Annotated in this window: 47 protein-coding genes, 1 pseudogene and 1 riboswitch (2 of these 49 cut by a window edge); of the genes and pseudogenes, 10 read left to right on the top strand and 38 right to left on the bottom strand. The window is 71.8% G+C overall.

The window, feature by feature from the left end:
- From ACIHCL_RS09320 to ACIHCL_RS09280, 9 genes are all read right to left on the bottom strand, one after another.
- Positions 1-284: the beginning of a GNAT family N-acetyltransferase gene (locus tag ACIHCL_RS09320; protein WP_399858845.1), read on the bottom strand. It extends 286 nt beyond the left edge of the window; only the first 284 of its 570 coding nucleotides appear in the window; it begins with the start codon at positions 282-284; the stop codon falls past the left edge of the window.
- A 200-nt stretch (positions 285-484) separates the two neighbouring features.
- The gene (locus tag ACIHCL_RS09315) at positions 485-1327 is read right to left on the bottom strand and encodes a GNAT family N-acetyltransferase (protein WP_399858995.1); all 843 of its coding nucleotides are present in this window, start codon (positions 1325-1327) and stop codon (positions 485-487) included.
- 240 nt (positions 1328-1567) lie between these two features.
- The gene (ispG, locus tag ACIHCL_RS09310) at positions 1568-2722 is read right to left on the bottom strand and encodes a flavodoxin-dependent (E)-4-hydroxy-3-methylbut-2-enyl-diphosphate synthase (protein ID WP_399858843.1); all 1155 of its coding nucleotides are present in this window, start codon (positions 2720-2722) and stop codon (positions 1568-1570) included.
- A gap of 197 nt (positions 2723-2919) precedes the next feature.
- Positions 2920-4230 carry a M50 family metallopeptidase gene (locus ACIHCL_RS09305; RefSeq protein ID WP_399858840.1) on the bottom strand — a complete coding sequence of 437 codons (1311 nt, stop codon included), beginning with the start codon at positions 4228-4230 and terminating at the stop codon, positions 2920-2922.
- On the bottom strand, positions 4227-5480 hold the full coding sequence (dxr, locus tag ACIHCL_RS09300; protein WP_399858838.1) for a 1-deoxy-D-xylulose-5-phosphate reductoisomerase: 1254 nt from the start codon (positions 5478-5480) through the stop codon (positions 4227-4229). The genes ACIHCL_RS09305 and dxr overlap by 4 nt, the downstream gene beginning before the upstream one ends.
- A gap of 146 nt (positions 5481-5626) precedes the next feature.
- The gene (locus ACIHCL_RS09295) at positions 5627-7573 is read right to left on the bottom strand and encodes an acyl-CoA dehydrogenase family protein (protein WP_399858835.1); all 1947 of its coding nucleotides are present in this window, start codon (positions 7571-7573) and stop codon (positions 5627-5629) included.
- Between the two features lie 396 nt (positions 7574-7969).
- Positions 7970-9415, bottom strand: a complete 1446-nt coding sequence (locus ACIHCL_RS09290; RefSeq protein WP_399858832.1) for an aldehyde dehydrogenase family protein — start codon at positions 9413-9415, stop codon at positions 7970-7972.
- A 348-nt stretch (positions 9416-9763) separates the two neighbouring features.
- On the bottom strand, positions 9764-11347 hold the full coding sequence (locus ACIHCL_RS09285; RefSeq protein WP_399858831.1) for a PucR family transcriptional regulator: 1584 nt from the start codon (positions 11345-11347) through the stop codon (positions 9764-9766).
- 121 nt (positions 11348-11468) lie between these two features.
- Positions 11469-13946 carry an ATP/GTP-binding protein gene (locus tag ACIHCL_RS09280; protein ID WP_399858829.1) on the bottom strand — a complete coding sequence of 826 codons (2478 nt, stop codon included), beginning with the start codon at positions 13944-13946 and terminating at the stop codon, positions 11469-11471.
- A gap of 294 nt (positions 13947-14240) precedes the next feature.
- Between ACIHCL_RS09280 and gabT the strand changes: the two genes are divergently transcribed.
- Positions 14241-15581 (top strand): 4-aminobutyrate--2-oxoglutarate transaminase, encoded by a 1341-nt coding sequence (gabT, locus tag ACIHCL_RS09275; protein WP_399858827.1) that lies wholly within the window; start codon positions 14241-14243, stop codon positions 15579-15581.
- 371 nt (positions 15582-15952) lie between these two features.
- A complete protein-coding gene (locus ACIHCL_RS09270) occupies positions 15953-16636 on the top strand; it encodes a phosphatase PAP2 family protein (RefSeq protein ID WP_399858824.1) in 684 nt (227 codons plus the stop codon).
- Here the strand turns inward: ACIHCL_RS09270 and ACIHCL_RS09265 are convergent.
- From ACIHCL_RS09265 to ACIHCL_RS09230, 8 genes are all read right to left on the bottom strand, one after another.
- On the bottom strand, positions 16587-18416 hold the full coding sequence (locus tag ACIHCL_RS09265; protein ID WP_399858822.1) for a chitinase: 1830 nt from the start codon (positions 18414-18416) through the stop codon (positions 16587-16589). The two genes, ACIHCL_RS09270 and ACIHCL_RS09265, sit on opposite strands and share 50 nt — an antisense overlap.
- A gap of 141 nt (positions 18417-18557) precedes the next feature.
- Positions 18558-19019, bottom strand: a complete 462-nt coding sequence (locus ACIHCL_RS09260) for a hypothetical protein (protein WP_399858820.1) — start codon at positions 19017-19019, stop codon at positions 18558-18560.
- A 145-nt stretch (positions 19020-19164) separates the two neighbouring features.
- Positions 19165-20580: an NAD(P)/FAD-dependent oxidoreductase gene (locus ACIHCL_RS09255; RefSeq protein WP_399858817.1), complete on the bottom strand. Its 1416-nt coding sequence runs from the start codon at positions 20578-20580 to the stop codon at positions 19165-19167.
- A 57-nt stretch (positions 20581-20637) separates the two neighbouring features.
- Complete coding sequence (locus ACIHCL_RS09250) at positions 20638-21438, bottom strand: ABC transporter permease (RefSeq protein WP_399858814.1); 801 nt, start codon at positions 21436-21438, stop codon at positions 20638-20640.
- Entirely contained in the window at positions 21438-22364 is a 927-nt protein-coding gene (locus ACIHCL_RS09245; protein WP_399858812.1) for an ABC transporter permease, read from the bottom strand. Before ACIHCL_RS09245 ends, ACIHCL_RS09250 begins: the two co-directional genes overlap by 1 nt.
- A complete protein-coding gene (locus ACIHCL_RS09240; protein ID WP_399858809.1) occupies positions 22361-23536 on the bottom strand; it encodes an ABC transporter ATP-binding protein in 1176 nt (391 codons plus the stop codon). Before ACIHCL_RS09240 ends, ACIHCL_RS09245 begins: the two co-directional genes overlap by 4 nt.
- A 209-nt stretch (positions 23537-23745) precedes the next feature.
- Positions 23746-24996, bottom strand: coding sequence for a PotD/PotF family extracellular solute-binding protein (locus ACIHCL_RS09235; RefSeq protein WP_399858807.1), 1251 nt, complete (start codon positions 24994-24996; stop codon positions 23746-23748).
- A 38-nt stretch (positions 24997-25034) separates the two neighbouring features.
- Positions 25035-26549 carry a gamma-aminobutyraldehyde dehydrogenase gene (locus tag ACIHCL_RS09230; RefSeq protein WP_399858804.1) on the bottom strand — a complete coding sequence of 505 codons (1515 nt, stop codon included), beginning with the start codon at positions 26547-26549 and terminating at the stop codon, positions 25035-25037.
- Positions 26550-26763: 214 nt separating this feature from the next.
- Here ACIHCL_RS09230 and ACIHCL_RS09225 point away from each other — a divergent pair, with 214 nt between their 5' ends.
- The gene (locus tag ACIHCL_RS09225) at positions 26764-27303 is read left to right on the top strand and encodes an NADAR family protein (RefSeq protein ID WP_399858992.1); all 540 of its coding nucleotides are present in this window, start codon (positions 26764-26766) and stop codon (positions 27301-27303) included.
- Between the two features lie 197 nt (positions 27304-27500).
- Here ACIHCL_RS09225 and ACIHCL_RS09220 read toward each other — a convergent pair whose 3' ends face one another.
- A complete protein-coding gene (locus ACIHCL_RS09220) occupies positions 27501-28181 on the bottom strand; it encodes a DUF4190 domain-containing protein (protein WP_399858801.1) in 681 nt (226 codons plus the stop codon).
- Between the two features lie 132 nt (positions 28182-28313).
- Here ACIHCL_RS09220 and ACIHCL_RS09215 point away from each other — a divergent pair, with 132 nt between their 5' ends.
- Together ACIHCL_RS09215 and ACIHCL_RS09210 are read left to right on the top strand one after the other, a co-directional pair.
- Positions 28314-29348 (top strand): adenosine deaminase, encoded by a 1035-nt coding sequence (locus tag ACIHCL_RS09215; protein ID WP_399858799.1) that lies wholly within the window; start codon positions 28314-28316, stop codon positions 29346-29348.
- 652 nt (positions 29349-30000) lie between these two features.
- On the top strand, positions 30001-30798 hold the full coding sequence (locus tag ACIHCL_RS09210) for an SAM-dependent methyltransferase (RefSeq protein WP_399858796.1): 798 nt from the start codon (positions 30001-30003) through the stop codon (positions 30796-30798).
- 220 nt (positions 30799-31018) lie between these two features.
- Here ACIHCL_RS09210 and bla read toward each other — a convergent pair whose 3' ends face one another.
- From bla to ACIHCL_RS09195, 3 genes are all read right to left on the bottom strand, one after another.
- A complete protein-coding gene (bla, locus tag ACIHCL_RS09205) occupies positions 31019-31957 on the bottom strand; it encodes a class A beta-lactamase (protein ID WP_399858793.1) in 939 nt (312 codons plus the stop codon).
- A 245-nt stretch (positions 31958-32202) separates the two neighbouring features.
- Positions 32203-33366, bottom strand: a complete 1164-nt coding sequence (locus ACIHCL_RS09200) for a PotD/PotF family extracellular solute-binding protein (protein ID WP_399858989.1) — start codon at positions 33364-33366, stop codon at positions 32203-32205.
- A 196-nt stretch (positions 33367-33562) separates the two neighbouring features.
- Positions 33563-35002, bottom strand: coding sequence for a gamma-aminobutyraldehyde dehydrogenase (locus ACIHCL_RS09195; protein WP_399858790.1), 1440 nt, complete (start codon positions 35000-35002; stop codon positions 33563-33565).
- A 179-nt stretch (positions 35003-35181) separates the two neighbouring features.
- On the opposite strand from ACIHCL_RS09195, the gene ACIHCL_RS09190 reads away from it, so the two are divergent.
- The 4 genes from ACIHCL_RS09190 to ACIHCL_RS09175 all read left to right on the top strand — a co-directional run bounded on the left by ACIHCL_RS09190 (position 35182) and on the right by ACIHCL_RS09175 (position 39206).
- Positions 35182-35673: an Lrp/AsnC family transcriptional regulator gene (locus ACIHCL_RS09190; RefSeq protein WP_399858788.1), complete on the top strand. Its 492-nt coding sequence runs from the start codon at positions 35182-35184 to the stop codon at positions 35671-35673.
- Positions 35658-37037: an aspartate aminotransferase family protein gene (locus ACIHCL_RS09185; RefSeq protein WP_399858785.1), complete on the top strand. Its 1380-nt coding sequence runs from the start codon at positions 35658-35660 to the stop codon at positions 37035-37037. The genes ACIHCL_RS09190 and ACIHCL_RS09185 overlap by 16 nt, the downstream gene beginning before the upstream one ends.
- 268 nt (positions 37038-37305) lie before the next feature.
- Entirely contained in the window at positions 37306-38043 is a 738-nt protein-coding gene (locus ACIHCL_RS09180) for an ABC transporter ATP-binding protein (RefSeq protein ID WP_399858783.1), read from the top strand.
- Positions 38025-39206, top strand: coding sequence for a hypothetical protein (locus tag ACIHCL_RS09175; protein ID WP_399858780.1), 1182 nt, complete (start codon positions 38025-38027; stop codon positions 39204-39206). Before ACIHCL_RS09180 ends, ACIHCL_RS09175 begins: the two co-directional genes overlap by 19 nt.
- A 164-nt stretch (positions 39207-39370) precedes the next feature.
- On the opposite strand, the gene ACIHCL_RS09170 is transcribed toward ACIHCL_RS09175, so the two are convergent.
- From ACIHCL_RS09170 to rpsB, 9 genes are all read right to left on the bottom strand, one after another.
- Positions 39371-40396, bottom strand: coding sequence for an ABC transporter ATP-binding protein (locus ACIHCL_RS09170; protein ID WP_399858778.1), 1026 nt, complete (start codon positions 40394-40396; stop codon positions 39371-39373).
- 2 nt (positions 40397-40398) lie between these two features.
- Positions 40399-42012, bottom strand: coding sequence for an ABC transporter permease (locus ACIHCL_RS09165; RefSeq protein ID WP_399858986.1), 1614 nt, complete (start codon positions 42010-42012; stop codon positions 40399-40401).
- A 131-nt stretch (positions 42013-42143) separates the two neighbouring features.
- The gene (locus ACIHCL_RS09160) at positions 42144-43262 is read right to left on the bottom strand and encodes a thiamine ABC transporter substrate binding subunit (RefSeq protein ID WP_399858775.1); all 1119 of its coding nucleotides are present in this window, start codon (positions 43260-43262) and stop codon (positions 42144-42146) included.
- 73 nt (positions 43263-43335) lie between these two features.
- A riboswitch (TPP riboswitch) is annotated at positions 43336-43453 on the bottom strand.
- Between the two features lie 259 nt (positions 43454-43712).
- Positions 43713-44819, bottom strand: a complete 1107-nt coding sequence (gene rlmN / locus ACIHCL_RS09155; protein ID WP_399858773.1) for a 23S rRNA (adenine(2503)-C(2))-methyltransferase RlmN — start codon at positions 44817-44819, stop codon at positions 43713-43715.
- A gap of 106 nt (positions 44820-44925) precedes the next feature.
- Positions 44926-46032, bottom strand: coding sequence for a phosphatidate cytidylyltransferase (locus ACIHCL_RS09150; protein WP_399858771.1), 1107 nt, complete (start codon positions 46030-46032; stop codon positions 44926-44928).
- The gene (gene frr, locus ACIHCL_RS09145) at positions 46032-46589 is read right to left on the bottom strand and encodes a ribosome recycling factor (protein WP_399858768.1); all 558 of its coding nucleotides are present in this window, start codon (positions 46587-46589) and stop codon (positions 46032-46034) included. Before frr ends, ACIHCL_RS09150 begins: the two co-directional genes overlap by 1 nt.
- Positions 46590-46768: 179 nt before the next feature.
- Positions 46769-47545, bottom strand: a complete 777-nt coding sequence (pyrH, locus tag ACIHCL_RS09140) for a UMP kinase (protein ID WP_399858765.1) — start codon at positions 47543-47545, stop codon at positions 46769-46771.
- A gap of 160 nt (positions 47546-47705) precedes the next feature.
- Positions 47706-48560, bottom strand: coding sequence for a translation elongation factor Ts (gene tsf / locus ACIHCL_RS09135; protein WP_399858763.1), 855 nt, complete (start codon positions 48558-48560; stop codon positions 47706-47708).
- Between the two features lie 99 nt (positions 48561-48659).
- Positions 48660-49601 carry a 30S ribosomal protein S2 gene (gene rpsB, locus ACIHCL_RS09130; protein WP_399858760.1) on the bottom strand — a complete coding sequence of 314 codons (942 nt, stop codon included), beginning with the start codon at positions 49599-49601 and terminating at the stop codon, positions 48660-48662.
- A 276-nt stretch (positions 49602-49877) separates the two neighbouring features.
- Between rpsB and ACIHCL_RS09125 the strand changes: the two are divergent.
- A pseudogene (locus ACIHCL_RS09125) lies at positions 49878-50549 on the top strand (peptidoglycan DD-metalloendopeptidase family protein); the annotation flags it as partial.
- A gap of 256 nt (positions 50550-50805) precedes the next feature.
- Here ACIHCL_RS09125 and ACIHCL_RS09120 read toward each other — a convergent pair.
- The 8 genes from ACIHCL_RS09120 to lepB all read right to left on the bottom strand — a co-directional run.
- Positions 50806-51372, bottom strand: a complete 567-nt coding sequence (locus ACIHCL_RS09120; RefSeq protein WP_399858984.1) for a TetR/AcrR family transcriptional regulator — start codon at positions 51370-51372, stop codon at positions 50806-50808.
- A 118-nt stretch (positions 51373-51490) separates the two neighbouring features.
- A complete protein-coding gene (gene whiG, locus ACIHCL_RS09115) occupies positions 51491-52327 on the bottom strand; it encodes an RNA polymerase sigma factor WhiG (protein WP_399858759.1) in 837 nt (278 codons plus the stop codon).
- 264 nt (positions 52328-52591) lie between these two features.
- Entirely contained in the window at positions 52592-53770 is a 1179-nt protein-coding gene (dprA, locus tag ACIHCL_RS09110; RefSeq protein ID WP_399858755.1) for a DNA-processing protein DprA, read from the bottom strand.
- A 224-nt stretch (positions 53771-53994) separates the two neighbouring features.
- Positions 53995-55617: a YifB family Mg chelatase-like AAA ATPase gene (locus ACIHCL_RS09105; protein WP_399858752.1), complete on the bottom strand. Its 1623-nt coding sequence runs from the start codon at positions 55615-55617 to the stop codon at positions 53995-53997.
- On the bottom strand, positions 55617-55973 hold the full coding sequence (locus ACIHCL_RS09100) for a YraN family protein (RefSeq protein WP_399858750.1): 357 nt from the start codon (positions 55971-55973) through the stop codon (positions 55617-55619). Before ACIHCL_RS09100 ends, ACIHCL_RS09105 begins: the two co-directional genes overlap by 1 nt.
- A 321-nt stretch (positions 55974-56294) precedes the next feature.
- Entirely contained in the window at positions 56295-56603 is a 309-nt protein-coding gene (locus tag ACIHCL_RS09095) for a DUF2469 domain-containing protein (RefSeq protein ID WP_043444228.1), read from the bottom strand.
- 62 nt (positions 56604-56665) lie between these two features.
- Positions 56666-57247, bottom strand: coding sequence for an NUDIX hydrolase (locus ACIHCL_RS09090; RefSeq protein ID WP_399858748.1), 582 nt, complete (start codon positions 57245-57247; stop codon positions 56666-56668).
- Positions 57244-57671, bottom strand: partial view of a signal peptidase I gene (lepB, locus tag ACIHCL_RS09085; RefSeq protein WP_399858746.1) — the 3' portion only. 337 nt of this gene lie beyond the right edge of the window; 428 of the gene's 765 nt are visible here — the last part of the coding sequence; its start codon lies off the right edge, out of view; its stop codon occupies positions 57244-57246. The genes ACIHCL_RS09090 and lepB overlap by 4 nt, the downstream gene beginning before the upstream one ends.

Below are 57671 nucleotides of genomic sequence, written 5' to 3'. Positions count from 1 at the left end.
CGGAGGTAGGGCTCGACGACGGTGGACCACCAGTGGGTGCGCTCGTTGGGCATGCCGTAGACGAAGCCGACGAGCCGGCCGTCGGGGGTGGTGGCGCCGAGTGCGCGGGCCTCCGGGTGGTCGAGGTGCCTCAGGACGATGTGGCGGCGTACCTCGACCTCTTCCGGGCCGAGGCCGAAGGCGACGGCCTGCACGGCGAGCGCCTCGTCCACGCGCGCGGCGAGATCGACCGGGCCGATCCGGACGCTGGGAGTACGGGGGCCGTCCCCGGGAACTGCTGCCATGGGCCGACCCTACTGGCCCGGCGGGGACGGGTGGAACGGATGTGCTGCGGCGGCCCCGGGCGGGGGCTCCCGCCGTCCCGTCCGACCGGGGCGGAGCGTGCGCGGTCCGGGGGCCGGCGCCCGGCCGGTCGAAGGAGCCGACGGCGCGAACGTCGCCGGGAGCGGCGCTGGAGGATCCAGCGGGATCTTCCTGAGTCTTCTCAGAACAGCACGCTCATGAACGCGCCGGTCTCTCGGAAACCGACCCTGGCGTACGCCCTGCGCGCCGGGGTGTTGAAGTCGTTCACATACAGGCTGACGACCGGGGCGACGTCGGCCAGCGCATACCGCAGGACCGCTGCCATGCCGGTCTCCGAGAGGCCGCGTCCGCGGTGTTCGGGGGCGACCCAGACGCCCTGGATCTGGCATGCCTGCGGGGTGGCCGCGCCGATCTCCGCCTTGAAGACGACCTTGCCGTCCTCGATCCGTGCGAACGAGCGCCCGGCTCCGATGAGTTCGGCGACACGCGCCTGGTAGAGGAGTCCGCCGTCGCCCGCGAGCGGGGAGACGCCGACCTCTTCGGTGAACATCGCCACGCAGGCCGGCATCACGACGTCCATCTCGTCCTTGCGTATGCGGCGGACCAGGGGGTCGGGGGCGATGTCGGCGGACGGGCTCTCGGTGACCATGAGCGGCTGGTGGGCACGGACCTCACGGGCGGGGCCCCAGCCGGGTTCGAGCAGTCGCCACAGCTGGGCGGTGGGTTCGGCGGGGCCGACGATCGAGGAGCAGCGGCGCCCGGCCCGGCGGGCACGGTCGGCGAAGGCTCTGACGGCCTCGGGACCGGCGCAGATCGGGACGAGGTTGGCGCCCGAGTAGCACAGCGAGCGCAGCCGCCCGTCGGCGTACCAGCCCCACATCTCACCGCCGAGGCGCCAGGGGTCGAGTCCGGCGATCCGGACCCTGGACGTCACGAAGGCGTTGGCGACGGGGTCGCTCTCCAGTACCGCGAGAGCGGCGTCGAAGTCGCTGGGTTCGAGGACCCGGGTGGTCGTCTGCGTCAACACGAGGGGGCCTCACCATGCGGTCTACTGATTTCCGCACTGTACCCAAAGAGGCCGTGCGGCGCCGCCCCCGAGAGGACCGCGGACCTCGGGACGGGCCGGGGCCGCCCACGGCGGCGCCCCGCCGGGCGGGAGTCCGTCCGACGGGGCGTGAGCACAGGCGGGTGTCCCGGCAGCCGTCCGGGGCGGTCGGGGCGCGGGGCCCGACGGGGTTCCCGGAAGCCGGCCGTGGGCGGGGGCTCAGCTGATGGAGACCTCGGGTTCGCCGGAGGCGACGCCGTCCTTCTCCATCTGCTCGGCGATCTTCAGAGCCTCTTCGATCAGGGTCTCGACGATCTTCGACTCGGGCACCGTCTTGATGACCTCGCCCTTCACGAAGATCTGTCCCTTGCCGTTGCCCGAGGCCACGCCCAGGTCGGCCTCGCGGGCCTCGCCGGGGCCGTTGACGACGCAGCCCATCACGGCCACGCGCAGCGGGACCTCCATGCCGTCGAGGCCGGCCGTGACCTCCTCGGCGAGCTTGTAGACGTCGACCTGGGCGCGGCCGCAGGACGGGCAGGAGACGATCTCCAGGCGGCGGGGCCTGAGGTTGAGCGACTCCAGGATCTGGATGCCGACCTTGATCTCCTCGACCGGCGGGGCCGAGAGCGAGACGCGGATGGTGTCGCCGATGCCCTCGGAGAGCAGCGCGCCGAAGGCGACCGCCGACTTGATCGTGCCCTGGAAGGCGGGGCCGGCCTCCGTGACACCGAGGTGCAGCGGGTAGTCGCACCTCTCGGCGAGCAGCCGGTAGGCGTTCACCATGACCACCGGGTCGTTGTGCTTCACCGAGATCTTGATCTCGCGGAAGTCGTGCTCCTCGAACAGCGACGCCTCCCACAGCGCGGACTCGACGAGCGCCTCGGGGGTCGCCTTGCCGTACTTCTGGAGCAGACGGCGGTCCAGGGAGCCCGCGTTCACGCCGATGCGGATCGGGGTGCCGTGCTCCTTCGCCGCCTTGGCGATCTCCTTGACCTGGTCGTCGAACTTCTTGATGTTGCCCGGGTTGACCCGGACCGCCGCGCATCCGGCCTCGATGGCCGCGAAGACGTACTTCGGCTGGAAGTGGATGTCCGCGATCACCGGGATCTGCGACTTCTTCGCGATGATCGCCAGCGCGTCCGCGTCGTCCTGCGTCGGGCACGCCACACGCACGATCTGGCAGCCCGACGCCGTCAGCTCCGCGATCTGCTGCAGGGTCGCGCCGATGTCCGACGTGCGCGTCGTGGTCATCGACTGCACCGATACCGGCGCGTCCCCGCCCACCGCGACCGATCCGACCTGGATCTGGCGGCTGGCCCTCCGGTCGGCGAGCTTGGTCGGAACGGACGGCATTCCGAGAGAAATGGCAGTCATGCGCTGAGCATCCCCAAGGTGTGGATCGAGGTCCCGAGTTCGGCGGGCTCCGGCCTCCGAGATTACGACACCGGGAGCGTCCCGGGGCACACGGCTCATGGAGCGCCACGTTCCGGCCAGCCCCGTACACATCCTGTGCGCCGGACCGTCACCGTTGGTGCACCGGCCGGTCCATGGGGCCCGGCCGGCGCGGGCGGTCAGGTGATCTTGACCGGGTTGACGATGTCGGCGACCAGCACCAGCAGCGTGAAGCAGATGAAGACCCCGGCCACGACGTAGGCGACCGGCATCAGCTTGGCCACGTCGAAGGGGCCCGGGTCGGGGCGCCTGAAGACCCGTGCCACGTTGCGTCGCAGCGCCTCCCAGAGCGCTCCGGCGATGTGTCCGCCGTCCAGCGGCAGCAGCGGCAGCATGTTGAAGAGGAACAGCGAGAGGTTGAAGGCCGCCAGCAGGAACAGCATCATCGCGACCTGGTTCTGCGCCGGCACGTCCAGCGTCATCACCTCGCCGCCGATCCTGGCCGCGCCCACGACGCCCACCGGGGAGTCGGCCGCGCGCTCGCCGTCGCCGAAGGCGGCGTCCCACAGGCCGGGGATCTTGGACGGGAGGGCGATGATCGAGTGGACACCGTTCTCGAGCATGTCTCCCATGCGGGTGACCGAGTCGCCGAAGGAGAGCGGGACGATCTCGGTCTGCGCGGCGAAGCCGAGGTAGCCGGCCTTCACGTACTGGCCGGGGACGACCTCGCCCCTGGAGTCCTTCTTCGCGACCGCGTTCTCCTTCAGCACGGCGTGGAGGGTCTTCTCCTGGCCGTCGCGCTGGACGGTGAGGGTGGCCGGGCCGATGGTGTCGCGGATCTTCTCGGAGAGCGTGGCCCAGTCGTCGACCTTCTGGCCGTTGAAGGCGACGATCCGGTCGCCCTTTTCGAGCCCGGCGGAACGGGCGGGCGAGACGTCGTCGGACTTCTGGCAGGTGTCGCGCTTCTCGCTCTGCGGGATCACGCACTGCTGGACGCCCGCGACCTGGGTGGTCTGGGTCTCGAAACCGAAGGTCATCGCCACGCCGAGGAAGATCGCGACGGCGAGGACCAGGTTCATGAACGGTCCGGCGAACATGACGATGACGCGCTTCCAGGGCTTGCGCGTGTAGAAGAGCCGCTTCTCGTCACCGGGTTCGAGTTCCTCGAAGGCGGCGGAGCGGGCGTCCTCGATCATGCCGCGCCACGGAGAGGTGGAGCGGGCCTCCAGCCGGCCGTCCGGTCCCGGCGGGAACATGCCGATCATGCGGATGTAGCCGCCGGCCGGGATGGCCTTGATCCCGTACTCGGTGTCGCCCTTCTTCCGGGACCAGATCGTCGGCCCGAAGCCGACCATGTACTGGGGGACGCGGATGCCGAAGAGCTTCGCGGTCGACAGGTGCCCGAGTTCGTGCCAGGCGATGGAGAACAGCAGGCCGATGACGAAGACGGCGATGCCGAGAATCGTCAACAGGACCGTCGAAATGCTCATGCGCGTGCCTCCGCTGTCGCCTTCGCCGAGAGTTCACGGGCCCGGGCGCGGGCCCAGGTCTCCGCTTCCAGGACATCCGCGACCGTGAGCCGGGTTCCCGCGGCGGGGGTGCCGTGTTCGGCCACCACCGCCGTGACCGTATCCATGATTCCGGTGAACGGCAGTCGCCCCGACAGGAACGCGTCGACGCATTCCTCGTTCGCGGCGTTGAAGACGGCGGGGGCGGTGGCGCCCAGCGTGCCCACGTGCCGGGCGAGGCCCACGGAGGGGAACGCCTCGTCGTCGAGGGGGAAGAACTCCCAGCTGGAGGCCTTCGACCAGTCGAAGGCGGGCGCGGCGTCCGGGATGCGGCGGGGCCAGCCGATGCCGATGGCGATCGGGCCGCGCATGTCCGGGGGTGTGGCCTGGGCGAGGGTGGAGCCGTCGGCGAACTCCACCATCGAGTGAACGTACGACTGGGGGTGGACCACGACCTCGATCCGGTCGAACGGGATGTCGTAGAGGAGATGCGCCTCGATGACCTCCAGGCCCTTGTTGACGAGGGTGGCGGAGTTGATCGTGATGACCGGTCCCATGGCCCAGGTCGGATGGGCGAGGGCCTCCTCCCGGGTGACGCCGGCCAGCTCCTCGCGGGTGCGTCCCCGGAAGGGCCCTCCGGACGCGGTGACGACGAGTTTGCGCACGTCGGCGCGGGTGCCCGCGCCCAGCGCCTGGAACAGGGCCGCGTGCTCGGAGTCGACCGGGATGATCTGGCCGGGCTTGGCCAGCTCCTTCACCAGCGGACCGCCGACGATCAGCGACTCCTTGTTGGCGAGGGCGAGGGTGCGGCCCGCGCCGAGGGCGGCGAGCGTGGGGGCGAGGCCGATGGAGCCGGTGATTCCGTTGAGCACGGTGTGGCAGTCGGTGGCGGCCAGTTCGGAGGCGGCGCCGGGGCCGGCGAGGATCTCGGGGAGCGGTTCGCCCGCCCCGTACCGCTCGCGCAGCGCCTCGCGGAGGGCCGGCACGGCGTCCGGCGTGGAGACGGCGACGGTACGCACCCGAAGACGCCACGCCTGCTCGGCGAGGAGGCCGACCCGTCCGCCGGCGGCGGCGAGGCCGGTGACGCGGAAGTGGTCGGGGTTGCGCAGCACCAGGTCGATGGCCTGGGTGCCGACGGAACCGGTGGAGCCGAGAATGACGAGATCCCGGCGGCCTTCCGCGGCGTCGAAGACGAGGTGCGGGTCGGCGAGGGGGACAGGGCTGTCGCTCATGCCCCCCATTGTTGCCGCATCGGCTGTGGGTGTGGACAGGGTGTCCCCGGTGCCCGGCCGGGCGGCCGGTCCGGGCCGCGGGGGCGCGCCCGTCGCTCGTACGGGGCCGGGGGCACCCGGGTCCGCGGGGCCGCGGCCGGGTCCGCTCAGTGCACGGGGCGGCGGAGGTTGTCCCGGACGCTGGGCCCCGGCGTGGCGTCGGCGATCCACGGGCCGTCCCCGCTGGGGTCGAGGACGCCCTCCTCCAGCCAGGTGTACGCGCCGGACAGGACGCCGTCGACCAGGCGCCGGTCCTGCTCGTCGGTGTTGGACCACAGGCGGGTGAAGAACTCCTCGACCCGGAGGCGGGACTGACGGCAGAAGGTGTCGGCGAGCCGGTACGCCTCGCGGCCGTGGTCGCCGGAGGAGCGCTGCAGCTCGGCGCGGACGCAGGCGGCGCTCATCGCGAAGAGTTCCGCGCCGATGTCGACGATCCTGCCGAGGAAGCCCTGCTTGGTCTCCATCCGGCCCTGCCAGCGCGACATGGCGTAAAAGGTGGAGCGTGCGAGCTTGCGGGAGCAGCGCTCGACGTACCGCAGGTGGGAGGCCAGGTCCGGATGCCCGGGGTGGGTGAACTCCCCGTAGGTGCGCGGCAGTTGCCCCGGCCCTGCGACGAGCTTGGGCAGCCAGCGGGCGTAGAAGCCGGCCGCGTTCGCGCCCGCCCTTGCCTTGGCGGCCAGGGGCTTCGAGGGGTCGATGAGGTCTCCGGCGACCTTGAGGTGGGCGTCGACGGCCTCCCGGGCGATCAGCAGGTGCATGATCTCGGTGGATCCCTCGAAGATCCGGTTGATCCGCAGATCGCGCAGCAGTTGTTCGGCGGGGACGGCGCGCTCGCCCCGGGCGGCGAGGGACGCGGCGGTCTCGAAGCCCCGTCCGCCGCGGATCTGGACGAGTTCGTCGGCCATCAGACAGCCCGCCTCGGAGCCGTACAGCTTGGCCAGGGCCGCCTCGATCCGGATGTCGTTGCGCTGCTCGTCCGCCATCTGGGAGGCGAGGTCGACCATCGCCTCCAGGGCGAAGGTGGTCGCGGCGATGAAGGAGATCTTGGCCCCGACGGCCTCGTGCCGGGCGACCGGCCGGCCCCACTGCTCGCGCACCGCCGACCACTCGCGGGCGATCTTCAGGCACCACTTCCCGGCGCCGACGCACATGGCGGGCAGGGAGAGCCGTCCGGTGTTGAGCGTGGTGAGGGCGATCCTGAGCCCGGCGCCCTCGGGGCCGATGCGGTTCGCGGCGGGCACCCGTACCCGGTGGAAGCGGGTGACGCCGTTCTCGATGCCGCGCAGGCCCATGAAGGCGTTGCGGTTCTCGACGGTGATGCCCGGGGAGTCCGCTTCGACGACGAACGCGGTGATGCCGCCCCGGTGGCCCTCCGACTCCGGGACACGGGCCATCACGACGAGCAGGTCGGCGACGACGCCGTTGGTGGTCCACAGCTTCACGCCGTCGAGGAGGTAGTCCGAACCGTCCGGGACCGCCGAGGTGGCGAGCCGGGCCGGATCGGAGCCGACGTCCGGTTCGGTGAGCAGGAACGCCGAGATGTCGGTGCTCGCCAGCCGGGGCAGGAAGGCGTCCTTCTGCTCCTGGGTGCCGAAGAGCTTCAGCGGCTGCGGTACACCGATGGACTGGTGGGCGGAGAGCAGCGCGCCGATCGCGGGGCTGACCGAGCCGACCAGGGCGAGGGCCTTGTTGTAGTAGACCTGGGTCAGGCCGAGCCCGCCGTACTTCGGTTCGATCTTCATCCCGAGGGCGCCGAGTTCCTTGAGGCCGTTGACGACCTCGTCGGGGATCCGCGCCTCGCGCTCGATCAGGGCGCCGTCGACCACGGTCTCGCAGAAGTCGCGCAGCCGGGCGAGGAACGCCTCGCCGCGCCGGACGCCGTCCGCGGACGGCAGCGGATGCGGGTGGATGAGGTCGAGCCGGAAGCGCCCGAGGAAGAGTTCCTTGGCGAAACTCGGCTTGTGCCAGTCCTGTTCGCGGGCGGCCTCGGCCACACGGCGCGCCTCGCGCTCGGTGACCGCGGGGGTGTTCTTGGGGGCGGATGGGGCGGACATGAGGAACTCACCTCGCCGCGGCGTGGGGGTGGGCGGACACGGCCGGTCCGGGCGGGGTGCCCGGATTCCTGCCGTTGCATGGCGAACGTGCTCTGTGTCCTGATGTACCCGATGCGCGGCCCGGCTGCCATCCGCGGATGCCGATCGGGTCCGCGACCACCCCAGCGGCCGTTCCTGCGGCGACAGGGCGGTCCGGGGGCGCGGGGCAGTCCGCGGTCGAGTCCTGCCGCCCGCCGCGCGCACGCGCGCAAGGTCGCCGGGCACGGCGAGAACGCGGAGACGGCCGCAGCCCCCGCACAGTGGGCTGCGGCCGTCTCCCCTGCCGCCCGCTCCATGCTGTCCAGGCGGATGGAGGCGGGCGGTGTCGGTGGACCGGGTGTCGTTCCGGTCCGGGACCTACAGGGCGAGGCCGGTGAGGACCAGCACGCGCTCGTAGGTGTAGTCGTCCATCGCGTAGCGGACGCCCTCGCGTCCCACGCCGGACTGCTTGGCGCCGCCGTACGGCATCTGGTCCGCACGGTACGAGGGAACGTCTCCGATGATCACGCCGCCGACCTCCAGGGCCCGGTGGGCGCGGAAGGCGGTCTGCACGTCGTGCGTGAACACACCCGCCTGGAGGCCGTACTTGGAGGAGTTGACCGCGGCGAACGCCTCGGCCTCGCCGTCCACCTTCTGCACGGAGAGGACCGGTCCGAAGACCTCCTCGTGGGCGAGGGTGGCGTCGTCCGGGAGGTCGGTGAGGACGGTCGGCGCGTAGGTGGCGCCGTCCCGCTTGCCGCCGGCGAGCAGCCGGGCGCCGCCCCCTACGGCCTCCTCGACCCAGGACTCGACGCGCTTGGCGGCGTCCTCGCTGACGAGCGGGCCGACGTCGGTGGTGGCGTCGGACGGGTCGCCGGTGACCTGGGCCTCGACGGCGGCGACGATCTTCGGGACGAGCCGGTCGTAGACCGAGGCGTCCGCGATGACGCGCTGCACCGAGATGCAGGACTGGCCGGCCTGGTAGTTGGAGAAGGTCGCGATGCGGTTCGCGGCCCAGTCCAGGTCCTTCTCGGAGGCGTAGTCGCCGAGGACGACGGCGGCGGCGTTGCCGCCGAGCTCCAGGGTGCAGTGCTTGCGCGGCACCGACTCCAGGATGGAGTAGCCGACCGGGCCGGAGCCGGTGAAGGAGATGACGGGCAGGCGCTCGTCCTGGACCAGGGCGGGCATCCGGTCGTTGGGCACGGTGAGCACGGACCACGAACCGGCCGGCAGGTCGGTCTCGGCCAGCAGCTCGCCCAGGACGAGCGAGGAGATCGGGGTGGCCGGGGCGGGCTTCAGGATGATCGGCGCACCGACGGCGATGGCCGGGGCGACCTTGTGCGCGCTCAAGTTCAGCGGGAAGTTGAACGGAGCGATGCCGAGGACCACGCCGCGCGGGAAGCGGCGGGTCAGGCCGAGGCGGCCGGTGCCGCCCGCGTCGGTGTCGAGGCGCTGGGCGTCGCCGCCGTTGAAGCGGCGGGCCTCCTCGGCGGCGAACCGGAACACGGAGACGGCGCGGCCGACCTCGCCGCGGGCCCACTTGATGGGCTTGCCGTTCTCGGCGGAGATCAGCTGGGCGATCTCCTCGGTGCGCTCCACCAGGCGCCGTACCACGTGGTCGAGCGCGGCGGCCCGGACGTGGGCCGGGGTCGCGGCGAACTCCTCGCGCACCGCGTACGCGGCCGCGACGGCCTCCTCGATCTGCGCTTCGGTCGGCACGCTGACGGTGCCGACGTGACGGCCGTCCCAGGGGTTGGTGACGTCGAAGCTGTCTTCACCGGTGGCCTGGCGGCCGGCGAGCCAGAAGGCGTGGGTGGAGGTCATGGAGTTTCCGGCCCTTCGGAGTCGTGGGATCTACCGCACCCCACGGTAGGGCCGAACGGCCGACGCGGCGTTTGTCCGACGTGGAGCAGTGCGCCTCGGGCTTGCTACGGATTGTCCGAGGCGTCGCCGTGCCGGGCGGGCCGGACCCGCGGCTGCCCGTGCCGCGTACGCCGAGGGGCGGGCCCCCCGGGCCCGGGCGTCGGCAGGACGCTCTCGCCGGCGCCCGGTACGCCGCGGGCCGCTCGCGGTCCTGCGCGGCAGGCGGAGCCCGCTCCCGCCATGCCCGGTGCGCGCCGGGGCCCGCCCTCGCGCCCCGCAGCCCGGGGGCCGCGCCCGGGTGCCGGCGCGCTATGTCTCGGGCGCCGTCCGGGCGCTCGAAGCCTTCAGCGCCAGCCACAGCTCCATCCGGACGTCCGGGTCGTCCAGCGAGCGGCCGAGGATCTCCTCCACCCGGCGCATCCGGTACCGCAGGGTGTGGCGGTGCACGCCCAGCTCCGCCGCGGCGGCGTCCCACTGACCGTGGTGGGAGAGCCAGGCCCGCAGCGAGGCGACCAGATCGCCTCGGCCCTTCGCGTCGTGTTCGCGCAGGGCGCGGAGCAGTCCGTCGGCGAAGGCACGTACGGCGTCGTCCGCGAGCAGCGGCAACACGGAGCCCGCCATCAGCTCCTCGTGCTCCACCAGCGCCCTGCCCCGGCGGCGGGCCACCACCAGGGCCTGCTCGGCCTGCTTGTACGCGGCGGGGACGGTGCCGGGGCCGGCCGGTGCGGAGAGGCCCGCGACCACGCGGTCGGCCTTCGTCGCCGGTTCGCGCGGCGGCCTCGACTCCCGGTCCTCCTGCGCCTTTGCGTACGCCGCACAGGCGGCGGCCACCGCTCCGCCGTCCCCGGCGAGGACGACGAGCCGTTCGCCCTCCGGGACGGCCAGCAGCGCCTCGCCGGTCCGCAGCGCGGCCGCCTCCATCGCCTCGCCCAGCGCCGCCGGCCCGGCGGGGGTGTCGCCCTCGGCGATGAGCAGCCGGAACGGGGCGTCGAGCAGCTCCCCGTACAGCTCCCCGGCGACGGCCCTCGCGTGGTCCGGAAGACCGGCGAGCAGCATCCGCAGCACCGCCGCGCCCAGCCGCTGCTCGGCGCTCTGAAGGGCTCGGGAGCGAGCGGTGGTGAGGGTCAGCAGGGCGACCGCCGAGTGCACGGCGTACCGCTCGGCGGTGCCGAGGGCCGCGCCGGTGCCGACGGCCAGCGCGCCCCGGACCCGGTGGCCGGGGCCCAGGGTCTGGAGCTCGACCCGGTCTTCGGTGCCGCCGACGACCACGCTGGCCGGTGCGGCGCGTTCGCGCAGCCGCTCCACGTCCGGGGCGAGCCGGGCGGCCCGGCGGGCGGCCCATTCGGGGGCCGCGGCGACGACGGCGCCCGAGGCGTCGTAGAGCGCCGCCCAGCCGTCGACGTGCGCGGCGAGCCGGGCGAGGAGTTCGCCGGGGCCGTCGCCCGACAGCGCGGCCTTCGTCAGCTCCCGCTGAGCCGCGAACCCGGCCGTCACCGCCTGGTACTGGTCGGCGGCGATCGCCGACGACACGGCCTTGGCGATGGCGATGAACGGGGTGCGGCGCGGCACTTCGAGCAGGGGGAGGCCCGCCTCCTCGGCGGCGTCGACCAGGGACCGCGGCACCTCGTCGTAGTTGACGCCGACGCCGAAGCCCAGACCGACCACTCCGGCCCCGGCCAGCCGCCGCACGTACCGCCGCATCGCCTCGGGATTCTCGGCGTCCAGGTTGGTGGCGGTGACGAGCAGGAACTCGCCGCCCTCCATGTACGGGACCGGGTCGGCCAGTTCGCTGGCGTGCGCCCAGCGGACGGGGACATCGAGCCGGCCCGCTCCCGCACGGACCCTGAGTCTGAGTGCCGAGTGCTGGACGAGCGAGGCGAGCGTGGGGGGCATGGGAACCGTGGGACCTCGAGGCAGTCGCTTTTTGCCGTCCTGTAGGAACGGCTCCCCTCGATTCTGCCAGGACGGCAGAGTCCGTCGCGACCGCTCGGTGTTCTCGCCGGGCCCTGTGCTCTCAGCCCCCCAGCCGCACCAGCAGCGGCGGCGCGTGCTCGCCGTCGGCCGTCGTCAGGGAGAGAACCGCGTGCCCGGGGGGCAGTTCGTAGGCCAGCGCGGAGGCGGACCAGCGTTCGCGTTCCACCTGGCGCACGGTGACGGCGTCGACGGTGACCGCCTTGCCGGTGGCGAGCTTGCGCAGGGCGTGCATGGCGCGGGTGAACGGCTGGTCGGCGAAGACCCCGTGCTGGGCCACCTCGCGGACGGAGACCCATTCCTTGCCCCAGGTCTCCGAGAACCGCTTGCCGTCCCAGGTGGTGACGCCGGAGAAGATCATTCCGCATCCGACCGCGCCCATCAGGGACGCGTGCAGCGTCTCGGGGACGTCGTCGATGGTGCGCAGCGCCAGGACCGCGCCGGCGTTCAGCGACCTGAGGCGCCTGAGTCCCTGGACGGTCTCGGCGGTGATGGTGTGGGTCGCGTCGTCCAGCACCAGGCAGGTGAAGAGCGACCGGTCGGCGCGGGCCGCGGCGATCGCGTTGAACTGCGCGAGGACGAGCCGGGCCAGCACCCGGGACGCCGCGGCGTGGGCACGTTCCGGAAGGTCGATCCGGACCCTGAGGGGGTGCTGTCCGAGGGAGCGGAGGGAGAAGGGGCGGGCTTCCTCCCCGGTCGCGAAGAACCCGGCGAACGCGGGCCGGTCGAGGAGGGCGACACGGTCGGCGAGCACCGGCGCGGGGTCCCCCGGGGCGCCCGCCTGCCGGGTCCGGGCGTCCAGCTCGCGGAGCATCGAGGCGTGTCCGCCGGCCTCCAGCGCGCGGCGCAGCGTGTCGAGGGCCGTCTCGTCCCCCGCGAGCAGTTCGCGCAGTTCGGGGACGGACGGGAAGCGGCCGTGGACGGTCCGGTAGGGGCCGAGCAGCTGTCCCAGGGCCAGCGCCGTGCGCCGCCCGTCGAGTTCGGGCGCGTCTCCGGCCAGCCCTTCCGCCAGGACGGCCGCGGCCTCGTCGGGGTCGCTGGATCCGCCGTACAGGTCGAAGTCGTGGACGGACGAGGGGTCGCCGATCTTCACCACGACGTCGTACGCGTCGTCGGGGCCCAGGGACGTGCCCGCGGCGCCGACGGCGAGCACCGCCGCCCCGCCCGCCAGCGCCTGGAGGGCCAGCGCCTCGACGACGGGGCGCACCAGCCACGCCGTCTTGCCCGCGCCGGGCGGGCCGACCGCCAGCAGGGACGTGCCCAGGACGGCGGGGTCCAGGGCGACGCCGGAGCCCCGGCGCGCGTACGGGTTGCGTGCGTCGTCCGGGCAGCCGCCGATGCGGACCTGGCCGGTCATCAGGTCGTGGCGGGCGGTGCGCAGCGGGAGGTCCCGGCGGCCCGAGGGGTGCAGGAAGGCATCGGCGCCCCGGCGCACCACCGTCTCGTCGAAGGACGCCGGGCCGTCGTGACGGGCCCGGGCCCAGGCGCGGTGGACGCGCGCGCAGTCCACGTCGTTCACGCGTCCGGTGCTCACGGCGGAGGTGAGCACGTCCGCGGCGGCCGTCAGCCCGGCACCGCGCAGCTCGGGCCACCGGGCGGCGCCCGCGGACACGGGCGACGGGCCCTGCCCGGCCGTCGTCCCGGCGTCGCCCGGACGCGTGACGGCCCTGCGCGCCGAGCGGGCGCGCAGGGCCGCGCGCCAGCGCCCGACCCGGGCGAACGGCCACACGACGGCGGCGATGACCAGTGCGTAGACCGCGTAGGCGACCACCGCCGCCAGGTACGCACTGCCGCCGCCCTGCAGCCAGCTCTGCGGGACCAGGTAGAGCACGACGTCCAGGAGGGGAACCCTGCCGGTCCAGACCAGCCACAGCGCGAACAGGGCTCCGAGACCCGAGGCCCACAGCCGGGCCCGGTCCATGTTCGGTCCCGCCCAGTGGCGGAAGAGCCCGGCCCAGTGGCCGACCCGGGCGGCCCACAGACCGGCGAGCAGCACCAGCGCCTGGTAGTAGAGCGTTTCGATGCTGTACGCGGCCCGCGGGACGAAGCCCGCCCGCAGGGTCTGGAACACCCACCAGTCCCCCGGCGTGATCGCCACCAGGGGCAGCTTCACGTACGGGAGGCGGAAGTCCGCGAGGAGGGCCCAGACCAGCAGCCACAGCCCCAGGGTGATCGCGGGCCCCAGCAGGGAGGGCCGGGGAGGCTTCTCGGCGGGGCGGGGCACGTATCCGTAGCGCCAGACACCCGGCGCGGCGACCGGGCGGATGGTGTCCAGCCACTGGGCGATCGACGGCCCGGCCCCGGGAGGCCCCGCGGGCAGCGGCGGGGCGGCGACCGGCGGTCCGGCGGGGGGAGGTCCGGCGGGCGGCGGCGGTGTGGCGGACGGCGGTCCGGCCGGGCGCGGCACCGGGCTCCGGAAGGCGCCGGAGTGCCCGCCCTCCCGTTCCGTACCGCTCTCGTCCCGCGCGGCGCGCACGTCGCCGCTCACGCCTCGTGCGCCGTGCACGTCGTCGCTCTTCATGAACCGTTCGCCCCCCTGACCGGCCGGGTCCGTCCGCTGCCCCCGGTCAATCTAGTGCCCCACCCGGCGATCTTGGCCCCGTCGCGCCGCACGGCGCCCGGCGGGTTCGGCCGGACGCCCGGATCGCGGCCGTACGGGGGTCGGCGCCGCCCGGCGCTCCCGTCCGGCCCGGGCTATGTCCGTGACGGACAACCGCGGCGCGCCACCACTCCCGAACGGAACATGCCGGACCCCCCGTCCCGCCCCTAGCCTGCACATACAGAGAAGCGTCCGAACCACCCCACAGGAGCCCGCATGACCTCTCTTCCGCAGGAGCGCCGCCTCGTCACCGCCGTTCCCGGCCCCAAGTCGGTGGAGTTGCAGGCCCGCCGCACCGCGACGGTGGCCGCGGGTGTGGGCTCCACCCTGCCGGTGTTCGCCGCCCGTGCCGACGGCGGGATCATCGAGGACGTGGACGGCAACCGCCTGATCGACCTCGGTTCCGGCATCGCCGTCACGTCGGTGGGCGCCTCCGCCGAGGCCGTCGTGCGCCGCGCGTCCGCCCAGCTCTCCGACTTCACCCACACCTGTTTCATGGTCACGCCGTACGAGGGGTACGTCGAGGTCTGCGAGCAGCTGGCCGAGCTGACGCCCGGTGACCACGCCAAGAAGTCCGCGCTGTTCAACTCGGGCGCCGAGGCCGTCGAGAACGCCGTCAAGATCGCGCGTGCGTACACCAAGCGCTCCGCGGTCGTCGTCTTCGACCACGGCTACCACGGCCGCACCAACCTCACGATGGCGCTGACCGCCAAGAACATGCCGTACAAGCAGGGCTTCGGCCCGTTCGCGCCCGAGGTGTACCGGGTGCCGGTGGCGTACGGCTACCGCTGGCCGACCGGCGCGGAGAACGCCGGGGCCGAGGCGTCCGCCCAGGCCATCGACCAGATCAACAAGCAGATCGGCGCGCAGAACGTCGCCGCGATCATCATCGAGCCGGTGCTCGGCGAGGGCGGGTTCATCGAGCCGGCCAAGGGCTTCCTCCCGGCGATCGCCCAGTTCGCCAAGGACAACGGCATCGTCTTCGTCGCGGACGAGATCCAGTCCGGCTTCTGCCGCACCGGCCAGTGGTTCGCCTGCGAGGACGAGGGCATCGTCCCGGACCTGATCACCACCGCCAAGGGCATCGCGGGCGGTCTGCCGCTGTCCGCCGTGACCGGCCGCGCCGAGATCATGGACGCCGCGCACGCCGGCGGCCTCGGCGGCACCTACGGCGGCAACCCGGTGGCCTGTGCCGGTGCGCTCGGCGCCATCGAGACGATGCGCGAGCTGGACCTGAACGGCAGGGCGAAGCGCATCGAGGAGATCATGAAGGGGCGCCTCGCGGAGATGCGGGCGAAGCTGCCGAACGGCGACGTCATCGGCGACATCCGCGGCCGGGGCGCGATGATCGCGATCGAGCTGGTGAAGTCCGGCTCGAAGGACCCGGACGCGGAGGCGGCCGGGAAGCTCGCCAAGGCGTGCCACGCCCAGGGAGTGCTGGTCCTCACCTGCGGCACCTACGGCAACGTTCTGCGCTTCCTGCCCCCGCTGGTCATCGGCGAGGACCTGCTGAACGAGGCGCTCGATGTCCTGGAGCAGGGCTTCGGCAGCCTCTGACCCGTGCGGCCCCGGCCCCGTCCGCGACCCCGCTCGCGGGGATGGTCCGGGGGGCTGGTGAGGGCTGTGAAGAAGGTGTGGGAGGCCGATGGCGGGATCCGTTTCCGGCTGTCGGTCCCCCCTCGGCTGCCGTACGGTTTCCGCAGATGAGAGAAACACCCCGCCCGCAGGGGACTGCCGGCGGTGCCGGATCGGCGCCTTCCCGGCGTCGCCCCGGCCGTGCCCTCGCGCACACCACTGGAGCCCCCGGCTCCGGAACTCCTCACCGATCGGATGGCCGCACGCCCCAGACCCCCCGGGGCGCGCGGCACACCGGTCCGACCGGCCGCCCGGGAACCTCCCCCCTTGTTCTCGGGCGGCCGGCCCTTCTCGTGTGCGCGGCCTCCTGCCTCCTGGCGCTGTTCGCGCTCCTCACCTGGCAGGTCGCGACCGACGGGCCGTTGCGCGGATGGGACGAACGGGCCGCCCGGGCCGTCGTGGGGCACGGCCCCGCTCCGCTGACCGAACTCCTCGCCGACCTCGGCCATGTTCATGTGGCGCTCCCGGTGCTGGGCTGCGCGATCGTGTGGGCACTGGTGCGCGGGGACCGGCGCGGGCCGCTGTGCGCGGCGCTCGCCATGGCCGCCGTGCCACTGCTGGTCGTCCCCTTCAAGCACTGGATCGCCCGCCCCGGCCCGCTGACCGGGGACACCGGCTACTACCCGTCCGGCCACGCGGCGACGGCCGCGGTGGCGTACGGCGCGGCGGCGCTGCTGGCCGCGCGGTGCGTGCGGAGCGCGAGGGCTGCACGGGACGCGGGGGGTGCGAGAGGCGCCGGGGGTGCACGGGGCGTGCGCTGGGCATGGATGATGCCCGTCGCCGCCGTCCTGCTGACGGCGGGGACGGGCATCGGTCTGGTGCTGCGCGGCTACCACTGGCCCCTGGACGTGCTCGGCGCCTGGTTCCTGTGCGGACCCCTGCTGCTCCTGCCGTCACGCCTCGGCGGCCACGCCGGGACGGGGCGCGTCAGCGGCCGAAGTAGGCGTCGAAGTTCTTCGAGAACTCCCTGTTGTTGAAGCGGTCCCAGTTGATCGACCACGTCATCAGCCCGCGCAGCTCCGGCCACGTCCCGTGGGTGGTGTACGAGCCGCAGTCGGTCTTCTTGGTCAGGCAGTTGAGCGCCTTGGTGACCTCGGCGGGCGAGGTGTGCCCGTTGCCGGCCTGGGTGGAGGCGGGCAGACCGATGGCGACCTGGTCGGCGCGCAGCGGCGGGAACACCTTGGTCTGGTCACCGGCCACCGGGAAGCCGGTGAGCAGCATGTCGGTCATGGCGATGTGGAAGTCCGCGCCGCCCATCGAGTGGTACTGGTTGTCCAGGCCCATGATGGAGCCGGAGTTGTAGTCCTGGACGTGCAGCAGCGTCAGGTCGTCGCGCAGCGCGTGGATGACCGGGAGGTACGCGCCCGCGCGGGGGTCCTGGCCGCCCCAGGGACCGGAGCCGTAGTACTGGTAGCCGAGCTGGACGAAGAAGGTCTCGGGGGCCATGGTCAGGACGAACTTCTCGCCGTACTTGGCCTTGAGGGTCTTCAGCGCGGAGATCAGGTTGACGACGACCGGGGTGGTCGGGTTGCGGAAGTCGGTGTCGCCGGTGTTCAGCGAGAGCGAGTGGCCCTCGAAGTCGATGTCGAGGCCGTCGAGGCCGTACTCGTCGATGATCTTGCCGACCGAGGAGACGAAGGCGTCACGGGCGGCGGTGGTGGTGAGCTGCACCTGACCGTTCTGGCCGCCGATGGAGATCAGCACCTTCTTGCCCGCGGCCTGCTTGGCCTTGATGGCCGCCTTGAACTCGTCGACGGACTCGACGTTCGGGCACTCGGTGACCGGGCAGAGGGAGAAGCGGATGTCGCCGGAGGTGACGGAGGTCGGCTCGCCGAAGGCGAGGTCGATGACGTCCCAGGAGTCGGGCACGTCCGCCATCCGCGTGTAGCCCGAGCCGTTGGCGAAGCTGGCGTGCAGATAGCCGACGAGCGCGTGGGCGGGCAGTTGGCCGCCTCCCCCGCCGCCTCCGCCGCCCGCCGTGGTGGTCGCCTGGACGGCGGCGGACTTGGCCGACTCGCCCGCGGCGTTGGTCGCGGCGACCTGGAAGGAGTACGCGGTCGACGCGGTCAGGCCGGTCACGGTGGCGGAGGTGCCCGTGGCGGAGAGGACCTTGGTGCCGCCGCGGTAGACGTTGTAGCCGGTGGCGCCCGGGGAGGCGGTCCAGGACAGGTCGACCGAGGAGGAGGTGACCGCACCGGCCTTCAGCCCGGTGGGCGCGGCGGGGAGTTCGGCGGGTGCGCCGCCGGGGCCGACCAGGGTGAGGTCGTCGGCGTGGTAGGCGGGGGTGCCGTACCAGCCGTGGGTGTAGACGGTCACCGAGGTGGTGGACGGCCCGGTCTTGAAGGTGGTGGTGAGCTGCTTCCAGTCGGGCGCCGACTGCGTCCAGGTGGACACGTCGGTGGTGCCGGTGCCGGACGCGCCGAGGTAGACGTAGCTGCCCTGGACCCAGGCACTCAGGGTGTACGTGGAATCAGGCTTGACCGCCACCGTCTGGGAGCACTTGGCGTTGTCACCACCGGACGGGGTCGCCTTCAGCGCGGAAGTCCCGCTGCGGACGGGCGAGTTGACGACCACGCCACTGCCACCGGCGCAGCTCCAGCCGTCCAGGCCCGCCTCGAAGCCTCCGTTGCGCGCCAGGTCCGCGTCGGCGGCGGCGGCCGACGGGGCGATGGCGGCGAGTCCTCCGGCGGCGAGCAGCGCGGCCGAACAGGCGGCCACAAGTCCGGTGAATCGGGTGGGGGGTCCCGTGCGTTCCACAACGGCCTCCGTACAAGGGGGAATTGAATGCGGCGGAATTGAGTGCGGCCGCCACAACATGGTCCAGACCAATCAGGTTGTCAAGACCTCTGACGGCACTCCGGCGCGACCGGAGTGCCGCAACTTTCCCCTGATGCCTCGTCAACTCCGTTCTGAATCAGCCTTTATGGCCGCCGCCTCGTGCATGGCGAGCTCGAGGAGCGTCGCATCATTGAGCGTTCCCGAACCGTCCGGCGGGATCAGCCAGCGCACCCCGCCGACGACCCGTCGGCCCGGGTGCGGCACGACGATCCAGGTCCCCCTGCCGGCCCCCCGCACCCCGGTGCCGATCCAGCCGTCGACGGTGCCCGGCGGCACGAAGAAGCCCATGCGGGCGTCGCCGAAGTCGGAGAGGACCGGCCCCGGCCGGTCGACGAGACGGGTGAGCACATCGAAGGTGGGATGCCCCAGCCCCCCGGGAAGAATCAGCACGTCCCAGCGCCTGCCGGCGGGAAGGAGCGCGACCCCCCTGGGATCGCGCTCCCACACCCACCGACAGGCGTCCGGGTCCGGCGCCACCGATACGAGCCACTCGACTGCTGCCCTGACCCGCGCGCCAGTCATGACCGGCCTCCGTTCCGTGTCCACCGGCTCCGTGTCGCCGGTGCGTCCACACGGGGAGAGAGGGCTGACGCCGATCCATTACGCGAGTTGGCTACTCGTTGGTAGTGATCTGAGTCACGCCGGTGGTCCGCCGACGGTGCGCAGGTCAGCTGTCGAAGCCGAGCCCCAGCCGGTCCATGGTCCGCAGCCACAGGTTGCGGTGCCCGCCGTTGGCGTCCGCCTTGGCCAGGGACCTCTTGGTGAGTTCGATCCCGGTCCAGGCGAACGGCTCCGGCGGGAACGGAAGCGGCTTGCGGCGGACCATCTCCAGCGCGGTCCGCTCATTGCGCTCGCCCGCCAGCAGGTCGAGCATCACCTCCGCCCCGAACCGGGTGGCCCCCACGCCGAGCCCGGTGTACCCGGCGGCGTAGGCGACCCGTCCCCGGTGGGCGGTGCCGAAGAACGCGGAGAAGCGGGAACAGGTGTCGATCGCCCCGCCCCAGGCGTGGGTGAAGCGGAGTCCGGCCAGTTGCGGGAAGCACTCGAAGAACTGGCCCGCGAGCTTGTGGAAGGTCTCCGGACGCTGGTCGAGGGCGGCGCTCACCCGGCCGCCGTACGGGTAGATCGCGTCGTACCCGCCCCACAGGATCCGGTTGTCGGCCGACAGCCGGAAGTAGTGGAACTGGTTGGCGCCGTCCCCCAGCCCCTGCCGGTTGCGCCAGCCGATCGAGTCGAGTTGCCCGGCGGTGAGGGGTTCGGTCATCAGCGCGTAGTCGTAGACCGGCACGGTGTACGGTCGCACTCGCCTGACCAGCGAGGGGAAGACGTTCGTGCCCAGGGCCACCTGACGGGCGGACACCCGCCCGTGCCGGGTGCGGACCGTCATCCCGGTGGTGGTCCGGGTCAGTTCGAGGCCGGGGGTGTTCTCGTACACCCGCACCCCCAGATCGGCGCACGCCCGCTTGAGGCCCCAGGCCAGCTTGGCGGGGTGCAGCATGGCAACGCCGTGCCGGTCCCAGAGCCCGCCCAGGAAGGTGGGCGAGTCGACCTCGGCGCGCAGCGCGTCGCGGTCCAGGAACTCCAGCCCGGTGAAGCCGCGCCGTTCCGCCTCCTGGTGCCAGGCGTGGAGTTCCTCCAGTTCGTGCGGCCGGGTGGCGACGTCGATCTCACCAGTCCGCTCGAACTCGCAATCGAGAGCGTAGCGGGTGACGGCCTCCTCGATGGCGTCGAGGTTCCGCGCGCCCAGCTCCTCCAGTTTCCCGATCTCGTCGGGCCAGCGCTCCAGGCCGTTGGGCAGGCCGTGGGTCAGGGACGCGGCGCAGAAGCCGCCGTTGCGGCCCGAGGCGGCCCAGCCCACCTCGCGGCCCTCGATCAGGACGACATCCCGCCCCGGGTCGCGTTCCTTGGCGATCAGCGCGGTCCACAGGCCGCTGTAACCACCGCCTACGACGAGGAGATCACAGTGCTCCTGGCCGGTGAGCGCGGGCAGTGCCTCCGGCCTGCCGGGGTCGTCCAGCCAGAACGGGACCGGCTTCGTGTCGGAGAGTGATGGTGCAGCGGTACGCATGGCTTCTGGGGCCATGGTTTCCAACTCCTTCGGGACTTTCCGTCGCGCGCCCTCGCCGCCTTCTTCCGGGCGTCATCGGGCGCTGTTCCTCCGCCGGTTCGCGATCAGCTGACCGGCGACGACCACCAGGACGGCGATGACGAACATGGCCGTTCCGATGACGTTGATCTGCACGGGCGTGCCGCGTTGGGCCGATCCCCAGACGAACATGGGGAAGGTCACGGTGGAGCCCGCGTTGAAATTGGTGATGATGAAATCGTCGAAGGAGAGCGCGAAGGCGAGCAGCGCTCCCGCGGCGATTCCGGGGGCGGCGATCGGCAGCGTCACCCGCAGGAAGGTCTGCACGGGTCCCGCGTACAGGTCGCGGGCCGCCTCCTCCAGCCTCGGGTCCATCGACATCACCCGCGCCTTCACGGCCGTCACCACGAAGCTCAGGCAGAACATGATGTGCGCGATGAGGATCGTCCAGAAGCCGAGCCGCGCCCCCATGTTGAGGAAGAGCGTGAGCAGCGAGGCGGCCATGACGACCTCGGGCATCGCCATCGGCAGAAAGATCAGCGAGTTGATCGCGCCGCGTGCCCGGAAGCGGTAGCGGACCAGCGCGAAGGCGATCATCGTGCCGAGGGCGGTCGCGCCGAGCGTGGCCCAGCCGGCGATCCGGAGCGACAGCGACAGCGAGCCGCACAGGTCGGCGACCCCGCACGGGTCCTTCCAGGCGTCCGTGGAGAAGTGCTGCCAGGCGTAGTTGAAGCGCCCCTTCGGCTTGTTGAACGAGAACACCATCACGACGATGTTCGGAAGGATCAGATAGGCGAGGGTCAGCAGACCCGCGATGACGACGAGGTTCCGTCGCAGCCAGCGCAGTACGGGCATCAGACCAGGTCCTCCGTCCCGGAGCGGCGGATGTAGACGGTGATCGTGATCAGGACGACCGCCATGAGGATGAAGGAGAGCGCGGCCGCCGTCGGATAGTCGAGGACGCGCAGGAACTGGGTCTGGATGACGCTGCCGACCATCTTGGTGTCGGTGGAGCCCAGCAGTTCCGCGTTGACGTAGTCGCCGCTGGCCGGGATGAAGGTCAGCAGCGTTCCGGAGACCACCCCCGGCATGGAGAGCGGGAAGGTCACCTTGCGGAAGGTGGTGGCGGGGGTGGCGTACAGGTCGCCGGCCGCCTCGTGCAGCCTGCCGTCGATCCGCTCCAGCGAGGTGTAGAGCGGCAGGATCATGAACGGCAGGAAGTTGTACGTGAGACCGCAGACCACCGCCATCGGTGTGGCCAGCACCCGGTTCGACTCGGTCCAGCCGAGCCAGTCGGTGACGTCCAGGAAGTGCAGGGTGTTCAGTACGTCGACGACCGCGCCGCCGTCGGCGAGGATCGTCTTCCAGGCCAGCGTACGGATCAGGAAGCTGGTGAAGAACGGCGCGATGACCAGGACGAGGACGACGTTGCGCCAGCGGCCGGCCTTGAACGCGATGAGGTAGGCGAGCGGGTAGCCCAGCAGCAGGCAGAGGACCGTGGCGGTGCCCGCGTAGAGCAGGGACCGGACGAACTGCGGGTAGTAGTCCCTCAGCGCGTCCCAGTACGTCTGGAAGTGCCAGGTGACCTCGAACCCCTTCTCCAGGGAACCGGTCTGCACGGAGGTCGACGCCTGGTAGACGAGCGGCAGGGCGAAGAAGACGACGAGCCACAGGATGCCGGGGAGCAGCAACCAGTACGGCACGAGGCGTCTGCGGGCGGAGGGCCTGCGGACCTCCGGTTCGGTGATGGGCGCGGCGGGAGGCGCCTCGGTGACACTCACGCCGCGTCCTCCACCGTCTCCACACCGGCGTCGCCCGTCGTCCCTGCGAGCATGGACTGGGCGGCGTCCAGCCCGAACGTGTGCGCCGGGTTCCAGTGCAGGACGACCTCGGCACCGGTGGTGAGTCCGGCACGCCGCTCGACGTTCTGCTCGTACACCTGGAGCGCCGTGCCCGTCGCGTTCTCCACCACGTACTGGGTGGAGACCCCGATGAAGCTGGAGTCGACGATCCGGCCGGTGACCCGGTTGCGGCCGTCGGCTATCGCGTCCGCTTCGTCGGTGGGGGCGATCGAGATCTTCTCCGGGCGTACGCCGACCAGCAGCCTGCCGCCCTTCGCGGCGGGGGTGGTACACCGCTCGCTGGGCAGCCGCAGCTTCCCGCCGCAGGCCGCCACGACGACATCGCCGCCCGTCGTCCCCGCGGAGACGACCTCGCCCTCGATGAGGTTGGAGGTGCCGAGGAAGTTGGCGACGAAGGTCGTCCCCGGGTTCTCGTAGAGATCGGCGGGGGCGCCGAGTTGCTCGACCCGGCCGCCGTTCATCACCGCGACGGTGTCGGCCATGGTCATGGCCTCCTCCTGGTCGTGGGTCACGTGGATGAACGTGATGCCGACCTCGGTCTGGATTCGTTTGAGCTCCAGTTGCATCTGGCGGCGCAGCTTGAGGTCGAGGGCGCCGAGCGGTTCGTCGAGGAGCAGCACCTGGGGGTGGTTGATCAGGGCGCGGGCGACGGCGACGCGCTGCTGCTGGCCACCGGAGAGCTGGTGCGGCTTGCGCTTGGCGAAGTCGCCGAGCTGGACGAGGTCAAGCATGTCGGCGACCTGCTTCTTCACCGACTTGATGCCGCGTCGGCGCAGACCGAAGGCGATGTTCTCGGCGATGTCGAGGTGCGGGAAGAGCGCGTAGCTCTGGAAGACCGTGTTGACGGGCCGCTTGTACGGGGGCAGGTCGGTGATGTCCCGGTCGCCGAGCCGGATCGTGCCGGTGGTCGCCTCCTCCAGGCCCGCGATCATGCGCAAGGTGGTGGTCTTGCCGCAGCCGGACGCGCCGAGGAGCGCGAAGAAGGAGCCCTGCGGGACGGTCAGGTCGAGCGGTTTGACGGCGGTGAAGGAGCCGTACGTCTTGCTGATCCCGGTGAGGCGGACGTCGCCGCCTGTCTGCTGCTGTGTCATGGGCGCGGTCCCAGTGGTGTCAGGGGAGGTCGGACGGGAGGGGGCGGAGCGGGTGGTGCGCCGAGGCGCTCGGCCGGATCGTCGCGGAGGCGGTCGGCGCGGGGAGGGAGGCGGTCGTGCTCCGCGGGCATGCCGGGTACCGGCGGAAGCGGTCCGTTCCCGGCAAGGACGGCCGGGCGCCCGGGACGGCCGGGCGCCGGCGGAACCGGTCAGGCTCCGATGAGCTTGGCGAACTTCTCCTCGTACGCCGTCTCCTCCTCCGCGCTGAGCGAGCGGAAGGCGTGCGACCTGGCCGCCATCTCCTCGTCCGGGAGGATCAGGACGTTGTCGGCCATCGCCTTGTCGATCTTCGCCAGTTCGTCGCGCACGCCGTCGACCGGGCAGACGAAGTTGATGTACGCGGCGAGCCGGGCGGCGACCTTCGGCCGGTAGTAGTGGTCGATGAGCTTCTCGGCGTTGGTCTTGTGCCGGGCGTTCACCGGGACGAGCAGGTTGTCGCTGGATATGACGTAACCGGCGGCCGGGACGGCGTACTTGATGTCCGGGTTCCCGGCCTGGAGCTGGATGATGTCCCCGGCCCAGGCGACGCAGGCGGCGATGTCGCCCTTGTCGAGGTCGGCCGTGTAGTCGTTGCCGGTGAAGCGCCGGATCTGCTTGCGGTCGACGGCCTTCTGGATCCGGCCGATCGCGGCGTCGTAGTCGGCGTCGGTGAACGCTCCGGGGTCCTTGCCCATGTCGAGCAGGGTGAGACCGATCGAGTCGCGCATCTCCGAGAGGAAACTGACGCGTCCCTTCAGCTTCGGGTCGTCGAGCAGCTGGGTGACGGAATCGACGGTGCGGCCCCCGGTCGCCTTCACGTTGTACGCGATGACCGCGGGGATGCCCGCCCACGGGTAGGAGTGGGCGCGGCCGGGGTCCCAGTCCGGCGAGCGGAACTGGGCGGAGAGGTTCGCGTACGCGTGCGGCAGGTTCGACGCGTCGAGCCGCTGCGCCCAGCCGAGCCGCACGACACGGGCGGCCAGCCAGTCGGTGAGGGAGATGATGTCGCGCCCGGTGTCCTGACCGGCCGCGAGCTGCGGCTTGATCTTCCCGAAGAACTCGACGTTGTCGTTGATGTCCTCGGTGTACTTGACGCTGATCCCGGTGCGCTTCGTGAACGCCTCCAGGGTGGGCCGGTGCTTGCCGTCCTCGGTGACGTCCATGTACTCGGTCCAGTTGGAGAAGTTGACCTGCTTCTCCTCGGCCGAGTGGTCGTCGGAGGCCGCGGCGGCATCCCCGTCCCGCTTCGCGGGAGGGATGCCGCACGCGCTCAGCGTGCTCAGTCCACCGATCGAGAGCGCCCCCAGACCGGAGGCGCGCAGCAGCGTGCGGCGGGTCAGGGCGCCCCGGCCGCCGGTCATGCTGCGCCGCATCGCGGCCAGTTGGGCCGCGGAGAGGCGCTCGGGCTGGTTGTGCTCCATGCGCGTTGCCCTTTCGGGTGGGTGGGGCCGGGTCCGGGCTATCGGTCCCCGAAGATCGTGCGGTGCCAGTCCTTGCGGGCGACTGCGGTGTTGTCGTACATGACGTGCTTGACCTGCGTGTACTCCTCGAAGGAGTACGAGGACATGTCCTTGCCGAAGCCGCTGGCCTTGTGTCCGCCGTGCGGCATCTCGCTGATGATCGGGATGTGGTCGTTGACCCAGACGCAGCCCGCCCTGAGCTCGCGGGTGGCGCGGTTCGCCCGGTACACGTCGCGGCTCCAGGCGGAGGCGGCGAGTCCGTAGGGGATGTCGTTGGCAAGGCGGATCGCCTCGTCGTCGGTGTCGAAGGGCAGCACGACCAGGACCGGTCCGAAGATCTCCGACTGGACGACCTCGCTGTCCTGGGCGGCACCGGTGATCAGGGTCGGCCGGTAGTAGGCGCCGTCCGCGAGGTCTCCGCCCGGGGCCTCGCCGCCGGTGACGACGGTGGCGTACGTCCTGGCCCGGTCGACGAATCCGGCGACCCGGTCCCGCTGGGTGTGGCTGATCAGCGGGCCGAGGTCGGTCGACGGGTCGAACGGGTCGCCGAGCCGGACGGTCTCCATCAGCTCCGCGACGCCCTGGACGAAGGCGTCGTACAGCGGGCGCTGGACATAGGCGCGGGTGGCGGCGGTGCAGTCCTGGCCGGTGTTGATGAGCGCCCCGGCGACCGCGCCGTTGACGGCGGCCTCGAGGTCGGCGTCGTCGAACACCACGAAGGGGGCCTTGCCGCCGAGTTCGAGGTGGAGGCGCTTGACGGTGGAGGTGGCGATCTCCGCGACCCGCTTGCCGACGGCGGTGGAGCCGGTGAAGGAGGTCATGGCGACGTCCGGGTGGCCGACGAGGTGTTCGCCGGCCTCCTTGCCCACCCCGGTGACGATGTTGATCACACCGTCCGGGATGCCCGCCTCGGTGGCCGCCTGCGCGAACATCAGCGAGGTCAGCGGGGTGATCTCGGCGGGCTTGAGCACGATGGTGTTGCCCGCCGCGATCGCCGGCAGGATCTTCCAGGCGGCCATCTGGAGCGGGTAGTTCCAGGGCGCGATGGAACCGATGACGCCGATCGCCTCACGGCGCACGTACGAGGTGTGGTCACCGTCGTACTCGGCGGCCGCCTTGCCCTCCAGGTGGCGGGCGGCACCCGCGAAGAAGGAGGTGTTGTCGACGGTGCCGGGCACGTCGAACTCGGTGGACAGCTTGATCGGTTTGCCGCACTGGAGGGACTCGACGTACGCGAAGTCGTCGGCCCGCTCGGCGAGGACCGCGGCGAAGCGGTGCATCGCCTCGGACCGCTCCGCGGGCGTCGCGCCCGACCAGCCGGGGAACGCCTCGCGGGCGGCGGCGACGGCCGCGTCGACATCGGCGGTGCCCGCCAGTTCGTACGTGTACACCGTCTCGCCCGTCGCCGGGTCCACCACGTCGTGGTGACGTCCCGACGTGCCGGGCCGCAGCTTTCCGCCGATGTACTGTGCGCCGTCCGCGAAGCGTTCCCGCACCTGGATGCCCTTGCCCATGACGTTCTCCTCCGTCGCATGCGCGCAGAGCGCTGCGGCGTAGTTCCTGCCCGATGTGAGTGCCGATCCTGACAGAGGTAGTCCACCCCAACAAGTGATTCCGTTGTTGCCTTTTGGTTACGCAACGGAATCCTTCGACCATCTGTCGCGTCGGCGCGGAATTACCGGGACGGAGTGTCCGTGGCGGATGTCAGACTCACGTGCCATGGAACACATGGAGGACCTCCTGGCGCGGACGCGGCGCGGCGAGAAGGTGAAATACCTGCGCTTCTGGGGGCACCGCCCGCTGCCCGACGGACGTCTCGGCACGAGCTGCCTCAGTCAGTGGTGGCCGTCGCCCTTCGAGGCCGACGGCGTGCGGTACGCGACGGCCGAGCACTGGATGATGGCCGCCAAGGCCCGGCTGTTCGGTGACGCGGAGGCCGAGGCGCGGGCGCTGGCCGCGAAGAGCCCGGCGGAGGCGAAGAAGGCGGGCCGCCTGGTCCGCGGTTTCGACGAGGCGACATGGGAGCGCGAGCGGTACGCGCTCGTGGTGGCGGGCAACGTCCACAAGTTCGGGCACGATCCCCGGCTGCGGGGGTTCCTGGACGGCACCAAAGAGCGGGTCCTGGTCGAGGCGAGTCCCGTGGACCGGATCTGGGGCATCGGGCTGGCGGCGGACGATCCGCGTGCCGAGGACCCGGAGACCTGGCGCGGGCTCAACCTGCTGGGGTTCGCGCTGATGGACGCGCGGGCGGCACTGCGGACCGGGTGAGTCGGGCGCGGGTGCCGTCACGGGGCGCGTCCGCGCGTGACGGGGTGGGAGGGGCGGTCCGGCGGGAGGCGCCGGAGCGAGGACGGCCGGACGGGCCGGGTGCGGCCCGTCCGGCCGGGATGTGCGCCCCGTCCTGTCCCGGCCGGTGCCGTGGCCCGGCACGGGGACCGGAAGGGGCACCGGTACCGGGACCGGCACTAACGCGCGATGTCGACGATCAGGGACGTGGCGAAGGGATCCTGGTGGGAGCCCTCCTCCTCGAACTCCTCGGGGTAGACGGTGACCACCCAGACGAAGAAGGCGATGACCGCCGTGCCGAGGGCGATGCCGACGGACCCTGTGATGATCCCGGCGAGTGCCTGGCCGCCGTTGTCGGCCTCGCCCCGCCGTGCCCGCTTGCGGCCCAGGATGCCGAAGATCAGGGCGAGCACGCCCAGGACGATGCTCGGTACGCCGTACAGGCAGAACAGGCAGAGGGACAGGATGCCGAGCACCATGGCGGCCGTGCCCATGCCGTTGACGGGTGGCGGGCCTCCCCAGGGCGCCTGGGGATAGCCGCCGTACCCCGGGTATCCGTACGGCGGGGCGGGCGCGGCCGGGTAGCCGTACTGCCCCGCCACCGGAGCGGGCGGCATCTGCGGGCCCGGCCCGTTCGGCGCGATCGGCGGCGGCGGTACGGCCCCGAACCCGGCGCCCGGACCGGGCGCGGGCGCGGGACCGTCCGCGGCACCCGGCATCGAGGCGAGCGTCGGCTGGTCGTGCACGGCCGGGGGCCGGGGCTCCCCGGTCGGCTTGTCCAGCGACACCTTGTTGTCCGGCGGAGCCCATGGATCGCGCGGGGCGGCCCCCTCGGCGGGCTGCTGTGTGTTGTCTGACATGGGCCTCCCCCATCGTGGTTCCGCCATGCTACGGCCCGCCCCGGTACCCGGAAGCCCGGCCTACGATGATGCCCGTCCCCCGCCCGGCCGCCGTGCCCGGCCGCCCGTCGTCCCACGCCACCGGAGAGTCCGATGACCGATCTGCGCCCCTTCATCACGGGGCTGCCCAAAGCGGAACTGCACGTCCACCACGTCGGTTCCGCCTCGCCCCGCATCGTCGCCGAACTGGCGGAGCGGCACCCGGACTCCCGGGTTCCCGCCGATCCCGAGGCGCTGGCCGACTACTTCACCTTCACCGACTTCCGGCACTTCATCGAGGTCTACCTCTCCGTCGTGGACCTGATCCGCACCCCGGAGGACGTCCGGCTGCTGACGTTCGAGGTCGCCCGTGACATGGCCCGGCAGAACATCCGCTACGCGGAACTGACCGTCACGCCCTTCAGCTCGACCCGGCGCGGCATCCCGGAGCAGGCGTTCATGGAAGCGATAGAGGACGCCCGCAAGGCCGCCGAGGCGGAGCTGGGAGTGGTGCTGCGCTGGTGCTTCGACATCCCCGGCGAGGCCGGTCTCGAAGCCGCCGAGGAGACGACCCGGCTCGCCGTGGACCTGCGCCCGGAGGGGCTCGTCTCGTTCGGCCTCGGCGGCCCGGAGATCGGGGTGGAGCGCCCGCAGTTCAAACCCTTCTTCGACCGGGCGATCGCCGAGGGCCTGCACTCGGTGCCGCACGCCGGGGAGACCACGGGGCCGCAGACCGTCTGGGACGCGCTGACGCATCTGCGCGCCGAGCGCATCGGCCACGGCACCCACTCCGTACGCGACCCGCGGCTGCTCGACCACCTCGCCGAGCACCGCATCCCGCTGGAGGTCTGCCCGACCTCGAACATCGCGACCCGGGCGGTGGCCGACATCGAGCAGCACCCGGTGAAGGAGATGGTGCGGGCGGGCGTCCTGGTCACCATCAACAGCGACGACCCGCCGATGTTCGGCACCGACCTCAACAACGAGTACGGGGTGGCCGCCCGGCTCCTCGGTCTGGACGCACGGGGTGTAGCGGCACTGGCGAAGAACGCGGTCGAGGCGTCGTACCTCGACCCTGCGGGCAAGCGGGCTCTGACGGCCGAGATCGACACCTACACGGACACCTGGCTGGAGGGCGCCGGCCGCTGACGCACCGGGAGCGTCGGCGCACCACGTCCCGATGCCCGCCGCCACCCCGACCGCACGGCCGCCACGCCCCGCCGCCACCACGGCCACAGGGCCACCGTCACCGCCACCGCCCGCCGCGTCACCGCGGTGGCCCACCGGGTCGATCCGTACCGTGCCCGCGAGAACACCCCCGCGCTGACCCGGACGAGGCTCGCGCCGCCGGGCGCCGCCCCGCTCGACGCGGTACGGCCACGTCGACCGAACTGTCGATTCGGCCTGATGGAGCGGGATCTGACGGGGGGTCTGCATCGGGACGGGCTGCTGGTCCCGGCCTGGACGGCCGATACGTCGCTCACCATGCGCCGCCTCGTCCGGGCCGGCGTGGACACCACCACCCATCGGATCGACGTGCGACGCGGCGTACTGAAAGTTCCCGGGCGGCCCGGTGGCCGTGACCGGCGTGCCGCTCCTCCCGCCCGCGCCCCGATCGATCCCCCGGCCGGCCGACCCAACGACCCAACGGCCGACCGATCGCCCTTCCGCCGACAGCTTTCCGCTCCTGCTCCCCCTCGAATCCCGCCGGTCCTCCCGATCGGCCCTTCCGACCGGTCCGGCATCATGAACGGACTCGCGTCCGCCGTGTCACCGGCCCCGGATCCAGAGGAGCAGCACCGTGCCCGAACCGAGCAACCCCCTTTCCGACCGCATCCGTTCCGACATCGCGCACAACGCACGGGTCTGGAACCACTGGCTCGGCGGAAAGGACCACTACCCCGTGGACCGGGAGGTCGGCGACCAGGTCACCGGCATGTACCCGAGCATCGGCGAAGTGGCCCGCGCCGACCGGGCGTTCCTGGGGCGGGCCGTCCGCTACCTGGCCGGCGAGGCCGGCATCAGGCAGTTCCTGGACATCGGTACCGGACTGCCGACCGCCGACAACACGCACGAGGTCGCCCAGCGCGTCGCGCCCGACGCCCGCGTGGTGTACGTCGACAACGACCCGATCGTGCTCGCGCACGCCCGGGCTCTGCTCACCAGCTCCTCGGAGGGCGCGACCGAGTACGTCGACGCGGACGCGCACGACCCGGAGCAGATCCTGCGGGCCTTGGAACCGACCCTCGATCCGACGAAGCCGGTCGCGGTCATGATGCTGGGCATCCTCAACTTCGTCATCGACACGGACGAGGCCCGGCGCATCGTCCGGACGCTGATGGACGCGCTGCCGTCCGGCAGCCATCTGGCGCTCACCCACCCCACGACGGAGCTGGGCGGCGAGGGCAACGAGGCGGCGATGCGGTTCTGGAACGAGAACGCCACCCCGCCGATCACCGCCCGCAGCCGCGCCGAGTTCGCCTCGTTCCTGACCGGGCTGGACCCGGTGGAGCCCGGCATCGTCTCCTGCGCACGCTGGCGTTCCGAGCCCGGCACGGTGGAGGTCGCCCAGTTCGGCGCGGTGGCGTGCAAGCCGTAGGGGACACACGGGGGGCGGAGCCTTCCGGGAGCGCCCCGCATCCGTCGATGCTAAGGCGCGGGGCACCGACGCGGTGGTGGGACGACCGACCGCAGCCGCCTTCGGGACGCCGTCGCCCGACCGACCGCACCACCTGGACCAGAAGGCTCCGGACCGTGGCCCCGGACTTCCGCCGCCCGTGCGACGCCGGCCCGCGGACAGGGCCCGGGCGCACCGGGGCTCAGAGGGTGGCCACCACATACTCGGCCGCCGCGGCGATGAGGGCCTCGTCGCCTTCGGCGTCCTCGGCGGACTTGCTCGTCATGATCGCGATGACGAGGGGGGCCGCCTGCTTCGGGGGCCAGGCGATCGCGATGTCGTGGAGTGTCCCGTAGGCGCCGGTGCCCGTCTTGCCCGCCACGGTCCATCCCCGCGGGACACCGGCGCGGATCCGGCGGTCGCCGGTGACGCTGCGGGTCAGGAGGTCGCGCAGGAAGGCGCGCTTGTCGGGCGGCAGTGCGTCGCCCAGGACGATCTCGCGGTAGTCGCCGCCCAACGCCCGGGGAGACGACGTGTCGCGGGGGTCTCCCGGGGTGGCCTCGGTGATGTCCGGTTCGGTCCGGTCCATCCGGGTGACCGTGTCGCCGAGGCTGCGCGCGTACGCCGTCAGCCGGGCCGGTCCGCCGAGGTCGCGGAGCAGGAGGTTGCCGGCCGTGCCGTCGCTGAAGCGGACGGCGGCGTCGCACAACTGACGGATGGTCATCCCCGTGGCCACGTGCCGGCCGGTGACCGGCGTGTGCTTCATCAGGTCGGCCTCGGTGTATCTGATGACCGTGTCCAGGTGCGACAAGGGGTTGTGCGCGAGGACGCCCGCCGCCGCCAGCCCCTTGAACGTGGAGCAGAACGCGAACCGCTCGTCGGCGCGGTGGACGATCGTGGCGCCGGTCCCGGTGGCCCGTGCGAACACCCCGAGCCGCGCGCCGAACTTCCGCTCCAGTGCGACAAGGTGTTCGTGGCGCCGACTCCCCGCGGCATTGGCCGGAGAGGATGGGGGCCCGTCCACCGCGGAGACGGGAGGAGAAGCGGAGGGTGTCCCGCCCGTCGAGCACCCGGCCAGCGGTGCGAGGGCCACCGCCCCCAGGAAGGCTCGGCGGCCGACAGGCTGTTGCACAGGCTTCATCGTCGCCCCTTCACCCGTGACGTTCAAGGAAGGCGTTCCCGTGGGGAAAGGTACCCACGGGCCGGTCACACGGCTCGGCGATTCGGCCACGGGTCCCGGCCCTGCCGACGGGCCTCGGCGGCGTGACGGGACGGTGCGGCCCCGCCGTCGTGCGTCGCGCGGCCCGCGCAGCACGGCCCCGTCACGCGGCGAGCATCCCGGCCGGGCCGGGATCACGGCGCCCAGGCCATCCGCCCCGCCCCGTGTCACAGGCCCACGACGGCGTTCCACCTCTTCGCGAACTCGACCCGTTCCTCGGACGTGATGTCACGGGCGATGGCCAGCCGCTTGCGCATCGCGTCGTCGGGGAAGATCAGCGGGTCCTCGGCGAGTGCGGCCGTCTCCTCGTCCTTCGAGGAGGCCAGCACCTCGCGGGCGGCGGGGACGGGGCAGACGTAGTTGACCCAGGCGGCCAGTTCGGCGGCCACCTCCGGCTCGTAGTAGTAGTCGACGAGCCTTTCGGCGTTGCGCTTGTGACGGGCGAGGTTGGGAATCATCAGCGACTCCGCCCACAGCTCGGCCCCCTCCTCGGGGACCACGAACTCGATCTCCGGGTTGTCGGCCTGGAGTTGGATGACGTCGCCCGAGTAGGCCTGGCAGGCGAGCACGTCACCGGTCGAGAGGTCCTTGATGTAGTCGTTGCCGGTGAAGCGGCGGATGTGCTTCTTGCGCACCAGTTTCCCGACCTGCTCGCAGATCAGGTCGAAGTCTTCGCCGCGCCAGCGGGTGATGTCGACGCCGTTGCCCTGCATCAGCAGGGCGAACGCCTCGTCGAGCCCGGACAGGAGTGTCACCCTGCCGCGCAGGTCGTCCGCCCACAGGTCGCTCAGGTGCCTGATCTCGCGTCCGAGCCGTTTGCGGTTGTACGCGATGCCGGTGATCCCGGACTGCCAGGGAACGCTGTGCGCCCGGCCCGGGTCGAAGGCGGGCGAACGCAGCTGCGGGTCGAGGTACTTGGCGACGTTGGGCTGCTTCGCCCGGTCCATCTCCTGCACCCAGCCGAGCCGTACGAACCGCGCGGCCATCCAGTCGCTGACGACGATCAGGTCGCGGCCCGTCTCCTGATGGTTCATCAACGCCGGGCTGATCTTCCCGAAGAACTCGTCGTTGTCGTTGATCTCCTCCGTGTACGTGACGGAGATCCCGGTGCGCTCGCCGAACGTGTCGAGGGTGGGCCGCTTCGACGCGTTCTCGTCGTCGGTGTCGATGTAGAGCGGCCAGTTCGCGAAGTGCAGGGCGCGATCGCGGACCGAGGCGTCGCGTCCGGCGCGGTCGCCGGGCTCCACGTAGGCGGCGGGTACTCCGCAGCCGGCCAGGGCAGTACCGGTCGCCGTGGCCCCGAAGGCGCGCAGCAGGGACCGGCGGGACATGGGGTTCTTCGGGGTTGCTCGCACCCGCGCAGAATGCCCGTCGGCAGCGTCACGGGCAATGGACCATCCGTCCAGCGGGAGGCGCCCGCTCCGCACATCCTGTCCAGGCACGACCGCCCCGGAGCCGGGGCGGCGGTGCGGGCACGGGTGCGGCCCCGGGCGTGCGCCCGGGGCCGCAGCGGGTATTGACGGGGTATCAGCCGTCCAGCGAGGTCATGACGTGCTTGATGCGCGTGTAGTCCTCGAAGCCGTACGCGGACAGGTCCTTGCCGTAGCCGGACTTCTTGAATCCGCCGTGCGGCATCTCGGCGACGAGCGGGATGTGGGTGTTGATCCACACGCAGCCGAAGTCGAGGCTCTTGGACATCCGCATGGCACGGGCGTGGTCCTTGGTCCACACCGAGGAGGCCAGGGCGTACTCGACGCCGTTGGCGTACTCCACGGCCTGGGCCTCGTCCGTGAACTTCTGGACGGTGATGACCGGGCCGAAGACCTCGTTCTGGATGATCTCGTCGTCCTGCTTGAGGCCCGAGACGACGGTCGGGGCGTAGAAGTAGCCCTTGTCGCCGACGCGATGGCCGCCCGCCTCGACCCTGGCGTGGGCGGGGAGCCGCTCGATGAAGCCGCTGACCTGCTTGAGCTGGTTGGCGTTGTTGAGCGGGCCGTACAGCACGTCCTCGTCGTCCGGCTTCCCCGTCTTCGTCTCGGCGGCGGCCTTGGCGAGGGCGGCCACGAACGCGTCGTGGATGGACTCGTGGACCAGGACGCGGGTGGCGGCCGTGCAGTCCTGGCCCGCGTTGAAGTAGCCGGCGCCGGAGATGCCCTCGACCGCCTTGGCGATGTCGGTGTCCTCGAACACCACGACCGGGGCCTTGCCACCGAGCTCCAGGTGGACCCGCTTGACGTCCTTGGCGGCGGACTCGGCGACCTGCATGCCGGCCCGGACCGAACCGGTGATGGAGGCCATCGCCGGGGTCGGGTGCTCGACCATCGCGCGGCCCGTGTCACGGTCGCCGCAGACGACGTTGAAGACGCCCTTGGGGAGGATCTGGCCGATGATCTCGGCCATCAGCACGGTCGACGCCGGGGTGGTGTCGGACGGCTTGAGGACGACGGTGTTGCCCGCGGCGAGCGCGGGGGCGAACTTCCAGACGGCCATCATCATCGGGTAGTTCCACGGCGCGACCTGCGCGCAGACGCCGACCGGCTCGCGCCGGACGATGGAGGTGAGGCCCTCCATGTACTCACCGGCCGAGCGGCCCTCCAGCAGCCGCGCCGCGCCCGCGAAGAAGCGGATCTGGTCCACCATCGGCGGGAGTTCTTCGGTGCGGGTGAGCTCGACCGGCTTGCCCGTGTTCTCGGACTCGGCCGCGACGAGGTCCTCGGCGCGGGCCTCGAAGGCGTCCGCGATCTTCAGCAGGGCCTTCTGGCGTTCGGCGGGCGTGGTGTCGCGCCAGGCGGGGAAGGCCGCCGCGGCGGCTTCCATCGCGGCGTCGACGTCGGCCCCGCCGGAGAGCGGTGAGGTCGCGTAGACCTCCTCGGTGACCGGATTGATCACATCAATGGTCCGCCCGTCGGCGGCGTCCCGGAACTCTCCGTTGATGTAGTTGCGCAGACGGCGCACCTCGGTGGTCACAACCACCCCTCCTGTCGACACACGTCAATGGGTGAGATCTCCAGCCTAGTCGCTCGGGTGTTGCTTTCGACATGCCCAACCGCCGGGAACTTCGGATTCAGTGCGATCTACCTCGATAGACAACGAATTTCATCGCTCTGGGGTTGCCAGACCGACGAGTCCCAGTGCACAGTGGGGGCGTGGCCAGTCGCAGCGCAGACTCCAGGAACGGGAACGGATCGTCCTCCACGGTCGATGCCGTATCCCTCGCGATCATCGAGCAGCTCCAGGAGGACGGGCGCCGCCCGTACGCCGCGATCGGCAAGGCCGTCGGCCTGTCCGAGGCGGCCGTGCGGCAGCGCGTCCAGAAGCTGCTCGATCAGGGCGTGATGCAGATCGTGGCTGTCACGGACCCCCTCACCGTGGGGCTCCGACGCCAGGCGATGGTCGGCATCACCGTCGACGGCGACCTCGACCCCGTGGCCGAGACGCTGTCGGAGATGACCGAGTGCGAGTACGTGGTGATGACCGCGGGCTCCTTCGACCTGATGGTGGAGATCGTCTGCGAGGACGACGACCACCTGCTGGAAACGATCAACAAACGCATCCGGGCCATCCCCGGCGTGCGCTCCACCGAGAGCTTTGTCTATCTGAAGCTCAAGAAGCAGACCTACATGTGGGGAACCCGATAGCCGTGAGCAAGGACCTCAGCCGAACCGCGTACGACCACCTGTGGATGCACTTCACCCGCATGTCGGACTACGCGAACGCGCCCGTTCCCACCATCGTGCGGGGTGAGGGCACCTACATCTTCGACGACCAGGGCAAGCGTTACCTCGACGGCCTGTCCGGCCTGTTCGTGGTCAACGCCGGCCACGGCCGGCACGAGCTCGCCGAGGCGGCCTACAAGCAGGGCCAGGAGCTGGGCTTCTTCCCGGTCTGGTCCTACGCCCACCCCAAGGCCGTCGAGCTGGCCGACCGTCTCGCCGACTACGCACCGGGCGACCTCAACAAGGTCTTCTTCACCACCGGCGGCGGTGAGGCCGTGGAGACCGCCTGGAAGCTGGCCAAGCAGTACTTCAAGCTCCAAGGCAAGCCGACCAAGTACAAGGTCATCTCGCGCGCGGTCGCCTACCACGGCACCCCGCAGGGCGCCCTGTCGATCACCGGCCTGCCGGCGCTGAAGGCCCCCTTCGAGCCGCTCGTCCCCGGTGCGCACAAGGTCCCCAACACCAACATCTACCGCGCCCCGATCCACGGCGACGACCCGGTGGCCTTCGGCCGCTGGGCCGCCGACCAGATCGAGCAGCAGATCCTCTTCGAGGGCCCCGAGACCGTCGCCGCGGTCTTCCTGGAGCCGGTACAGAACGCCGGCGGCTGCTTCCCGCCGCCGCCCGGCTACTTCCAGCGCGTGCGCGAGATCTGCGACAAGTACGACGTGCTGCTCGTCTCCGACGAGGTCATCTGCGCCTTCGGCCGCCTGGGCACCATGTTCGCCTGTGACAAGTTCGGCTACGTGCCGGACATGATCACCTGCGCCAAGGGCATGACCTCGGGCTACTCCCCGATCGGCGCCTGCATCGTCTCGGACCGCGTCGCCGCGCCGTTCTACGAGGAGGGCAACACCTTCCTGCACGGCTACACCTTCGGCGGTCACCCGGTGTCCTCGGCGGTCGCTCTCGCCAACCTCGACATCTTCGAGCGCGAGGGCCTCAACCAGCACGTGCTGGACAACGAGAACGCCTTCTTCACCACGCTGCAGAAGCTGAACGACCTGCCGATCGTCGGCGACGTCCGCGGCAACGGCTTCTTCTACGGCATCGAGCTGGTGAAGGACAAGGCCACCAAGGAGACGTTCAGCGACGAGGAGACCGAGCGCGTCCTGTACGGGTTCCTCTCCAAGGCGCTGTACGACAACGGCCTGTACTGCCGTGCCGACGACCGCGGCGACCCGGTCGTCCAGCTCGCGCCGCCGCTGATCTCCGACCAGGCGACGTTCGACGAGATCGAGGGCATTCTGCGCAACGTCCTGACGGAGGCGTGGACCAAGCTCTGACCGGCAGCTTCGTCCGCCGCCCGGCCACGGACCGGCCGGCGGACGGCCTCCGGCGCCCGACTGCACCCGACGACCGCCCCACCAGCGGTCGTCGGGTGCGGTCGACAACGGCCCGGGTGCCCCCATTCGAGTGGGAAGGGGCGCACCCGGGCCGTGTGCTGTGCCCAGACCCCGGTCCGGATCCCTACGGTGCCGAGTGACCGATCGGCCCCCGCTTCGTTCCCCCGTACGGGGGACGGGACTTACGATCTGAACCGAGGTGTACACCATGGTGGCCCCGCCGGACAACGACGTGATCTGGGCGCGTTCCCTTCAGCACTCCCACAACGGCTCGCCCGCGCTCGGCGGAGTCTCCCTGGGCGTCCGCGACGGCGAGATCCTCGCCGTGACCGGCCCCAGAGGCAGCGGCAAGACGACCCTGCTGCTCTGTCTGTCCGGTCAGCTGGTGCCCGAGCAGGGGGAGGTGTGGTTCAACAGCGTCCCCGTCCACACCATGGGCCCCCGGCTGCGCGAACGGCTGCGCCGCGACAGGTTCGGCTGGATCGCCCCGGAACCACGACTCGTCCCGGAGCTGAACGCCTGGGAGAACGTGGCGCTTCCCCTGCTCCTGCGCGGCGATACGCACCGGGAGGCGAAGAAGACCGGCCTGGAGTGGCTGGAACGGCTCGACATCGGTGCCTGCGCCAGGCAACGCCCGCACACCCTGCTCCAGGGGGACCGCCAGCGGATCGCGGTGGCCCGTGCGCTGGCCGCGTCGCCGACGGTGATCTTCGCCGACGAACCGACCGCGACGCTGCGCCGCACCGACCGGACGCACGTGCTGCGCACCCTCACCAGCGCGGCGCGCTCGCACCGCATCACGGTGGTGCTCGCCACCCATGACGCGGAGGTCGCCTCCCTCGCCGACCGAACGGTCCCGCTGCTGGAGGGCCGCCGCGTCACCACCGTCGCCCTGCCCGCGGCATCCGATGCGGAGGGCCGCGCGGCGTGCTCACTCTCCGTCTAGCCCGGGGTTCCCATCCCCTGGTCCTGCTGCGCAGGCTGCTGGTCGCGGCGGCCTCCGCCGGGGTCGGCTTCCTGCTGCTGTGCGCCCTGGGCTACGCGTCGGGGCACCCGGCCCAGTCCACCGCGGCGGTGCAGCGGTTGCTGTGGTGCCTGGTCCCGCTCGCCGCCACCGTGCAGTTCGCGGTCGCGGTGGCCCGCACGGATCCCAGCACCCGGCCGCGTTCCGGGCTGTCCGCCGTGGGGCTGGGTCCCATGAGGCTCACCGTGCTGGCCGCCACCTCCACCGCCGTCTCCTGCGCACTCGGATCGGTGGTGGCGCTGCTGCTCTTCCTGCAGCTGCGCGGGGATCTGTCCGGGCTGCCGTTCGACGGTGCCGCGGCCGGGCTGCTCGACGCGCGGGCCCCGCTGCCGCTTGCCGCCGCGCTGGTGCTGCTGTCCCTGGTCCCGGTGTCCGCGGCGGTGGCGAGCGGGCTGGCCTTGCGCGGCAGGCCCGTCGCGGTCCCGTTGCCGGATGACGGCCCCGCGGACGGCCCGGAGGAGGACCACCCCGTTCCGGCGGCGCCCCCGTCCGGACTGCCGTGGGGGGTGGCCCTGACCTCGGTGGGTCTCGCGGTCGAGGCGTACATGAGCCGCGGTGACGGACACCGGCTGATCCCGCTCCCCGGCCGGCTCGACGACACCCCGGCCGGGGTGCTGGCGGGATGGGCGCTGACGGCGGTCGGCCTGGCTATGGCCGGGCCCGGTCTGGCGTACCACTGCGGCCGGCTGCTCCAGTCGGTGCGGCCCGGCGCCGTACGACTGTTGGCCGGGCGGGTGCTCATGGACGAGGCGCGCCGGATCGGCGGTCCGCTGGGGGTGGTGTGCGCGGTGCTCTCCGCGGTGGTCGCCGCGTACGCGCTGCACGGCACGGGTCCGCGTCCCCTCGGCCCGCTCACCGTGCTGGGCTCGGTGCTCGTCCTCGGCTGCACCGCGGCCACGCTGCTGACCTCGGCCCTGGAGGCGAGGCAGGACCGTGCCCGGACGTCACGGGCACTGGTGCGGCTGGGGGCCCCGGTCTCGGCGCTGCGGTACGCCACGGCGCTGCGCGCCGCCGTCCTGCTGGCGGTGTTCGCCCCGCTGACCTGGCTGGTCGCCGAGCTGGCCGCGCTGCCGCTGACGGTCTGACCACGGCGCCTGCGTCCGTCGGACGCGGGCACGCCCGCCATGCGCGACGGCCCCGGCCCCGCGGGTGGCGGGCGCCGCGGGCGCGCGGGCCGCTCACCGCCCGGCGGGCAGCACCGCGCATGCCGCCCCGGTCCGGCCCTGCCGCCGCCCCCGCCGGAGTCCCGTCACCGTTCCGCGGGCAGCACCACGCACTCCACCGCGTCGAAACGGACACCGACCGCAGCGCCCTCCCCGGGCACGTCCCGCAGCGCGCACTCCGCCTCCAGCGCCGGACCGCGCTCCGGGGCCAGCCGTACGGCGACGCGGTCGCCCCGGAACGTGCGCGTCCCGACCGTGCAGCGCAGTCCCTCGTCCGGGGGGCCGATCCGCACACCGGCCGGACGCACCAGCACGGTGCGCTCCCCCTGTGGCGCCCCCTCGGGCACCGGGACCGCGCCCCACGCCGTGTCGGCGACCGTGCCGGTCACCCTCGCCGCCACCACGTTGTCGAAACCGAGGAACCGGGCGACGAACGCGGAGGCGGGCCGCTGCCACACCTCCAGCGGCGTACCCGCCTGGGCGATCCGCCCGTCCCGCATCACCACCACCCGGTCGGCCAGCGCGAACGCCTCGCCCTGGTCGTGCGTGACGGCCAGCACCGTCGTACCCAACCGGCCGAAGAGCGTGCGCAGTTCGACGACGAGGCGCTCACGCAGACCCCGGTCGAGCTGACCGAGCGGTTCGTCGAGCATCAGCAGCTTGGGGCGCGGGGCGAGCGCCCGCGCGAGGGCGACCCGCTGCTGCTCGCCGCCGGAGAGCGCGGTGACGGCCCGTCGCTGGGCGCCGGGCAGGCCCACCAGGTCGAGGAGTTCGCCGACCCTGCGCTCCTGGTCGCGCCGGGCCACCCCGTGCATCCGCAGCCCGAACGCGACGTTGGCCCCGACGTCCCGGTGGGGGAAGAGCTGGTGGTCCTGGAACATCAGGCCGAGCCCGCGCCGGTGCACCGGCACCCCCGTCTGGTCCGCCCCCTCCAGCAGCACCCGGCCGCCGTCGGTCGGCTGCAGCCCGGCGACGACCCGCAGCAGGGTCGACTTGCCGCTGCCGCTCGGCCCCAGCACGCAGACGATCTCGTGCTCGTCGACCTCCAGGTCCACCCGGTCCAGCGCGGTCCGGTCGCCGAAGCGAACCGTGGCCGAGTCCAGTGTCAGCATCGTCAGAACTCCCCGGCCCGGTCCGTGCGGATACGTTCGAGCAGCAGCAGCGAGACCGCGCACACCGCCATCAGAATGGTGCTGAGGGCCATCGCCTGGCCGTAGTTGAGCTCCCCGGCCCGGCCCAGCAGCCGGGCCACCGCGACCGGCAGCGTCGGCCGGTCGGGCCGTGCGATGAACACCGTCGCGCCGAACTCGCCGAGCGACACGGCGAACGCGAAACCGGCCGCGACCAGCAACGCCCGCCGCACCATGGGGAGATCGACCTCCCGCCAGGCCCGCAGCGGCGACGCCCCGAGCACCGCGGCCGCCTCCCGGAGCCGTCCGTCCACCGCTCGCAGGACCGGCAGCATGGTCCGTACGACGAAGGGCACGCCGACCAGCGCCTGGGCGAGCGGCACCAGGATCCACGACGTGCGCAGGTCCAGCGGCGGCTTGTCCAGGGTGATCAGGAAGCCGAAGCCGACGGTGACGGCGGACACGCCGAGCGGCAGCATCAGCAGCGCGTCGAGACCGCGCACGAGCCGACCCGCGCGCCGGGTCAGCGCGGCGGCGGCCAGCCCGCCGACGACCAGCGCGATCACGGTCGCGACCAGCGCGTACGCCACGGAGTTCCCGATCGCTTCGAGCGGTGCGACCAGGAAGGTACCGCCGCCCGCGTCCACGGACCCGAGGGTTCGGTAGTAGCCGAGGCCGTGGCCGCCGGGGGTGGCCAACGAGCGTTCCACCAGCACCGCGAGGGGCAGCAGGATCAGCAACAGCACGGTCAGCAGCACCGCGCCCAGCAGCGCCCGCTGCCCCGCCCCGCGCGGCCTGCGCGCGGTCTGTGCCGGATCGACCAGCCGCAGCGCGGTCTCCCTGCGCCGCACCGTCCAGGCGTGCACGGCGAGGATCGCGCCCACCGCGGCGAACTGCACCAGGGTCAGCACGGCGGCCGTCGGCAGGGCGAGGAGCTGGGCGGTCTGCCGGTAGATCTCCACCTCCAGCGTGGCGAACCCCGGACCGCCGAGGATCTGGACGACGCCGAAGGAGGTGAAGGTGAAGAGGAAGACCATCAGCGCGGCGGCGGCCACGGCGGGCGCGAGGGCCGGCAGTGTGACCCGCCGCCAGGCCGCGAAGCGTCCGGCGCCCAGCACCCGGGCGGCTTCCTCCTGCCGCGGGTCGAGTTGCGCCCACAGCCCGCCGACGGTCCGCACGACCACCGCGTAGTTGAAGAAGACGTGGGCGAGCAGGATCGCCCACACGGTGGTGTCGAGGCGCACGCCCCACAGTTCGTCGAGGAGCCCGCCACGCCCCACCAGCGCCAGGAACGCCGTTCCGACGACGACGGTCGGCAGGACGAACGGCACGGTGACGACCGCCCTCAGCAGGTTCTTCCCGGGGAAGTCGAGGCGGGCGAAGACATAGGCGCCGGGCAGCGCGATCAGCAGTGTCAGCGCGGTCGAGGCCAGCGCCTGCCAGGTGGTGAACCAGAGGACCTCCCGGATCTCCGGCCGGGCCAGCACTTCTCCGATCCGGCCGAACTGCCAGACGCCGTCCGCCTTCAGTCCCCGGCCGACGATCGCGGCGACGGGATGGGCGAAGAACACCGCGAAGAACGCGACGGGCAGGGCCATCAGGCCCAGCCGCGCCGCGCCCGCGCGCCTGGCCGCCGCAAGCACAGCGTCCGCGCGCCCGGTGCGCGGGCGCCGACCCGTGCCGTCCGCGCCCTTGCCCTCCGCGCCCGTTCCGTGTGCGGCGGACGCGGCTACTTCACGACGAGCGAGGACCACGACTGGACCCACTGCTCACGGTTCTTGGCGATCAGGTCGGGGGCGACGGTCTTCGGCTCCTGGACGGTCGCGCCGAACTTCGTGAACAGCTCCGGGAGTTCCGCGTCCGCGACGACCGGGTTCACGAACATGTTGAGCGGCATGTCCTCCTGGAAGCGCTTGCTGATCAGGAAGTCCAGCAGCGCCTTGCCGCCCGCCTCGTTCTTCGCTCCGTTCAGCAGACCCGCGAACTCGATCTGCCGGAAGCAGGTGCCGGTGGCGACCCCGGTCGGGGCCTCGGTCGGCTGCGGCTTCGCGTAGAGCACCTCGACCGGCGGGCTGGATGCGTACGAGACGGCGAGGGGCCGGTCGGCCTTGGCCTTCTTGCCTCCCGCGGAGCCGGAGAACTCCTCGTTGTACGCCTGCTCCCAGCCGTCGACGACCTTGACGCCGTTGTCCTTCAGCTTCTTCCAGTAGTCCTGGTAGCCCTTCTCCCCATAGGCGGCGACGGTGCCGAGGAGGAAGCCGAGACCCGGCGACGAGGTCGCCGCGTTCTCGATGACCAGGAGGTTCCTGTACGCGGGCTTCGCCAGGTCGTCGAAGGTCCGCGGCGGGGCGAGCTTCTTGTCGGCGAAGTACTTCTTGTCGTAGTTGACGCAGACGTCGCCGGTGTCGACGGGCGTGACACGGTGCTCGGCGTCCAGCCGGGTGGCGGCCGCGACCCGGTCGATGCCCTTCGCCTCGTACGGCGTGAAGAGGCCGCTGTCGAGGGCGCGGGAGAGCAGGGTGTTGTCGACGCCGAAGAACACGTCCCCGCGCGGTGAGCCCTTGGTCAGGATCTCCTGGTTGAGCGCGACACCCGCGTCTCCGCTCTTCAGGACCTTGACGGTGTAGCCGGTCTCTTCGGTGAACTGCTTGAGCACGGCGTCGGAGGCGTTGAAGGAGTCGTGGCTGACGAGCGTCACGGTCTTCGGGCCCGGGCCCTTGGCGCCACCGGAGCCGGAGGACGACGTGTCGGAACTCCCGCACCCGGCCAGGGCCGTGACGCCGAGCGACGCGGCGACGGCCGTGGCCGCGAGACGCACGGTGCCCATGGTCCTGCGCGTGGTGGTCATGGTGGATTCCTCCTGGGTTTTGGCCAGGAAGAGACGCGGCCCCACCCGCGGAAAGCGGGCAGGGCGCTACAGCATGAGTTGGTGACCGAACTTCCTACCCGGAATGACCCGGGCGAGGTTCAGAGGGTCTGCGGACGACCGGTCTCCCGGTGCCGCACTCTCAGCGCTGTGGCGCTCCCCTGTCGGAATATGAAGTTGATTTCCGGACCAGGTTACACGGGCCGTCCGACCGGCCCGCCGGGGCCTCGGCGCTCGGGCGTGCACCGGCCCGGAACACCCGGCCGGCCCCGGTATCCGTGCTCGCTTCGCCCGGTCGGCCCCGGGAGCCGGTCGGCACCGGCCCCGGCACACACGAGCGCCCGTCGGCCCGGGATCCGGGCGGTGCGGTCCGGCCCGGCTGCCTGCCGGGCGCCGGTCCGCCCCGGCGCCCGCACTCCGTGCCGCTCGGTCTCAGCGCTCGGCCGCCGCGAGCTGCCCGCAGGCTCCGTCGATCTCCTGGCCTCGGGTGTCCCGTACGGTCACCGGCACCCCGTGTGCCGCGATGGCCTCGACGAACGCCTTCTCGTCCTCGGGCCGGGAGGCGGTCCACTTGGAGCCGGGCGTCGGGTTCAACGGGATGAGGTTGACGTGCACCCGCTTGCCCTTGAGCAGCCGACCGAGCAGATCGCCGCGCCATGCCTGGTCGTTGATGTCCCGGATCAGGGCGTACTCGATGGAGACCCGGCGGCCGGACTTCTCCGCGTACTCCCACGCGGCGTCCAGCACCTCGCGCACCTTCCACCGGGTGTTCACCGGAACGAGGGTGTCGCGCAGTTCGTCGTCCGGTGCGTGCAGCGAGACGGCGAGGCGGCACTTGAAGCCCTCGTCGGCGAAGCGCAGCATCGCGGGCACCAGGCCCACCGTGGAGACGGTGATCCCGCGCTGCGAAAGCCCCAGCCCGTCCGGCTCCGGATCGGTCAGCCGTCGGATCGCGCCGACCACGCGGTTGTAGTTGGCCAGCGGCTCGCCCATACCCATGAAGACGATGTTGGAGAGCCGTGCCGGACCGCCGGGAACCTCGCCGTCGCGCAACGCCCGCATGCCGTCCACGATCTGGTGGACGATCTCCGCGGTCGACAGGTTGCGGTCGAGGCCCGCCTGTCCGGTGGCGCAGAACGGGCAGTTCATCCCGCATCCGGCCTGGGACGAGATGCACATCGTCACCCGCTCGGGGTAGCGCATCAGGACGGACTCGACGAGGGTCCCGTCGTGCAGCTTCCACAGCGTCTTGCGGGTGGTGTCGTCATCGCAGCTGATGTGGCGGACCACGGACATCAGCTCGGGGAACATCGCCTCGGCGAGCCTGTCCCGCGAGCCGGACGGGATGTTGGTCCACTCGGCCGGGTCGAGCGCGTACCGCGAGAAGTAGTGCTGCGAGAGCTGCTGGGCGCGGAACGGCTTCTCGCCGATGGCGGCGACCGCCTCCTTGCGCTCGGCGGGCGTGAGGTCGGCGAGGTGCCGCGGCGGCTTCTTGGCTCCGCGGGGCGCGACGAAAGTGAGTTCTCCGGGCTTAGGCATGGTCCGTCCAGTGTCGCAGACGGAACGGCGAGGGCCCGCCGCCCTGTGGACAGCGGGCCCTTGCCGGAGAACGCCCTGGTCGGAACCGGTCGGACCGGCCCCGGGCTCAGCCGGAGCCGACGAACAGCACCAACAGCAGCCAGACCACCGGAGCGGTCGGCAGCAGCGAGTCCAGCCGGTCCATGATCCCGCCGTGCCCCGGCAGCAGCGTGCCCATGTCCTTGATGCCGAGGTCACGCTTGATCATCGACTCGCCCAGGTCGCCGAGGGTGGCGCTGACGGCGACCGCGAGCCCCAGCAGCAGCCCCTGCCACCAGGAACCCCCGTCGATCAGGAACTGCATGCACAGGGCGCCCGCGACCATCGCGAAGGCGACGGCCCCGAAGAGGCCCTCGCGGGTCTTCCCGGGGCTGATGCGCGGCGCGAGCTTGTGCTTCCCGAAGCGCCAGCCGACGGCGTACGCCCCCGTGTCGCTGACCACGGTCAGCAGCAGGAAGGTGAGCACCCGCTGCGGCCCGTCGTCCGCGGCCAGGAGCATGGCGACGAAGGTGGCGAGGAACGGCACGTAGAACGCGGCGAACACACCGGCCGTGACGTCCTTGAGGTAATCCTCCGGCGGCTGGGTCATTCGCCAGACGAGCACCGCGAGGGCGGTCAGCGCCACGGCCACCCAGGCGCCCTCGGCGCCCTTGACGTATCCGGCCACCACCATCGCCGCGCCGCCCACCGCCAGCGGCGGAAGCGGTGCCTTGATGCCCTTGCGCTCCGACAGCCGGGAGGTGAGCTCCCACAGGCCCACGACGACCGCGACGACGATCACCCCGACGAAGACGGCCTTGACGACGAAGAGGGAGGCGACGATGACGGCGCCGAGCCCCACCCCGACCCCTATGGCGGCTCGCAGGTCACGGCCCGCACGTTTCTTCTGCGGGGGCGGTGGCGCGGTGGGCATGGGCTCCTGCGGCTTCTCGTCGCGGAACAGGGGGCCGCCGCTCAGGCGTACGCCCCCCTGCTCCCGGTCATCACGGTCGTCGGCGTCTCCACCTGCGTACGGAGCGTCGCCCGCGTACGAGGTGTCCGCCACGACGGGCATGGGCCGGGTCTGCTGGGCGTCATGCACATCGTAGGCGGGACCCGCCGGGGCGGCAGCCCGCATCTCGGGCGCAGCCCACTGACCGGCTCCCGGCGCAGCGCCCCAGGAAGAGTCGTTCATCAGATTTCGAGCAGCTCGGCTTCCTTGTGCTTGAGCAGCTCGTCGACCTGTGCGACGTACTTCGCGGTGGTGTCGTCGAGCTCCTTCTCGGCGCGACGCACCTCGTCCTCGCCGGTCTCCTTGTCCTTGACCAGCTTGTCAAGCGCTTCCTTGGCCTTGCGGCGCACGGCGCGGATGGAGATGCGGGAGTCCTCGGCCTTGGTTCGCGCGACCTTGATGTAGTCGCGGCGGCGCTCCTCGGTGAGCTCCGGGAAGGTCACCCGGATGATGTTGCCGTCGTTGCTCGGATTGACTCCGAGGTCGGAGTCACGGATGGCCTGCTCGATGTTGCGCAGCGCACTCTTGTCGAACGGGGTCACCACGGCCATGCGGGGCTCGGGAACCGAGAACGAGGCGAGCTGGTTGATCGGGGTCAGTGCGCCGTAGTAGTCGGCGACGATCTTGTTGAACATCGCCGGGTGGGCACGGCCGGTACGGATCGCGGCGAAGTCCTCTTTCGCGACGACGACGGCCTTCTCCATCTTCTCCTCGGCCTCGAGGAGGGTTTCTTCGATCACCACGTGCTCCTGCGTGTCTTGGGAGGGCCCGGCGTGCTCGGGCCCGCGGATCTGCGTCGCGTCCTCACCTGCACGGTGTCCGACCGGCAGGCCGTTGTCCATCCTTCGGAGGGGCCGTGCCTGGGATTGCCCGCAGGTCCCGGACCCCGCCCGCGGCTCCCCGGATGGTTCCCCGGCTCTCAGGCCCGAGTGCCCTGGTCACTCACGAGCGTGCCGATCTTCTCACCCTTGACCGCGCGGGCGATATTGCCCGCGGCCGTCAGCTCGAAGACGAGGATCGGCAGATCGTTGTCACGGCAGAGCGTGATGGCGGTGGCGTCGGCGACCTTGAGATCGCGGGCGAGCACCTCGCCGTATTCGAGCGCGTCGAACTTCACCGCGTCGGGGTTGGTCCTCGGGTCGGAGTCGTAGACCCCGTCCACTCCGTTCTTGCCCATGAGCAGGGCCTGAGCGTCGATCTCCAGGGCCCGCTGGGCGGCCGTGGTGTCGGTGGAGAAGTACGGCATGCCCATGCCCGCGCCGAAGATGACGACGCGGCCCTTCTCCAGGTGCCGCACGGCGCGCAGCGGGATGTACGGCTCCGCGACCTGCCCCATGGTGATGGCGGTCTGGACACGGGAGTCGATGCCTTCCTTCTCCAGGAAGTCCTGGAGGGCCAGACAGTTCATGACCGTGCCGAGCATGCCCATGTAGTCGGACCGGGCCCGGTCCATGCCGCGCTGCTGGAGTTCGGCGCCGCGGAAGAAGTTCCCCCCGCCGATCACGACCGCGATCTGTGCGCCGTCACGGACGACCGCCGCGATTTCCCGGGCGATGGCGTGGACGACGTCGGGGTCGACCCCCAGCCCACCGCCGCCGGCGAACGCCTCTCCGGACAGCTTCAGCATGAAGCGCCCAGGCATCTTCCCGTCATCACGCTTGTGGCCGCCTTGGACGGCGTCCGCGCCCTTGTTCATGGAAATTCTCCTCGTGCACATACCAAGAAGGCCATTGCCGGTGGGTCTGGTGTCCCTCAGCGGCAATGGCCTCCTCGTCAGATCTGCGGTCGTACGGCGCGGGTGCGGCCGACGACTGCACCGGACCCCGTGCGGGGCCCACCGGTGTTCGCGGACGGACTCAGATGCCGACCTTGATGCGCGAGAAGCGCTTCAGGGTGACACCAGCCTCGTCCAGAACCTTCTGGACCGTCTTCTTGTTGTCCTTGGCGAATGCCTGCTCCAGGACGACGACCTCCTTGAAGAAGCCGTTCACCCGCCCCTCGACGATCTTCGGGAGGGCGGCCTCGGGCTTGCCCTCCTCACGCGCGGTGGCCTCGGCGACGCGGCGCTCGTTCTCGACCGTCTCGGCCGGGATGTCCTCACGGCTGAGGTAGGTCGGGGCGAAGGCGGCGATGTGCTGCGCGACGTCCTTGGCGGCCTGCGCGGCGGCCTCGTCGGAGGCGGAACCCTTGTCCAGCTCGACGAGCACGCCGACCTGCGGCGGGAGGTCGGGCATGGTGCGGTGCATGTACGCGGCCACGTAACCGTCGGTGAACTGCGCGAAGCGGTCCAGGACGATCTTCTCGCCGAGGTTGGCGTTGGCCTCGTCGACGTACGCCTGGACGGTCTTGCCGGCCTCAATATCGGAGGCGAGCAGCGCGGCCAGGTCGGCCGGGGAGGTCGCGGCGACGTGCGCGGCCAGCGTGTTGGCGACGGTCTGGAACTTCTCGCCCTTGGCGACGAAGTCCGTCTCGCACTTCAGCTCCAGCAGCACGCCGGAGGTCTTCTCCTCGGAGATGAGGGAGACGACGGCACCGTTCTCGGCGGAACGGCCCTCGCGCTTGGCGACGCCCTTCTGACCCTTGATACGGAGCGCCTCGATGGCCTTGTCGACGTTGCCGTCGGCCTCGTCGAGCGCCTTCTTGCAGTCCATCATGCCGGCGCCGGTCAGCTCGCGGAGCTTCTTGACGTCAGCGGCGGTGTAGTTCGCCATGAGTCTGTATTTCTCTCTCGAAGTCTGAAAGATCTACGGGTGAACGGCGGGGGCGGTGCTCGTGGCACCGGCCCCCGCCGTCATCAGCCGTGACGGGGGTCAGGCCTGCTCGGCGCCCGCGGCCTCGGTCTTGTCGGCGCCCGCGGTCTCGGCCTGCTCGGCGCCCGCGGTCTCGGCCTGCTCGGCGCCCGTGGCCTCGGCCTTGTCGGCGTCGGCGGCCTTCTCGGTCTCGGCGGAGGACTGGACCTCGGCGTCGGCCTTCTTGCCACCCTCGAGCAGGTCGCGCTCCCACTCGGCCAGCGGCTCACCGGCGGCCTTCTCGCCCGGCTTCGAGTCACCGGTGGCGGCACCGGAACGGGCGATGAGGCCCTCGGCGACGGCGTCGGCGATCACGCGGGTGAGCAGGGTGACGGAGCGGATCGCGTCGTCGTTGCCCGGAATCTTGTAGTCGACCTCGTCGGGGTCGCAGTTGGTGTCGAGGATCGCGACGACCGGGATGTTGAGCTTGCGCGCCTCGCCGACGGCGATGTGCTCCTTCTTGGTGTCGACGATCCAGACGGCGCTCGGCACCTTCTGCATCTCGCGGATACCACCGAGGGTCTTCTCCAGCTTGGCCTTCTCGCGGGAGAGAACCAGGAGCTCCTTCTTGGTGAGGCCGGAGGCGGCCACGTCCTCGAAGTCGATCTGCTCAAGCTCCTTCAGACGCTGGAGGCGCTTGTAGACGGTGGAGAAGTTGGTGAGCATGCCGCCGAGCCAGCGCTGGTTGACGTACGGCATGCCGACGCGCGTCGCCTGCTCGGCGATGGCCTCCTGGGCCTGCTTCTTGGTACCGACGAACATGATGGAGCCGCCGTGGGCGACGGTCTCCTTGACGAACTCGTAGGCGCGGTCGATGTACGACAGCGACTGGAGCAGGTCGATGATGTAGATGCCGTTGCGCTCGGTGAAGATGAAGCGCTTCATCTTCGGGTTCCAGCGACGGGTCTGGTGACCGAAGTGGACGCCGCTCTCCAGCAGCTCCCGCATCGTGACGACGGCCATGGCCGTACTCCTTGGGGTACTCGGTTGTCGCGACCGCAGGATTGCTGTCGCGCCTGACGCCCCGCGCGCCGTGCCACGAAGGACCGAGAAGCGCGACCACCGTCCGCGAAGAGGGAGGTGGCGGGGCGTGCGAAGTCGACCCGGTGACCCGGATCGCCATAGGAAGTGTACGGGACGGGCCGGGCACCGGGTGACGGCGCTGTCCACAACCGGTCGCTCGTCCACAGATCCGGCTGGTGATCCCCGCGGATCCGCGTGGTGCGGGACGGTTCTGCCATGCGTTCCGCACCTGATCGGACGGACGGCCTCCGTGCGTCCGTACCCGCGCGAGGTCTGCGCCGCGCCGTCCCGGCCCTGGTGGCGACCGCCGCCCTGCTCGTACTGCCGCACGAGGCGCCGGCCGGTGCACCGCCGTCCGTCTCCTCGACGCCCTCGGTTTCCTCGGCGGCGTCCGCGACGCTTTCGGCCTCTTCGGCCGCGCCCGCCGGACGGGCCTCGGCGGGGACCTCGTCCGACCCGGCACCGCCTCCCGCATCCGGCACCGTTCCCGAGCCTCCTGTGCACGACCCGACTGCGGAGCCACCCGCACGCGACCCCTCTCCCGAATCCGTGCCCGTGCCGTCGCCGCGGTCGGACGGCTCCAGGAGCTGGCCGCTCGCCGGGCGTCCCGCGATCGTCCGGGGCTGGGACCCACCGGCCAGCCCCTATGCCCGGGGGCATCGCGGGGTGGACCTCGCCGCGGCGCCGGGCACGGCGGTGCTCGCGGCGGCTTCGGGTCGGGTCTCCTTCGCCGGGCGGGTCGCGGGGCGCGGGGTGGTGGCGATCGAGGTGGCCGACAGCGGCGACCCGCCGCTGCGGATCACCTACGAGCCGGTGCGCGCGCTCGTCGGCGAGGGCGAGCGGGTGACCGCCGGTCAGCGCGTGGGGGTGGTGGAGGCGGGACCGTTCCACTGCCCATCGGGCTGTCTGCACTGGGGACTGCGGCGCGGTGACACGTATCTGGACCCGTTGTCGCTGCTACCGCCCGAGCTGCTGCGGCGGGGACCGTCCCGCCTGCTGCCGGTGTTCGGTGTGCCAGAGCCGGGTGCGCCGGGCGAGGGGACCGGGGACGGGCTCGCCGCCCCCGGCGTTCCGTTCACCGCCACGCGGCACGCCCTTCCATCGCGCGCCGAGCCGCGGCACGTCACTGCGGTGCTGCCCGCGGTCAGCCCCGTGCGCCCTGCACGCCGCGCAGGACCATGGCGACGGCGGTGTCCGCGATCACGGCCGGCTCCTCCGCCACTCCCAGCTCGATACGCCGGACCGCGGCGTCCACCGAACCCTGGACCAGCATCGCCGCCAGCCGGGGCTGCTCGTGGCCCAGCTCGCCGAGCGCCTCGACGATCATGGCGATCAGCCCGCCGTGCGCCGCTCTGATCTTCTCGCGGGCCCCGGCGTCCAGCTCGCTCGCCGAGATCGCGACGACCGCCCGGTGGCGGCGGTCGCCGACGAGGTCGAGCTGCCGGCGCACATAGGCCTCGATCTTCCCCTCGGGTGTCGTGGCCTGCTCCATCGCACTCTCGACCTCCGCCGCCCAGACGGGGAAGTCGACGGCGCAGAGCTCTTCGACCACGGCCGCCCGGGAGCGGAAGTACTCGTAGACGGAGGACCTGGCGAGGCCCGTGCGTTCAGCGAGGGCGGGGAAGGACAGCGCCTCCGTACCGCCCTCGGACAGCAGGGTGCGAGCGGCGTCCAGGAGGGCGCCGCGCTGCATGGTCCGGTGCTCGGCCACCGAGGCCGCTCGAATCCTGGGCACGGGTCCACTTTACGGCGACCTGTGTTCGAGCGGGGGCGCGCGGTCCCGATCAGTGGCCGAAGCCACCCGCCGGCACCGTGAACCGGTGATGGTCTCAGCGTCCCGCGTCGGCCAGCTTCGCGCGCAGTTGCAGCACCGATTTGGTGTGGATCTGGCTGACGCGACTCTCGGTGACGCCGAGCACATTGCCGATCTCGGCGAGGGTGAGGCCCTCGTAGTAGTAGAGGGTGACCACCGTCTTCTCGCGTTCCGGGAGCGTGTTGATCGCCCGCGCGAGCAGCCGTCTGAGCTCGCGGTCCTCCGCGACCTCCACCGGGTCGTCGGCGGTGGTGTCCTCCAGCGTGTCCATCAGGCTCAGCCGGTCGCCGCCCTCGCCCCCGACGTGCAGCAGTTCCTCCAGCGCGACCACGTTCGCCAGGGACAACTGGCTGAAAACCGAGTGCAGTTCCTCCAGCGTGATGCCCATCTCGGCGGCGACCTCGGGCTCGGAGGGGGTGCGCCGCAACTGCGCCTCCAGCGTGGCGTACGCACGCTCCACGGCCCGCGCCTTCTGACGCACCGAGCGGGGGATCCAGTCCAGCGCCCGGAGTTCGTCGATCATGGCGCCTCTGATGCGTGTGATCGCGTACGTCTCGAACTTGATCGCGCGCTCGATGTCGAACTTCTCGATCGCGTCGATCAGCCCGAACACCCCGGAGGAGACAAAGTCCGCCTGCTCCACGTTGGAGGGCAGGCCCACGCTCACCCGGCCGGCGACGTACTTCACCAACGGCGAGTAGTGCAGGATCAACTGCTCCCGCAGCCGCTCGTCGCCCGTCGACTTGTAGGAGCGCCACAATTCGTCGAGGGAGGAAGGGGCGGGAGGGCGCACAGTGCCACGCGCAGCCGGTGGTACTGCCGTGCGGTCAGACCCGGAGGTGTGCTGGGGCATGTGGAGCCTTGAGCCGTTCTGCCGTGAAGTACTGGAGCCGGGAGAATTGCGTCTGGTGCGGAGTCTGTCTGATGCGGAGTCCTCGTGAGCGTAGCGTGATTACGGCGTCGCGGTCCGCGCACGCCGACGGATCGGCGCCGTCCGATTCCGGCCGATCGGCCGGGACTGCCGTCCGGGACCGCAACCGCGCGCGTCGGCCCCGTACGTGCCGCCGACGGGCCGACGGAGGTCATCGGCTTCACCTTTTCACCCGAATGCGCCAGGTCAAGTACCGCCTCGCCGCGCGTCGCCGTTGCATGTCCGCCGTCGCGTCAACTGCCATCCGTCGCCATGTCGTTCGACGAACCCCAGTGAGTGCAGTTCGTACAACCTCCCGAATGCCTCGTCGGTACTGGTTCCGGCGGCACGGGCGACATCACGGCCGGTGACGGTGCCGCGATACGGAAGCGCGTCCAGGACCCGCGCGGTCTCGGCGTCCAGCAGGTCCCGCGGGTGGACCGGACCGCGGCCGACAGGCGCCAGATCGCCGATCTCCCCCACCAGCTCGACGACTTCCGCGGCATTGGTCACGAGGACGCCCTCGCCGCGCAGGAGTTCGTGCACGCCCATGGACAATCCGCTGGTGGCGGGCCCCGGCACCCCCATCGTGAAGCGTCCGAGCCGCTGGGCGCTGCGTGCGGTGACGAGCGACCCGCTGCGGCGCTCCGCCTCGACCACGACGGTCCCGCGCGTCAACGCGGCGATCACCCGGTTCCGCAGAATGAATCTGGTGCGGGTCGGATGATCGGACGGCGGCAATTCACCGATGACGAGTCCCTGTTCCGTCATGCGTCCGATCAACTGGGCGTGACCCCGGGGGTAGGCGACATCCACACCGCAGGCGAGGACCGCCATGGTCGCGCCGTTGACGGCGAGCGCGCCGCGGTGCGCCGCACCGTCCACACCGAAGGCCGCTCCCGACACGACCACCCACCCCAGCTCCGCGAGCCCCGCGCCAAGGCTCGCCGCCATGTGGGAGCCGTACGGCGTGCAGGCCCGGGCGCCGACCACGGCGACCGAGCGCAGCGCCCAGAGCCGCAGGTCGCGCGGTCCCCGCACCCAAAGGCCCGTCGGTCTGGCGTCCCCCAGGTCGTCCAGCTGACCGGGCCACTCCAGTTCGCCGGGGCAGACGAACCGCCCGCCGAGCGCGGCGACCGCCGCCAGATCCCGCTCGGGTTCGGCGCCCTCGGCCCGTAGGCGATAGCCGGCGAGGCGTTTCGCGGTCATGCCGTCGAGCCGTTCCGCGCCGCCGTCCCGTGCCGTGATGCGTCGCAGCAGTTCGACGGCTCCGTACCGGCGCAGCCATCGGCCGCCCAGTTCGTCCCCCGGCTCCAGAACGCGGGTGAGCGCGGCCCGCGCCAGCCGTTCCTCGTCATCGGCCGCCGGGCCCCCTCCCGGCGGCACGCCGCTCTCGGGCCGCGCTCCCGTTCCCGTGCCAGGCCCCGGCGCCGCACCGGGCCCGGCGTCGCGGCCGAGCCCCGTTCCAAAGTCCGTGCGGCGCTCGGGCCCGGTCCCCGTCCCCTCTCCCGTACCGGGCCCGCGTCCCGGCTCCGGTGCCACGCCCTGCCGCGGCGACCGGTCGGGAAGGCCGTGCGGCTGCTCCGGCCAAGCGCGCCCCTCCCCGGGCGTCACGACGCACCGGCCCGCAGCGGGACACCCCGCGGAATCCCGGTCCGCAGTTCCAGCGCCACCGCGACATCGGCCGCCTCCGGCCGGTCGGCGCCGCGCAGATCGGCGACCGTCCACGCCACCCGGAGAACCCGGTCCAGGCCCCGGGCGGTGAGCAGCCCGCGTTCCATGTCCCGCTCCGCCTCCAGGAGGGCCCCCGGTGCCACGGTCAACCGGGTGCGCAGCTCATGGCCGGGGACCTCGCCGTTGCTGTCCCATCCCGTGCCGGCCAGGCGGTGCGCCGCCCTCGCCCTGGCCTCCCGGACCCGGGCGGCGACGACGGCCGACGACTCCCCTCCGCCGTCCTGCCCCAACAGGTCCCCGCTCCCGACCCGGTCGACGGACACCCGCAGGTCCACCCGGTCGAGCAGCGGCCCGGAAAGCCTCGACTGATAGCGCCGGACGGCCGAGGGCGGGCAATCGCAGCCGGCGCCGCTGAGAGAGTGCCGGCCGCACGGGCAGGGGTTGGCGGCCAGCACCAGCAGGAATCGCGCGGGCAGCCGCACCACCCCGGCGCTCCGCGCCACCACCACCTGTCCGGACTCCAGCGGCTGGCGCAGCGCGTCCAGCGCCCGTACCGAGAATTCCGGCGCCTCGTCCAGAAAGAGGATGCCGCGATGGGCCAGGGAGACCGCGCCGGGCCGCGGCAGGCCGTTGCCCCCGCCGACCAACGACTGCATCGTCGCGGAATGGTGGGGCGCGCAGTACGGCGCACGGGTGACCAACGGCTCCCCCGGTGCCAGGAGTCCCGCCACGGAGTGCACGGCGGTGACCTCCAGCGCCTCCTTCCTGGTCAGCTCCGGCAGGATGGCCGGCAGGCGCTCGGCCAGCATGGTCTTGCCCGCGCCCGGCGGGCCCGACAGCAGCACGTGGTGGCCGCCCGCCGCGGCGACCTCCAGGGCCTTGCGGGCCACCCCCTGCCCCGCGACGTCCGCGAGGTCCGGCACGCCGCCGTCGCCACCCGGTCGAGATGCCAGGCCGGTGCCGGTCCCGGCGCCGGGCACCAGCAGCCCGGCCAGCATCGTGTCCGGGCGCCCCGCGTCGTCGCCCTGCGGTTCGTCCGGCACCGGCTCGTCGCAGAGCACCGCGATCAGCTGCCGCAGGCTCCGCACCCCGAGAACCGAGACGCCGGGCACCAGCGCCGCCTCACCCGCGGTCTGCTCGGGTACGACGACCTGGCGGTAGCCGGCCTCCGCCGCCGCGAGCACGGCGGGCAGCACCCCGCGCACCGGCCGCACCCGGCCGTCGAGCCCGAGCTCCCCGATCATCACGACATCGGCGACGGACGCCGGATCGATCCGTTCCGCAGCGCCCAGCACCGCACAGGCGACCGCCAGGTCGAAACCCGATCCGCCCTTGGGGACGGAGGCCGGCGAGAGCCCGACCGTGAGCTTCTTCTGCGGCCACTCGGCCCCGGAGTTCACCACCGCGGCCCTGACCCGGTCCCGGCTCTCCACCAGGCTCTTGTCCGGCAGACCCACCAGGGTGAACGCGGCCACCCCCGCCTCCAGGTCCGCCTGGACCTCCACCACCACGCCCTCGACGCCCGTCAGGGCCACCGAGCAGGCCCGCGCGAACCCCATCAGGCCACCCCCCGCACATGCTCCAGTACGGGCGCCCCGCGTCGGGGCAGCAGCACTCCGACCAGATCGATCCGGACCCCGCCGGGCGGCCCGCCGTGCCGGTGCAGCCACACCTCCGCCAGACGCCGCAGCCGCTCCGCCTTGACCGGTGTGATGGCGGCCATCGGGTGCTCGAACGCCCCGACTCTGCGCGTCTTCACCTCGCACAGCACCAGGACGTCGCCGTCCACCGCGACGATGTCGATCTCACCGGCACGACAGCGCCAGTTCCGTTTCCGTACGGACATGCCGGCGCCGGTCAACAGCCGCACCGCCAGGTCCTCGCCGTACCGCCCGAGCGCTCCCCGTGCGTTCATGTCGCAACCACCTCCGGGTCCGACTGTGACGCGTCCGGCCCCGGCTTGTGGATCTTGGTGGACAAGTCCGCGATTGTGGATATCCCGGCCACCCGTACGTGGGAAACCGCCCCGGAGAAGGGTTCGACGGCCCCGAGGAGCGGGCACGCCCCGGACAGACGTTCATCGGTCGGCGGCGGTCCCGAGCGGAGCCGGTCCCGGAGGGGACGGTGCCGGACGGGCCAGTAACCGGAGGGGGCGACACCGGAGAGAGCGGTGCCGGCCGAGCACTTCCCGGCAAGCGGCGCGGCGCTCGGGAGTGGCAGCCCCCGAAGAGCTGGATCAGCCGCCCGGGAGTTCGAGATCGCTCTTGTTGAGCTCCTCGATGTTGACGTCCTTGAACGTCAGCACGCGTACCTGTTTGACGAAACGGGCGGGACGGTACATGTCCCAGACCCAGGCGTCCGCCATCGACACTTCGAAGAACACCTCGCCCTGGACCGAGTGCACCTGCATCTCGTAGTCGTTGGTGAGGTAGAAGCGCCGTTCGGTCTCGATCACGAATTTGAACAGACCGACGACGTCTCGGTACTCCCGGTAGAGCTTCAGCTCCATCTCGGTCTCGTACTTTTCGAGGTCCTCGGCGCTCATTGGCATGTTCCCCTTCAGCCGTGCGTCCCCCTATTGTGCGCCAGGGCCCGGCTCCCCGGTGCTCAGGCGAATTCGGGGGACAGAACCAGAGGCGCACACGGTGGACCCTCGTCGAGCAGCGTGCGCAGCAACTCGGCGAGTCTGGTCGGGTACACCGTCTCACGCGCCGCCGACAGTTCGGCGGAAGTCCACCACCTCAGCCCCGCGACGCTGCGTTGTTCCAGCCCGGTCAGCCCACGGGTATCGGTGGCGGTCTGCGTCGTACGGGCCAGGTAGTACCACTCGTCCTGCTCCCAGCGGCGTCCGTCGAAGGGGAACGAGCACATCCGCTGCCAGAGCAGCGGCCCGAGCCGGACGTCGGTGATGCCGGTCTCCTCCGCGAGCTCACGCAGCGCGGCCTGTTCCCGGGTCTCCTCGCCCTCCAGTCCGCCGCCCGGGGTGAACCACCAGGTGGACGCGGGGTCCTCCGGCTCGTACCCGTGTATCAGAAGGATGCGGTCGTCGGGGTCCAGAAGCACCACGCGGGCGACCTTCCGCTTCTCGATGCGCACCCGGCGCCGTCCCTTCCCGTTCGCCCCGGAAAGATCGTCTCCTCCGGGCCGGCCGTCGTCTCCCAGGCCAGTCGTCTCCTCTGGAAGGCTCATGAAGATCGTGCCTCCTGAGCCGGTCGCCCGTCCTGCGCCGATCGCCTCTTCCGAGCCGCTCGCGCGGACCAGGCGGCGACCGGGCCGTACGCGGAACCGGCGAGGATGAGCACCACGCCCACCACCACCGCGCCGAGTTGGAGCCTCAGCGGTCCGGGGGACGAGATCCCGCCGGGGAGCGAGGCGAACGCGTCCGCCGGCCGGACCATGCCGTCCATCGGCCAGACGACGGCGTCCACCCGGGCCCGTACCGCGTCCCGTGGTACGGAGCCCTGCCCCGCGTCGTCCAGACGCACCCGCGAGTCGAGGGAGGACCTGCGTTCGTCGCCGAGCAGAAAGAGCCGGCCCTCGGGCACATCCGCGGTGAAGGGATGGCCCGACGCGGGCTCGCCCTTCCGCAGATACGATTCCTCTACGGCCTCAC

Origin of the sequence: Streptomyces sp. NPDC052042 (genome assembly GCF_044548345.1) — a bacterium.
In the GTDB taxonomy this organism is placed as follows: domain Bacteria; phylum Actinomycetota; class Actinomycetes; order Streptomycetales; family Streptomycetaceae; genus Streptomyces.
The sequence above is the reverse complement of the archived record's forward strand: the minus strand, read 5'-3'. Positions and strand labels throughout refer to the sequence as shown.

What these genes read in the sequence shown, in the direction of transcription:
- ACIHCL_RS09100 (WP_399858750.1), bottom strand. Translation starts at nt 55,973, where the DNA reads ATGAACGCACGGGGAGCGCTCGGGCGGTACGGCGAGGACCTGGCGGTG.
- ACIHCL_RS09225 (WP_399858992.1), top strand. Translation starts at nt 26,764, where the DNA reads ATGGAGGACCTCCTGGCGCGGACGCGGCGCGGCGAGAAGGTGAAATAC.
- ACIHCL_RS09170 (WP_399858778.1), bottom strand. Translation starts at nt 40,396, where the DNA reads ATGCTGACACTGGACTCGGCCACGGTTCGCTTCGGCGACCGGACCGCG.
- ACIHCL_RS09150 (WP_399858771.1), bottom strand. Translation starts at nt 46,032, where the DNA reads ATGAACGACTCTTCCTGGGGCGCTGCGCCGGGAGCCGGTCAGTGGGCT.
- whiG (WP_399858759.1), bottom strand. Translation starts at nt 52,327, where the DNA reads ATGCCCCAGCACACCTCCGGGTCTGACCGCACGGCAGTACCACCGGCT.
- bla (WP_399858793.1), bottom strand. Translation starts at nt 31,957, where the DNA reads ATGAAGCCTGTGCAACAGCCTGTCGGCCGCCGAGCCTTCCTGGGGGCG.
- ACIHCL_RS09095 (WP_043444228.1), bottom strand. Translation starts at nt 56,603, where the DNA reads ATGAGCGCCGAGGACCTCGAAAAGTACGAGACCGAGATGGAGCTGAAG.
- gabT (WP_399858827.1), top strand. Translation starts at nt 14,241, where the DNA reads ATGACCTCTCTTCCGCAGGAGCGCCGCCTCGTCACCGCCGTTCCCGGC.
- ACIHCL_RS09180 (WP_399858783.1), top strand. Translation starts at nt 37,306, where the DNA reads ATGGTGGCCCCGCCGGACAACGACGTGATCTGGGCGCGTTCCCTTCAG.
- ACIHCL_RS09230 (WP_399858804.1), bottom strand. Translation starts at nt 26,549, where the DNA reads ATGGGCAAGGGCATCCAGGTGCGGGAACGCTTCGCGGACGGCGCACAG.
- ACIHCL_RS09255 (WP_399858817.1), bottom strand. Translation starts at nt 20,580, where the DNA reads ATGGCCCCAGAAGCCATGCGTACCGCTGCACCATCACTCTCCGACACG.
- ACIHCL_RS09165 (WP_399858986.1), bottom strand. Translation starts at nt 42,012, where the DNA reads ATGGCCCTGCCCGTCGCGTTCTTCGCGGTGTTCTTCGCCCATCCCGTC.
- ACIHCL_RS09285 (WP_399858831.1), bottom strand. Translation starts at nt 11,347, where the DNA reads ATGCCCCCCACGCTCGCCTCGCTCGTCCAGCACTCGGCACTCAGACTC.
- ACIHCL_RS09240 (WP_399858809.1), bottom strand. Translation starts at nt 23,536, where the DNA reads ATGACACAGCAGCAGACAGGCGGCGACGTCCGCCTCACCGGGATCAGC.
- ACIHCL_RS09215 (WP_399858799.1), top strand. Translation starts at nt 28,314, where the DNA reads ATGACCGATCTGCGCCCCTTCATCACGGGGCTGCCCAAAGCGGAACTG.
- ACIHCL_RS09160 (WP_399858775.1), bottom strand. Translation starts at nt 43,262, where the DNA reads ATGACCACCACGCGCAGGACCATGGGCACCGTGCGTCTCGCGGCCACG.
- ispG (WP_399858843.1), bottom strand. Translation starts at nt 2,722, where the DNA reads ATGACTGCCATTTCTCTCGGAATGCCGTCCGTTCCGACCAAGCTCGCC.
- rlmN (WP_399858773.1), bottom strand. Translation starts at nt 44,819, where the DNA reads ATGCCTAAGCCCGGAGAACTCACTTTCGTCGCGCCCCGCGGAGCCAAG.
- ACIHCL_RS09235 (WP_399858807.1), bottom strand. Translation starts at nt 24,996, where the DNA reads ATGGAGCACAACCAGCCCGAGCGCCTCTCCGCGGCCCAACTGGCCGCG.
- ACIHCL_RS09305 (WP_399858840.1), bottom strand. Translation starts at nt 4,230, where the DNA reads ATGAGCATTTCGACGGTCCTGTTGACGATTCTCGGCATCGCCGTCTTC.
- ACIHCL_RS09290 (WP_399858832.1), bottom strand. Translation starts at nt 9,415, where the DNA reads ATGACCTCCACCCACGCCTTCTGGCTCGCCGGCCGCCAGGCCACCGGT.
- ACIHCL_RS09200 (WP_399858989.1), bottom strand. Translation starts at nt 33,366, where the DNA reads ATGTCCCGCCGGTCCCTGCTGCGCGCCTTCGGGGCCACGGCGACCGGT.
- tsf (WP_399858763.1), bottom strand. Translation starts at nt 48,560, where the DNA reads ATGGCGAACTACACCGCCGCTGACGTCAAGAAGCTCCGCGAGCTGACC.
- ACIHCL_RS09220 (WP_399858801.1), bottom strand. Translation starts at nt 28,181, where the DNA reads ATGTCAGACAACACACAGCAGCCCGCCGAGGGGGCCGCCCCGCGCGAT.
- ACIHCL_RS09105 (WP_399858752.1), bottom strand. Translation starts at nt 55,617, where the DNA reads ATGGGGTTCGCGCGGGCCTGCTCGGTGGCCCTGACGGGCGTCGAGGGC.
- ACIHCL_RS09295 (WP_399858835.1), bottom strand. Translation starts at nt 7,573, where the DNA reads ATGTCCGCCCCATCCGCCCCCAAGAACACCCCCGCGGTCACCGAGCGC.
- rpsB (WP_399858760.1), bottom strand. Translation starts at nt 49,601, where the DNA reads ATGGCCGTCGTCACGATGCGGGAGCTGCTGGAGAGCGGCGTCCACTTC.
- pyrH (WP_399858765.1), bottom strand. Translation starts at nt 47,545, where the DNA reads ATGAACAAGGGCGCGGACGCCGTCCAAGGCGGCCACAAGCGTGATGAC.
- ACIHCL_RS09250 (WP_399858814.1), bottom strand. Translation starts at nt 21,438, where the DNA reads ATGCCCGTACTGCGCTGGCTGCGACGGAACCTCGTCGTCATCGCGGGT.
- ACIHCL_RS09260 (WP_399858820.1), bottom strand. Translation starts at nt 19,019, where the DNA reads ATGACTGGCGCGCGGGTCAGGGCAGCAGTCGAGTGGCTCGTATCGGTG.
- ACIHCL_RS09280 (WP_399858829.1), bottom strand. Translation starts at nt 13,946, where the DNA reads ATGAAGAGCGACGACGTGCACGGCGCACGAGGCGTGAGCGGCGACGTG.
- dxr (WP_399858838.1), bottom strand. Translation starts at nt 5,480, where the DNA reads ATGAGCGACAGCCCTGTCCCCCTCGCCGACCCGCACCTCGTCTTCGAC.
- ACIHCL_RS09090 (WP_399858748.1), bottom strand. Translation starts at nt 57,247, where the DNA reads ATGAGCCTTCCAGAGGAGACGACTGGCCTGGGAGACGACGGCCGGCCC.